Here is a 56,137-nt window from a genome sequence, read left to right on the forward strand (position 1 = left end):
TAGGAAGCAGCGGCAGGTTGCCGTTTTGAAAGGAAAACTGCGTTGCAAATCTGTATCAACGGTGATTGACTACGGACCATGCGCACGCGGGGAATCAACGTCCAACAGATCGTGCTGGCCGCAGCGCTGCTGGCGGCCCTGCTGTGGAACCTCGCGCAGGCGGCCGAAATCCGCGCGGTGGACCTGCAGACCGGGCCCACCGGCACCCGCGCCGAGCTGCGGGTGGACCGAGAAGCCGAATACCGGCTGATTTCCCTCGCCAACCCCGATCGCCTGGTGGTCGACCTGCCGGCCAGCCGCGCCGCGGGCAAGCTCGCCCTGCCGGCGCCCGCAGGCGTGGTGAAGACCATCCGCAGCGGCCAGCCCGAGCCCGGCACCCTGCGGATCGTGTTCGACCTGTCCGAACCGGTGGCCGCGCTCAAGCCGCGCTACGAGGCCGGGCCAGAGGGCACGCGCCTGGTGATCGAGTGGCCCGGCGACGGCCAGGCCGATCCGATCGCCCGCATCGCCGCCGCCTCGGCAGGCGTCACCAAGCAGACCGCCGGCAGCAGCGCAGCGGCGCCGACCTCCGTCGCGCAGACGCCCGCGCCCCAGCCCGCATCCGACCCTTCGGCGGCGTCCGCCGCGGCCACCTCGCGCCTGGTCGCTGCAATGGCGACCGCGCAGCAGGTGGCCCGCGCGACAGCCACCGCCCCAGATCCGGCATCGCCGCCGCAGCCGCAGTCAACCGACATCCCGTCGTTGCCGCGCGCGGTGCCGTCCACATCCACCGTGGCCGCGCCGGCTGCGGCCAGCGCCGTCGCCGCGCCAGCCGCGACCCCAGCGCCCGCACCGAAGCCTGCGATCGCCACCGGTGGCCGCCCGCTGGTGATCGCCATCGACGCCGGCCACGGCGGCCAGGATCCGGGCGCGATCGGCCCGACCGGCAAGCGCGAGAAGGACATCACCCTGGCCATCGCCCGCGAGCTGGCGCGCCAGGTCAACGCCACGCCCGGATTGCGCGCGCACCTGGTGCGCGATCGCGATGTGTTCATTCCCCTGACCAATCGCGCACGCGTTGCGCGCCAGGCCCGGGCCGACATGTTCATCTCGATCCACGCCGATGCGGCCGAGAACCGCAATGCCAAGGGCTCCTCGGTGTACGTGCTGTCGCTGCGCGGCGCTTCCTCGCAGCGCGCCCGCTGGCTGGCCGACAAGGAAAACGCGGCCGACCTGATCGGCGGCGTGCGCGCCCCGTCGAACGACAGCGTGCTCACCAGCGTGCTGCTCGACCTGACCCAGAGCGGGCAGATGAAGGCCTCCGAGGACGCGGGCAACCACATCCTCGACGGCCTCAAGCGCATCGGCAACAACCACAAGCCGCACATCGAACGCGCGAACTTCGCCGTGCTGCGCACCTCGGACATGCCGGCGATGCTGGTCGAGACCGCCTTCCTGTCCAACGCCGAGGAAGAGAAGCGTCTGGTCGACCCGAAGTTCCAGGGCACCGTGGCGCGCGCGATCCTCGATGGCGTGCACACGTATTTCTCCAGCCAGCCGCCGCCGGGCACGCTGTATGCCGCGCGCGCCGCGGCCGGCCAGGTGGCGAGCACCGGCGGCAGCCCGTAACGCGCATCGGCGCGGGACGCGGCGATCGGACCGTTCGCCTGCTGGAAATGCCCGCTTCGCCGCGCGGCGACAATCCTTCCCGGATCCACGCTTCGCGCATCCGCTTTCGCGTCCGGCCGGCGCGCGCCGCTATCATGCGCAGGTGCCCATCCAGCCCCTGCCCGACACCCTGATCAACCAGATCGCCGCAGGCGAGGTCGTCGAACGACCCGCGTCGGTGGTCAAGGAACTGGTCGAGAACGCGCTCGACGCGGGCGCGACGCGCATCGACCTCGACCTGGAAGAAGGCGGCGTGCGCCTGATCCGCGTGCGCGACGACGGTGGCGGCATGCCCGCCGACGAACTGCCGCTGGCGGTCTCGCGGCATGCCACCAGCAAGATCGCCAGCCTCGACGACCTGGAGTCCGTGGCCACCCTCGGTTTCCGTGGCGAAGCGCTGCCGTCGATCGCCTCGGTCAGCCGGATGCGGCTGGCGACGCGGCGTCCGGCCGATGCGCATGGCGCCGAACTGCTCATCGAAGGGGGACGCGTCGGCGAGGTCGCGCCCAGGTCGCACCCGCCCGGCACCACGGTGGAAGTGCGCGACCTGTTCTACAACGTGCCGGCGCGGCGCAAGTTCCTGCGCGCCGAACGCACCGAACTGGGCCACATCGAGGAATGGCTGCGTTCGCTGGCGCTGGCCAGGCCCGATGTCGAGCTGCGCGTGTCGCACAACGGCAAGGCGTCGCGGCGCTACCGCGCGTTCGACCGCTCCGGTGGTGCGCTGTTCGCCGGCGAGCGGCTGCTCGAGACGCTGGGCGAGGAGTTCTCGAAACACGCGCTGCGCATCGAACACGAGGGCGCGGGCCTGCGCCTGCATGGCTGGATCGCGCAGCCCGCGTACTCTCGCGCCAGCGCGGACCAGCAGTACCTGTACGTCAACGGCCGCCCGGTGCGCGACCGCAGTGTGGCGCACGCGGTGAAGCAGGCGTTCGCCGACGTGATGTACCACGGCCGGCAGCCGGCGTACGTACTGTTCCTGGCGCTGGATCCGACCCGCGTCGACGTCAACGTGCACCCGGCCAAGCACGAAGTGCGCTTCCGCGACGCGCGCCTGGTCCACGATTTCGTCTACCGCACCCTGCACGATGCGCTGGCCGGTACGCGTGCGGGGCTGGCGGCGACGGACTCCTCGCTGCCGGGCGCCGTGCCCGGCATGATCTCCGGCGACGATGGCGACCGGGCCGGGCCAGCGGATGCGTTCGCGCAGGCCCGGCCGGCGTGGGCTGCCTCGTCCGGCCCGCAGGTGCCGATGACGCTGCAGGTCGATGAAGCGCGTGCGGCCTATGCCGCCCTGTATGCGCAGCCGTCGGCCGCCGCGCAGCAGGCGCCGGCGCTGCCGCGTGCCGATGACGCCGCGGGCGTGCCGCCGCTGGGCTATGCGGTGGCGCAGCTGCACGGCATCTACATCCTCAGCGAGGCCGCCGACGGCCTGATCGTGGTGGACATGCATGCCGCCCACGAACGCATCGGCTACGAGCGGCTCAAGGCTGCGCACGACAGCGAAGGACTGCGCACCCAGCCGCTGCTCGTGCCGCAGGCGCTTGCGGTGTCCGAGCGCGAGGCCGACGTGGCCGAGCAGGAAGCCGCGACCCTGGCCGAGCTGGGCTTCGAGGTCTCGCGCGCGGGGCCGCAGAGCCTGCTGCTGCGCAGCGTGCCGGCACTGCTGGCCGACGGCGAGACCGAAGCGCTGCTGCGCGACGTGCTCGCGGACCTGCGCGAGCGCGGCGAAAGCCTGCGCGTGCGCGGCGCGCGCGACGAGCTGCTGTCGACCATGGCCTGCCACGGCGCGGTGCGCGCCAACCGGCGCCTCACGCTTCCCGAGATGAACGCGCTGCTGCGGCAGATGGAAGCCACCGAGCGTTCGGGACAGTGCAACCACGGGCGTCCGACCTGGGCGCATTTCCGGCTGGCCGAGATCGATCGATGGTTCCTGAGGGGGCGATGATGACGAGGATGGTGGTGGGGACCGCCGGCACGGCGCTTGCGCTGCTGCTGGCCGCCTGTGGCGGCGGCGGTGGCGATGGCGCGATGCAGGAAGACACCGGTCCGGTCGCTGCCGATCCCGCGTTCGTCGCGGACAACCAGGCCTGGCGCGCGGAGCGTCGCGCGCGCCTGCTCGAACCCGACGGCTGGGCCAGCCTGGTCGGCCTGCACTGGATCGAGCTGCCCGCCCACTATGTCGGCAGTGGCGCGACCAACGGCATCCGCCTGGCGAAGGGGCCTGACAAGCTCGGCCTGCTGCAGCAGCAGGGCGGTAAGGTCTGGCTCACGCCAGAAGCCGATGCCGGCCTGACGGTCGACGGCGAAGCGGCCACGGACCGCTTCGAACTGCAGTCCGACCTGTCCGCGACGCCGACCCTCGTCGGCTTCGACGCGGGCAGGGGCCAGCTGTCGCTGGTCGAGCGCGGCGGGCGCAGGGCGCTGCGCGTCAAGCACGCCGAAGCCGACACCCTGACCCGGCTGGGACCGCTGGACTACTGGCCGGCCGATCCGGCCTGGCGCGTGCAGGCCCGTTTCGTCGCGCACCCGGCCGGCAAGACCCTCCAGATCATGGATATCACCAGCCAGCAGGCGCCGCAGCCCAATCCGGGCCTCGTCGAATTCGAACGCGGCGGCGCCACGTACCGCCTCGAAGCGCTCGAAGGCGAGGACGGCGGCCTGTTCCTGGTGTTCGCCGATCGCACCAGCGGACACGACAGCTACGGTGCCGGCCGCTACCTCTACACGGCCGCGCCCGCTGCCGACGGCAGCCTGCTGGTCGACTTCAACCGCGCCTACAACCCGCCGTGCGTGTTCACGGATTTCGCCACCTGTCCGCTGCCGCCGCCGGAGAACCGCCTCGACCTGGCGATCACCGCCGGCGAGAAGAAGTACGCCAGGCCCTAGGCTGCGACACCACACGCTGGCCGGCGATCCAATGGACCTGCACGGCCGGCCGCTACACTTGCAGGGCACCGCTCTCGTCGGGCCATTCCAGGCCGCTCGCGTCACATCCATCGGACCGTCTGCGTCCTGGACGACGATTGCCACACAACGAAAGGACACACGATGCGACTTCGCTGGAACGCCGCCCGCCACATGATCCGTCCCGCCCTGGCTGTTGCCACCTTCCTGGCGTTCGCTGGCGCGGCGCACGCCGACACCGCCGGCGACAAGGCGCCCGTGCCGCTGATGTGGAAGGTCTCGGACCAGGACAGCTCGCTGTACCTGCTCGGCTCGTTCCACCTGCTCCGTCCGGAGGACTATCCGCTGTCGCGCGACGTGGATGTCGCGCTCGCCGATGCGGAGAAGGTGGTGTTCGAGATCCCGCCGGAGGAACTGGGTTCGCCGATGCTGGGCATGCAGATGGGACAGGCGGCACTGCGCACCGACGGGACCACGCTCGACAGCGAGTTGCCGGACGATACGCGCCAGGCGCTGGCGGCATGGCTGGAGGCCAACGCCGCGGAACTGCAGCAGATGCAGCTGCCGCCGCAGGCCATGCAGATGTTCGAGCCCTGGTTCGTCGGGCTGATGGTCACCGTCACCGAAATGCGCAAGGCCGGCCTCGATCCGGCGCTGGGCCTGGACACGCACCTTGCGAAGAAGGCCGGCGAGACGGGCAAGGCGACCTCGGGCCTGGAAACCGGCGCCGAGCAGGTCGCCTTCCTCGACGGCATGGACCGCGCCGAGCAGCTGCAGTTCCTGCAGCAATCGCTGGAAGGCGCCGCCGAGGGCCGCGCCGAGATCGACAAGCTGCACGCGGCCTGGCGCAGCGGCGACGCCGAGGCGCTGTGGGCCGGCATGGCGGCGGACATGCGTCGCGAGTTCCCGGGCCTGTACCGGCGCATCAACGTCGAGCGCAACGAGGCCTGGGTGCCGAAGCTGGAGGCCAAGCTGCGCGCGCCGGACGGCAACGACGTGCTGGTGGTGGTCGGCGCGCTGCACCTGCTGGGCGAGGACGGGGTGGTCGAGAAGCTGCGCGAGAAGGGTTACGAGGTCGAGCGGATCTGCTCGGCCTGCAGCAGGTAACTGGCGGTCGGTTCGACGCGACGGCGGCTAGCCTGTCCCGGATGCCGGCTGCATCACGATGCAGTCGACCGGGCAGGCCGGCACGCACAGGTCGCAGCCGGTGCACAGCGACGGCAGCACGGTGTGCATCAGCTTGGTGGCGCCGACGATGGCGTCGACCGGGCAGGCCTGGATGCACTTGGTGCAGCCGATGCAGTCGGCCTCGACGATGACCGCCACGCGTGGCGGAAGCCAGGTCCCGCGACCACGGTCGTAGGGCGCGACCGGCACATCGAGCAGGCGCGCGAGCGCGCGCGCGCCGGCATCGCCGCCGGGCGGGCAGCGGTCGATGCCCGCTTCGCCGCGCGCCATCGCCTCGGCATACGGCCGGCAGCCGTCGAATCCGCATCGTCCGCACTGGGTCTGCGGCAGCAGCCGGTCGAGACGCTCGACCAGCGTGGGCGTGGGACGCGGGGTCATGCGATCCGCCTGCCGCGGTACCAGCGCTCGTGGGCGAGCGCGAGCATGCCGCGATCCTCGCTGCTGTCGCCGTAGGCGTGGATGCGCTCGTAGTCGCCCAGCACATAGCGCAGTCCGATCTCGCGCGCCTTGCGCGGGCCGATGTCGCCACCGTCGTAGCGCCCGGTCAGCCGCCCGTCGACCGACTGCAGCCGGTTGCACATCAGGTCCAGCCCGTGCTGTTCGCACCGGGGCCGCAGGTACAGGTCGAGCGAGCCCGACACCACCGCCATCCGGTGCCCCTGCGCGCGATGCCATTCGAGCCGCCGGACCATGTCCGGCCGCAGCAGCCCCGGCAGCTGTTCGCGTGCGTATCGGGCGGCCAGGTCCGCGATTGCGGCCGCATCGCGCCCGGCGAACGCTGCCCGCGAGACGCGGGCACGGATCGCGGCGGCCGTGACCAGCCCCGCGCGATAGCCCAGCAGCCAGGGGCCGACCGTCCACCGCGCGCGCGCCAGCTGTCCGGGCGTGGCGACCGTGCGCAGGAACCGCGAATAGGTGTCGCAGGTGGTCAGCGTATGGTCGAAGTCGAACAGCGCCAGCTGCATGGGCATGGGCCGTGGCGGGACATCAGCGTACCGGCATGCCGGGCTGCGCACCTGCGTCGGCGTCGAGCAGGGCCAGCGCGCCACCGTCGAAGCCGGCCGACAGGATCATCCCTTCGCTGATGCCAAAACGCATCTTGCGCGGGGCGAGGTTGGCGATGAACACGACGCTGCGGCCCACCAGCTTCTCCGGCTCGGCATAGCTGGCGCGGATGCCGGAAAAGATCTGGCGCCGGCCCAGTTCGCCAGCATCGAGCAGGAAGCGCAGCAGCTTGTCCGATCCGTCGACGAAACCGCACTCGAGCACCTTGCCGATGCGCAAGTCGAGCCGCGCGAAATCCTCGATGCCGACCAGGCCGGTGGCGGCTTCGGCTGCAGGCGCCGGCGGGGCGGGCGATGCGGCAGGCTTCGATTCCCCCTGCGCCGGGGTGGCGGCCGGTGGCGTGGCGAGGGTGTCCTTGGAGGCTTCGGTCATGGCGTCGATCTGCTTGGGGTCGATCCGCGTGAACAGCGGGCTGTAGCTGGCGAGCGTGCGGCCGTCGAGCTCGGTGAACCGTCCCGGCTGCAGTACGACGTCGCCGCCGAAGTACTGCTCGATGCGTTCGACGATACCCGGGAGGATCGGCTTGAGCATGCCGGCGATGTCGGCGAAGGCCTGCAGCGCGGTCGCCAGCACCAGGTGCAGGTCGGCGCGGCGCGCCGGATCCTTGGCCAGGGCCCAGGGTGCGGTCTGCGCGATGTACTCGTTGACGCTGTCGGCGGCGGCCATGGCGTTGCGCGCCACCGCGGCGAAATTGCCCGCTTCGTAATCCTGCGGCGCAAGCAGGCTGGCATTGCGCACGCCGGTGCGGACCGCACCCGCCTGGTCGACCCAGCCCTCGCTCGCTCCCTCCGGCGTGGTGGCGGGCAGGACGCTGTCGAACTGGGTCTGCAGCAGCTTCGCGCAGCGGCTGGCGATGTTGACGAACTTGCCGACCAGGTCGCTGTTCACGCGGGCGACGAAGTCCGACAGGTTGAGGTCGAGGTCGTCCACGCCACCGGAGGACTTGGCGGCGAAGTAGTAGCGCAACGCCTCCGGGTCGAGTCCGTTGTCGAGGTAGGTGCGCGCCATCACGAACGTGCCGCGCGACTTGCTCATCTTCGCGCCGTCCACCATCAGGTAGCCGTTCACGTGTAGCCGGTCGGGCAGGCGCAGGCCGTTGCCGCCGAGCACCGCCGGCCAGAACAGGCCGTGGAAGTTGACGATGTCCTTGCCGATGAAGTGGCGCAGCTCGGCCTCCGGACCGGGACGCAGCAGGCGTTCGAACGCGGCCTCGTCGAAGCCGGGCTTGCGGCCACTGCGCGCAAGCGCCAGCAGGCTGGAGAAGTAGCCGATCGGCGCATCCAGCCAGACATAGAAGTACTTGCCCGGGTGACCGGGGATCTCGAAGCCGAAGTAGGGCGCGTCGCGGGAGATGTCCCAGTCGCGCAGCCCGCCCTCGGCGTCGATCCACTCGCGCAGCTTGGCCTTCACCCCCGGGATGGCGACCTCGCCCTCGAGCCAGTCGCGCAGGGCGTCGGTGAAATCGCCGACCTTGAAGAAGAAGTGCTCGGAGGCGCGCAGTTCCGGCGTGGCGCCCGACACCACCGAGCGCGGGTTCTTCAGTTCGGTCGGCGCATAGGTGGCGCCGCAGGACTCGCAGTTGTCGCCGTACTGGTCCTGCGTTCCGCAGTTGGGGCATGTGCCCTTGACGTAGCGGTCGGGCAGGAACATCTGCTTGACCGGATCGTAGAGCTGCTCGATCGAACGGCGGTCGATGTGTCCGCCCGCCTCGAGCGCGGCGTAGAAGCGCTCCGTCAGTTCGCGGTTCTCGGCCGAATGGGTGGAGTGGTACCAGTCGAAGTCGACGCGGAAGTCCGCGAAGTCGCGCTCCTGGCTGGCCTGTGTGCCCCGGATGAAGTCCTCGGGCGGCACCCCGGCCTTCTCCGCCGCCAGCATGATCGGCGTGCCGTGGGTGTCGTTGGCGCAGACGAAATGCACCGTGCCGCCCGCCTGGCGCCGCGCGCGCACCCAGATGTCGGCCTGGATGTAGCCGACCAGGTGGCCGATGTGGAGGTGGCCGTTGCCGTAGGGCAGGGCGCTGGTGACGATGGCGGGGCGGGGCATGTCGGGTCGTTCTGCGGGGGTGGCGAATTATCGCATGGCCCCGTGGAGCGGCCTGATCCGGCGCCGCCGCAAGAAAAAGCCCGGCGCAGCGGCCGGGCCTGGAAGGCGGGATAGGCGGGCGCCTACTGGCGCAGCCACACCTGTGACTTGCAGATGAAGGCCACGCAGCCCGAGACCTCGAGCTTGCTGCCGCCCTCGACCAGTTCCATCTTCGATTTGTACACCTTGCCCTCGTCGGGCTTGAGGATGGTGCCGCCCGAATAGTCGTCGCCATCGCGCTTCATGCCGCGGATGATCTCCATGCCGGTGATCGGCTTGCCCTTGCGGTCGTCCTTGCACTTGTCGCAGGCCGGGTTGGGCTTGCTCGGATTGAGCAGCTCGACGATGCGGCCGCTGAACGTGCCGTTCGCGTTCTGGCTGATCTCGACGATCGACTTGGGCTGGCCCGTCTCGTCGTCGATGGTCTTCCAGCGGCCGACGGCGGGGTCGGCGGCGTGGGCGGGCAGGCTTGCCAGCAGCGCGACGGCTGCGAATGCGAAGAAGAAGATCAGACGGTTCATTGCTACTCCGGAGTTGGCTGGTAATTAGCGGTGCCGATTGCCGGCTTGCGGGCACGTGCTCGCGTCAGAGACCGCTTCCCCCGCAGTCATTGAGGAGGTAGTCCTCGATGTATCGCAGTTGCCGCCCCATGATCGCGCGCGTCCAGGCAGGACCGTGTCCGTAATCCTCGATCTCATGGTAGACGACAGGCTGGCCGGAAGCCTTCGCCCTCGAAACGAACCACTGCGACTGCTCGACCGGTACCGTCTGGTCGCGGACACCGTGATAGACCATCAGCGGAATCTTGATATCGGCCGCCGCAGACAGCGGGCTTAGCCCTTTCACCGTGTGTTCCTGCGCCTGGCGGAAGAAGGGATTGGTGTAGAACCGTGCCCAGATCCTTCCGATGTCGGAAACGCCGGCGCCCGCGATCGAACACTTGTACAGCCCGTGCGGACGCACCGCTGCTGCGAACGCCGAATAGCCGCCGTAGGAGAAGCCGAACATCGCGATGCGGCCCTCCTGGGCGATGCCCTGGTCTATCAGCCACCGGGCGCCGTCATCCTTGTCGTCCTGCATCTTCTGGCCCCATTCCATGTCGCCGGCCATCCAGAGCTTGCGACCCCATCCGTCGGACCCGCGGAACTGCGGACGCAACACGGCCATACAACGCGAGGCCATGAGCGGCACCCACATCGACCCGTCGAAATCCATTGTGTCGCGCGCCCAGGGGCCGCCATGCGGATGGACGACTGCGGGCCAGGGACCCTTGCCGCACATCGACTCGTTGGGGCGGGTCAGGAACGCCGGGATGTCCAGTCCGTCGCGTGCCTTGTAGTACACCAGCTCCGTGATCCCGAGCGCCCCGGAGTCGATCTCCGGATAGGTCTTGGCCAGCAGCGAGAGCGTGCCGTTCCGGAACAGGTAATACTCCGGCGGCACCGATGCGCCGTCGAGCGAAAGCAGCACGGTCGAGAAATCCGGGGTGAAGCCGAGTATCCGGTAATCCTTCTCCACCGGATAATCGACACCTGCCCGGTCGCCGGTCGCCGGATCGACCAGCGACACCTGCCGGCTGGCGATGCCGAGTGCCTGCCTCAGGCCGGCATCGAGCGCCCGGAGGGTGGGATCGGTCCATTCCACGTCGTCACCGCGCGGCCCTTCGTATCCGACCCCGAGGATTCTGCCAAACCTGTCCCCCGCGCTACGGTAGGGATTGACGAGGACCCGGTTGGCGTTGAAGAAGCGGTGCTGGAACAGGACCTCCTTGCGCTGCCTGGCAGCAATGTCGTACTCGTAGATGCTGGACTTGTCCTCACCCACGTTGCTCTGCACGAAGGCGATGTTCGGATCGTCGCTGAACCCGACGATCTGGGTCTGGTCCCGATCCTTCACGTACGAGCGGAAATGCTCCTCCCAAGCCCCGTTCTGCAGGTTCCGGAACTCCGCCGCGATGTAGGCGCCGGTGCCGTCGACATTGGCCTGCAGCCGCGCCCGCAGCTCGCCATCGAGGTCGGTCACGTAGCCGGCGACGTTCTCGCCTGACATCTGGATGCGGGAGGAGGACATGTCCCTCAGATCGACCCGGAACACGTCTCCGGCGCTCGCGCCGATGTTGTTGATCACCAGGATGTGGTGGGGATCGTTTGCCAGGCGGTCAAGCACCGTGGGACTGGTCCTTGCCTGGGCAAGCTGTTCTTCCCGGGTGTTCGCGCGGGGAAGGGTGAGCGGCTCCTTCCATTCCCTGCCCGCGAGATCGGTGATCATCAGCTTGCTGAGGAACGTCCTGGTCACCCTGTCGGTGCGCAGGTCATAGGGCTGCCACAGGGACACGGCCAGCCGGTCGTTCTTGATGAACGTCACGCCGGTGAACTTCATCTTGTCCGACCCGATGAGCGTCGGGGCCTGGTCGAGCGAATCGGCCTGCCACACCGCGATGTACCTGTCCTCGCCGTCGGCGCGAAGCGCGGCGATGTGCCGGCCGTCGGGCGAAAGCGTAAAGCTGGAGAACGCGGGAAACGCCGCGAGCTGTTCGACGGTCGGCGCTTTCGGGGGCGCCGCGTGCGCGGGCTGCGCAGCCAGGGCCGCGACTGCAAGCGAGAGGGCGGCGAAAATCCACTTCATGCTGGAGTCCCCTGATTGTTTCCGTCAATGCCGGGAGCGTACAGCATCGTCCGACCGGCAGAAAGAAGGCCGCCACTCTCGCGAGCGACGGCCTCCATGGCACTCTTCGGGCGTGTGGTCAGAACGACTTCGTCAGGTTCAGGAAGACGGTTCTTCCGAAGAAGTCATAGCCACTGTAAAGCGGGGCGTTGCCGATCGTGTCGGTGTAGGCCGAGATGACCGGGGGTGCCTCGTCGGCAATGTTCCTCACGCCCACCCGCGCGGACCAGTCGTCACCACGGTACTGCACCGACGCGTTGTGGGTGTAGTAGTCGTCGGTTTCCATCAGGTAGGTCGGACGATAGTCCGTGTCGAAGTACCGGTCGTAGTAATCGTACTCGTTGGTGGAGTCGACCCAGTCGATCCCGTAGAACAGGAACCAGTTCTTGACGGTGTACGACAGCTCGAGCTGGCCGGTGTACTGCGGTGCGGCGACGGTGCCGGTGTAGTTGCGCACCGGATCGGTGGGGAACGTGCGGCCTGCCTGCTCCATGAAGTTGGACACCAGCGCGTTGACGCGGAACGTGCCCGGCCCGACGTCGCGCACGTACCGGGCCGTGAAGTCCCAGCCTCGCACCAGGCTCTCGGAGATGTTCACGTAACCGGTGGTGACCGACAGCGCATTGTTGGCCCCGCGAGCCACGAGGCTGCAGAAGCCAGCATTGGAGCTGAAATCGCCCGGCTGGCTGTCATAGCACAGGTTGAGCACCTGGCCGCCGGTGAGTCGCGCGACGCCATCGTTGACCTTGATGTCGTAGTAGTCGGCCGCGAAGGACAGGTCACCGAACCACTCGGGGAACTCCGGCTGGAGGACCAGGCCGGCGGTCACCGCAACCGAGTTCTCCGCCGCCAGGCCGGTTTCGGCGCCGCCCTGGGTGATCACCGTGACACTGTTGGTCTGGTTGAAGTTGTTCGGAAGCCCAAGGCTCGCGCAGTTGATGTACCTGGGCGAACTCGGGTTCCTGGCCGCCCAGTTGTTGCAAGGATCGGTATTTGAGCTCAGGAAGCCGCTGGTCGCGCCGAGGAACTGCTCGAACAGCGCGGGTGCACGGAACGAGGTGCCCCGCGACGCTCGCAGCGACAGCCAGCTGACCGGCGTGTAGAGCATGCCGACCTTCCAGGTGGTGTCGTCGCCGTAGGAGTCGTAGTCGGTGTAGCGTCCCGAGAAGTTGAACACCAGCTCCTCTGCGAAGGGGAGGCCGTTGAGCACCGGCACTTCGATCTCGGCGTAAGCCTCGGTGACCGAATCCTCGCCGCGCGTGGGCTGCGAGGCGGTGAAACCGAAGAGGTTGTTGTTCACCGAATTGATGTCCGGGGTGTCGTCGATTTCCTGCTCGCGATACTCCACGCCGAATGCGCCGCTCACCGTGCCGTACGGCACGTCGAACAGGGGGCCGGTCGCGCCGGCATTGAAGGTGGTCTCGGTATACAGCGTGTTGCCGTGGGTATCGTCCATGATCCAGTCGCGGTACGCGGGCGAGAGCTCACCCCCGATCACTGCAGCGCTCAGTACCGGTGCGGCGACGCAGCCACCCGAGGCGTCGCGGCAGACGAAGCCGCCGGCCCCATCGGGCACCACGTCGAAGCTGCGTGCGATCCGGTCGGTCAACCGGTTCTGGGTGTAATAGTCGGCATCGGAACGGGCATGGCTGAACGAGGCGTCGTAGCTCCACTCCGTGCCCAGGTTGCCCTTGAGTCCCAGGGTCGCGCGGTAGAAGTCGACTTCCTGCCAGTTCTTGTACAGGCCCCATCCGGTGAAGGCGCGCGCCGCCACATTCTGGCCATTGGTCGACCCGTCCGCCGGGGCGGCGAGGAAGGCCGGCAACCCGCCGAGGTCGCCCAGCAGCGGACTGCCCACCGGGTAGTCCATCACGTGCTGCAGGTAGCCGTTCTGCTCCGACTCGCGACGGTGCACCAGTCCTTCGAAGTACAGCTCGGCGTCGCCCAGCGCCTGCAGGTCGTAGCCGGCCTGGAAGAAGCCGGTGGTGTTCTGGGTAGGCGAGATCAGCGATTCGCGCAGCATCCGCGGATCGAAGCTGTCGCGGCCGTAGTAGTCGACGCCCTCGAAACCAGGCAGGCCGGCCGTCACCCCGGCGTTGGGGCGCCAGCGGTTGAAGTAGTCCAACCCGCCTTCCCAATCCTCGGGGAAGTAGGTTCCGTAGTAGCCGAGGCTGCCCAGACCAGGTTGGCCAAGCAGGTAGGCCGTGCCCAGGGTGTTGATGGTCACGCCGCCGTTGTCGAGCGTCCAGCACTTCGGCTGGCCGGTAACGGGGTCGATGTAGTCGTCCGCGCCGTAGCTGCCGTCCGGATTGCGGCCGAACAGCGGCACGGGGCAGTCGCTCGCCCAGTCGCGCTGTCCCCGTGTCAGTTCCGAGCGCTGGAAGATCTCCAGCGAACCAGCGACGCGCCAGCGATCCCCGGTCGCGCCGCCCATGATGGCGCCGCGGGTTTCGTCGCCGCCGCCGTCCTTGGTGGCGTTGTGCTGGAAATCGACGGTAAAGCCGTCGACGCGGGGCTTGGTGATGATGTTCACCACGCCCGCGACCGCATCCGAACCGTAGATCGAGGAAGCACCGTCCTTCAGGACCTCGATGTGGTCGACCATGATGTTGGGCAGCACGTTCAGGTCGGCCGAACCCACGGCCCCGCGCGAACCGGCCGGCGAGACGCGGCGGCCGTTGAGCAGCAGCAGGGTGCGGGTTGCGCCGAGGCCGCGCAGCGACAGGGTGTTCACGCCTGGCCCGCCGTTCACGACGAAGCCGCCATAGGCATTGTTGATCTGCGACGCGCCACCCGTGACCGCGTTGCTCTGCAGTACGCCGGCGGTGGAGTTGAAGCCCGCCGCGGTCGTTTCCTCGCGGGTGATGACCTGGATCGGCGACACGGAATTGAAGGTGTCACGCGAAATTCGCGAGCCGGTCACCACCATCCTGTCCAGCGACTGGACCGGAGTCGAATCCGTCGTCGTGGCTTTCTCCACCTCGGCGGCTTCTTCCTGTTCTTCCTGCGCGGCGTCCTGCGCCAGGCTGGCGCCGGTGGGCAGCAGCAGGGCCGCAGCCAGCGCCAGGGTGAGCCGGTTGCGGTTGAAACCGGTTGCCGCGCGCGTGTCAGTCGATCTCATCATTATTCCCCTCTTGATCAGGCACTTATGGGCCGAGCGGGGCCGGATGCTGCTGCGGAACCCCCTCCGTGCGGCCGATGCTAACACTAAATTTCAGCTGAAAGCTCATCGTTTTAACGCAAAAATGACACAAAGTTGACATCCGAAGATGGCAGTCGGCGACCCTTCCCCGTTGCCGGCGGGGTGCTCGCTGGCCGGACGCTACACTGTGCGGCTCGCTCCCACTGCCAGGGCACCCGATGCAAGCGCAGGCTGCCGCCAACCCGCTGGAACCCGATCTCGGACCCGGAATCGCCATGCTCCGTGCAGGACGATTCGCCGATGCGGTCGCTTACGGGCGGGGCCTGCTGCAAACGGCAAGCGGCAATCCGCGCCTGTTCGCCTACCTCGCCGATGCCTGTCAGGCGGCAGGGGAGCTGCCCGAGGCCCTTGGGTGGATCGACCAGGCGATCGCGGTGGACTCCGGCGCCCGCCACAAGATCAAGAAGGCCTGGCTGCTGTCCGCGTCACTGCGCCGCGACGAGATCCCGGAACTGACCGGCCGGATCCTGGGGCAGGCGGTGGAGGATGACAGGCCCGGCCTCGTCTTCTGGCAGGTCGCGCGGCTCAATTACCTGCACAACCGACTTGCGGACGCCATCGAATGCTATGAACGTGCCTTGCGCCACGAGGATCGGCCGGACTGGCGGTACCAGCTGGCGCTGGCGCGCTTCTACGCCGGGGATCCGTCAGGCGCCGAATCGGACCTCGAAACGCTGCTTGCCGGGTCACCGCAGGCCGGCACCGCGATCTACCTGCGCTCCGTCCTGCGGCGGCAGGAGCCCGGCCGCGATCACTGCGAGGACATCCGGGCGCGCCTGGCGCGCGGCTTCCAGAAGCAGGAGAACGAAGCCGCCGCGCTGTATGCGCTGGCGAAGGAACTGGAGGACCTGGGACGGCACGCTGAGTCCTTCGAGGCGCTGGAGGCGGGCGCCAGGAAGAAGCGCGACAGCATCCGCTACGACGTCGCCGGCGTGACCGCCGGATTGCGGGAGATCTGCGAAGCCATGGACGCTGAGGCGATGGCTGCCGCAGGCGCCGGCCATGCCGAACCGGGCGCGATTTTCATCGTGGGCATGCCACGCACCGGGACCACGCTGGTGCAGCGCATGCTGATGCAGTCGGGAAGACTGGCGGATGCCGGGGAGCTGCTGGATTTCGGCTTCCACCTGACGGGTGCGGTCGAACAGGTCCGACGGCGCGAGCCGAGCCTGTCGCCGACACGGGCCGCGCTGCGGATCGATTATGAAGCCCTTGGCCGCCGCTACATGCAGGGGGCGCGGCAGATGGCGGGAGGCAGCGAAACCTTCATCGACAAGCTACCCACCAACTTCATGTACTGCGGAATGATCCATAAGGCGCTTCCGGAGGCGAAGATCATCCATCTTTCCAGGGACCCGCTCGACACCTGTTACGCAGTATTCAAGACGCTGTTCTTCAGCGCCTACGAGTTTTCCTATGATCAGCGGGAACTGGCTGACTACTACCTTGCCTACCGGGACATGATGCGGCACTGGCACGAGGTGATGCCGGGCGCGATCCTGGACGTGGAATACGAAGCGCTGGTGTCCAATCCGGAGCGGGAGTCCCAGCGGATATACGAATGGTGCGGCCTGGAGTGGAAGCCGGAAGCCGTTGCGGTGCCTGATGACCGGATGGCGTTCTCTACTGCGAGTGCGGCCCAGGTACGCGAACCGGTGCACGCCCGGTCGGTGAACAGTTCGCGCCGCCACGTCGAGCGGCTTGGGCCGCTGATCGAGCGCCTCGAATTGGGTGGCATCCCGTGCCGGCAGACGGGCACCCGGTCAACCGACAGCGGAGTCGCGCCATGACAGATCGATCCATGCACAGGGTGCTCCCCAGGGCGGTCCAGCCAAAGCTTTCGCCGTTGACCAGGATCAACAATCTCATTGCCATCGGTTCCGGCAAGGGCGGCGTAGGAAAATCAACCACTTCCGTCAACCTCGCCCTCGCGCTGGCCGCCGATGGCGCGCGCGTGGGCGTGCTCGATGCCGATGTCTACGGCCCCAGCATCCCCACGATGCTGGGGCTGTCGGGCAAGCCGGAGAGTCCGGACGGCAAGTCGATCCTGCCGATGCGGGCGCACGGGATCGAGGCGATGTCGATCGGGCTGCTGGTCGACCAGGACACGCCGATGATCTGGCGCGGGCCGATGGCGACCTCGGCGCTCACCCAGTTGCTCAACGACACGCGCTGGGGAGGGGAGGACGGACTGGACTACCTGATCGTCGACCTGCCGCCGGGGACCGGCGACATCCAGTTGACCCTGGCGCAGAAGATCCCGGTCGCCGGTGCGGTGGTGGTGACCACGCCGCAGGACGTGGCCACGCTGGATGCGCGCAAGGCGCTGCGCATGTTCGAGAAGGTGGACGTGGCGGTGCTCGGGCTGGTGGAGAACATGGCCCAGCACGTGTGCTCGAACTGCGGGCACGTGGAGCACCTGTTCGGCCAGGGCGGCGGCGAGCGCATGGCGTCGCAGTACGGTGTGCCGCTGCTGGGATCGTTGCCGTTGGAGATCGGCATCCGCGAGCAGGGCGATGCGGGCGTGCCGATCGTGGCCTCGGCCCCCGATTCGGCGGCGGCGGCCGCGTATCGCGCCACGGCGCGGCGCCTGGTCGAGGAACTGGGGAAGCGTCCGCGCGCCCCGCGCAGCATCTCCGCATCGCTGCTGTAGGCGCGAAGGCGGCGCGGTACTGCTCGACGCAGCACGTGCCGGTTCCACCCTCCGGGCAAGTGCATACGCGAAGTCGACGCCCCAGCGCCGTTCGGCCGGGCCGCAGGCCGCGACCCCTCGGCGTGCAGGCCGAGGGGTCCCCGGGGCACGCCGACGGATCCCCGCGACGTTTCCTGCGATCCGGGAACCCCCCTACAATGCGGCGATCGGCCGCATCGGCCGCAGGGAACCGCGCATGAGCATCAAGAGCGACCGCTGGATCCGGCGGATGTCGGAACAGCACGGCATGATCGAGCCCTACGAGGCTGGCCAGGTGAAGGAGGCGCAGGGCGGACGCATCGTCAGCTACGGCACCTCGAGCTACGGCTACGACGTGCGCTGCTCGCGCGAGTTCAAGGTGTTCACCAACATCAACTCGACGATCGTCGACCCCAAGCATTTCGATCCCAAGAGCTTCGTCGACATCGAAGCCGACGAGTGCATCATCCCGCCCAACTCCTTCGCGCTGGCGCGCACGGTCGAGTACTTCCGCATCCCGCGCGACACGCTGGTGGTGTGCCTGGGCAAGAGCACCTATGCGCGCTGCGGGATCATCGTCAACGTGACCCCGCTGGAACCCGAATGGGAAGGCCACGTCACGCTCGAGTTCAGCAACACCACGCCGCTGCCGGCGCGGATCTACGCCAACGAGGGCGTGGCGCAGATGCTGTTCTTCCAGTCCGACGCCGACGACGTCTGCGAGACCTCGTATCGCGACCGTGGCGGCAAGTACCAGGGACAGCGCGGCGTGACCTTGCCGCGCACCTGAAAACCGGGCCGTCGCGCCCGCCCCGTCAGTCCAGATCCGTCCACCCAAGGAAAGAACGCAAGCCATGAACGAGCAGAATCCCTACGGCAGCCCGGAAGCCGTCGTCGCCGACCTGGGCGAAACCAACCTTGCCGGCCTTGGCCAGCGGCTGGGTGCGGCGATCATCGATACCATCATTCTGCTGGCGATCATGCTGCCGCTGATGTTCGTGGGCGGTTACTGGCAGGTGGCGATGGCCGCCGAAGGACAGGTGCCGTTCCTGACCACGCTGATGTGGGCGGTAGTGGGCCTGGCGGTATTCGTCGCCGTGCAGTTTTACCCGCTCAACGCCAACGGCCAGACCTGGGGCAAGCGCGTGCTGGGCATCCGGATCGTCGACATGGACGGTGCCAAGCCGCCGGTCGGACGGCTGATCGCGCTGCGCTACCTGCCCGTGCAGGTGGTGAGCAACGTGCCGCTGGTCGGGACCGTGCTGGCCCTGGTCAACGTGCTGCTGATCTTCCGCAGCGACCGTCGCTGCGGCCACGACCTGATCGCCGGCACCCAGGTGGTCAAGGGCGGCTGAGGCCTGCCCGGCGCGCGTGCACCGCCGTGCAGGGTGGTGCATGCGGCCGCGTGCCTTTGGTGAGGCGGTGGCATTTCGCCACCGCATGCGGAGGTTCGAGCGACCGCAGGTCGGGTGATCCACCGACAACAGGCGGAAGACGCTGTGCTGCCGAGATGCTGATGGCCCCTGGGATGGCGGCTTTTCGCCGTGCCCGCGTCCGGACTCAGGCCTGCAGGGCCTCCTCCAGCAGCCGGATCCGCTCGACCAGCCTCTCCGGCGAGTAGGGACGCGCGGCGACGCGTCCCCAGACCGGCGCCGGCCACGCCGGGTCGTCCTCGAAGCGGGCGATGACGTGCACGTGCAGCTGCGGCACGAGGTTGCCGAGCGCGGCGACGTTGAGCTTGAACGGCCGGAAGCCGGCGCGCAGCACCCGTGCCGCGCGGTCGATCTCGTCGGTGAGCAGGTGGCGCTGGGCCGCGTCCAGATCGACCATTTCGCGCGCGCCGGCGATGCGCGGCACCAGCACCAGCCAGGGATAGTTGGCATCGTCCACCAAGCGCAGGTCGCACAGGTCCAGCGTCGCCAGCGGATGGGTGTCGGCGGCGAGCTGCGGATGCAGTTCGTAGGGTGCCGGCTCTTGGTGCCTGGCCATCGTGTGACTCCTTCAGCGCAGCGCGGCTTCGAGGAAGGCCATCGTGCGCTTGCGCGCCAGTGCGGCGCTCTCGGGGTGGAAGTGGCGGGGGTCGACGTCGCGGTTGAAGGCGTGCCCGGCGCCGGGGTACACGTGGACCTCGGCGTCGGGCCAGGCATCGCGATGGGCCTGGACGTCCTCGGGCGGCGTGCTCTGGTCGTCGGCGCCGAAGTGGAACAGCATCGGCGCACGCAGCGCCTCCCCCAGGTAAGGCCGCGACCGCGCGCCGTAATAGGCCACGGCCGGCAGGCCCAGGCGCGTGTTGGCGAGCAGGGCCAGGCTGCCGCCCCAGCAGAAGCCGACCGCGGCGACCTTCAGCCCCTCGCGGCGCAGCGCCTCGGCGGCCGCGCGGGTGGTCTCCACCGCCCGCTCCATGCCCAGTTCCGCCACCAGTTCGCGACCCCGGGCGAATCCGGCCTCGTCATAGCCCAGCTCGACGTTGCGCGCCACCGGATCGAACAGGGCGGGGGCCAGCGCCACATAGCCCGAGGCGGCATAGCCCTCGACGACGCTGCGGATGTGCTCGTTGACCCCGAAGATCTCCTGCAGCACCACGATCCCGCCCAGCGCGGCGGCGTGGTCGGGCGGATCCGAGCGCCAGGCGTCGACGGGACCGCTCCCGGTCTGGATGACGATGTCGCGGCCCATGGCGCTCTCCCGGCGGCAGTCGGGCGGATTCTAGCCGACGCTATAATTCGCGCCCCGTGACGCCGACGGCGTCGCCTCTCCCCGTCTTCCACGTATTCCCATGTCCGCAGCCAACCCCAAGGTCGGTTTCGTCAGTCTCGGCTGCCCCAAGGCGCTGGTCGACTCCGAACGCATCCTCACCCAGCTCCGCGTCGAGGGCTACGACCTGGTGCCCAGCTACGACGATGCCGACGTGGTGGTGGTCAACACCTGCGGCTTCATCGACTCGGCGGTGGCCGAATCGCTGGACGCGATCGGCGAGGCCATGGCGGAAAACGGCAAGGTCATCGTCACCGGCTGCCTGGGCAAGCGCTCGGAGATGATCCGCGAGCAGTTCCCGGACGTACTGTCGATCAGCGGGCCGCAGGACTACGACACCGTGATGGGCGCGGTGCACCGGGCGCTGCCGCCCAGGCACGATCCGTTCGTGGACCTGCTGCCGCGCCGCGCCGCGCAGGACGACGTCGGCGTCAAGCTGACGCCGAAGCACTACGCCTACCTCAAGATTTCCGAGGGCTGCAACCACCGCTGCAGCTTCTGCATCATCCCCTCGATGCGCGGCGACCTGGTCTCGCGGCCGGTCGACGAGGTGCTGCGCGAGGCCGAACGCCTGGTCGTTCGCGGCGGGGTGAAGGAACTGCTGGTGATCTCGCAGGACACGTCCGCCTACGGCGTCGACGTGCGCTACGCCGAGCGCGAATGGCGCGGAAAGGCGTACCAGACGCGGATGAAGGCGCTGTGCGAGGGACTGTCGGAGCTGGGCGTGTGGACGCGCCTGCACTACGTGTACCCGTACCCGCACGTCGACGACATCATCCCGCTGATGGCGCAGGGCCGGCTGCTGCCCTACCTCGACATCCCGTTCCAGCACGCCAGCCCGCGCATCCTCAGGCTGATGAAGCGGCCGGGCGCCGTGGACAAGGTGCGCGAGCGCATCGCCCGCTGGCGCGCGATCTGCCCGGAGCTGGCGATCCGCAGCACCTTCATCGTCGGCTTCCCGGGCGAGACGGAAGCCGAGTTCGAGGAGCTGCTGGAGTTCCTGCGCGAGGTACGGCTCGACCGCGTCGGCGCCTTCGCCTATTCGCCGGTGGACGGCGCGGGTGCGAACGCGCTGCCCGACCCGGTGGCCGAGGAGGTGAAGCAGGAGCGGCTGGCGCGCTTCATGGAAGTGCAGGCGGAGATCTCCGCGCAGAAGCTCGAAGCCAGGGTCGGCAGCGTGCAGCGTTGCCTGGTGGACGTGGTCGATGGCGACCTGGCCATCGCGCGCACCATGGCCGATGCGCCGGAGATCGATGGCGTGGTGCAGGTCCAGAACGGCCTGGAGGCCGGACTGCAGCCGGGCGATTTCGTCGACGTCGAGATCATGGGCAGCGACGAGCACGACCTGTACGGGGAGGCTGTCCCCGCGCTGCACGTGCTGCGCTGAGGCGCCGGCCGCGCGCCTTTGCGATACTCGCGCCCATCCGTTCCCGGGGGCGCACCATGATCGGCGATCGAGTGTTCACCAGGTTGGCGCGGTCAGCTTCGCGCTTCACCGCCCGCTCGCTGAGCTTCGCGATCGCCGTCGGGGTGATTCTGGCCTGGGCCCTCACCGGGCCGGTCTTCGGCTTCAGCGACACCTGGCAACTGATGATCAATACCGGGACCACCATCATCACCTTTCTCATGGTGTTCCTGATCCAGAACACGCAGAACCGGGATACCGAGGCGATGCAGATCAAGCTCGACGAACTGATCCGCGCCACGCACAACGCGCACAATGCGCTGCTCGACCTGGAGGAGCTGGAAGACCGCGAGATCGACGCCTTCCGTGCCCGCTACATCCTGCTGGCGCAGCAGGCGCGCGAGCGCGGCGAGGTGTTCGACGATCTTTCCGGGAAGGACGGCACCGGGCGCGGCTGAGCCCGCCCTCGCTTCAGCCGTAGCGCACGTCGAGGATGGCGAAACGCACCGGCCCGCCGGGCAACTGCGCTTCGAACTCGTCGTCCGCGCGCTTCTTCAGCATGGCGCGGGCGAGCGGGGAATCGATGCTGATCCAGCCGAGCCCGGCGTCGGTCTCGTCGGGGCCGACGATGCGGTAGCGGGTGGTCTCGCCGCTGGCGAGGTTCTCGACCTCCACGTGCGCGCCGAAGAACACCGCCTGCGGATCGGAGGGCGCGCCCTCCACCACCCGCAGTGTTTCCAGGCGCTTGCTGAGGTAGCGGACGCGCCGGTCGATCTCGCCCAACTGCTTCTTGCGGTAGCTGTACTCGGCGTTCTCGGAACGGTCGCCCTCGGCCGCGGCTGCGGCCAGCGCGCGCACCACCTCGGGACGCTTGAGCCGCCACAGCGTGTCGAGTTCGGCCTTCAGCCGCGCGTGGCCCAGCGCGGTGACCAGGGCGGTGCTCTTCTCGGCGGGCGGACGCCAGCGACCCAAGCAGTTGTCCCTCAGTTGCGGCGCAGGCTGGTGTTGCCGTCGCCCGCGAGCGGGGAGCCGTCCGCATCCAGCGCGCGGACCTCGTCGCGGGAGACGAGGTCGAATCGGCGATCCGGGGCCTCCTTGCTGTCGGGATCGAGCAGCAGGCGGGTGCCGTCGGCATCGATGGTCCAGGTGCCACTGCTGCGGGCGGCGTCTTCGCCACGGCGGGTCTCGGACAGGGCGTAGCTGCCGTCGGCGCGGACCTCGAGCGAGGTTTCGACGCCCGGGCAGTCCGCGCAGGGCAGGATGCCGGCGAACGTGCCGGCGAAGGCCTTGCGGTCGAAACCGGCGGGGTCGGTGGCGTCGTGGCGGATCACGGCGCTGGCGTCGGTGCCGGCCAGCAATGGATCGGCCGGGGCGGCCTCCGCGGCCTTGTCGGCATCGCTGGCGGCTGGCGCGGCGGGAGGCGCTGGCGACGGCGTGCAGGCGGCGAGCGCCAGCGCCAGCAGGACGGGCGGCAGGCAGGTGGACGTTCGCATGACGGACTCCTGTCGTGTCGGGGGCCCCAAGGATAGGGCAGCAGCCTGAACCTGGCGGAGACCGGGCCTTCGCACTAGTGTTCGGCCCCGCCCGGAACCGGCAGGTCGACCGGATGGGCCAGCGCGGCCTCCAGCGCGATGCGCACGCCCTCGGCCATGGTGGCCACCGGCATCCCGGGTTCGCCAGGATGCCGTGCGGCCTGTTCTTCCGACCAGGGCACGTGGATGAAGCCGCCGCGCACGCCCTTGCGCCGCCGCAGCGCATGCATCAGGCCGTAGAACACGTGGTTGCAGACGAAGGTGCCGGCGGTCTGCGAGACCGAGGCCGGGATGCCGGCGGCGTCCAGCGCCATCCGCATCGCCTTGACCGGCAGGCCGGTGAAATAGGCCGCGGGACCGCCGCCCACGACCGGCGTGTCCACCGGCTGCGCGCCGGCGTTGTCCGGAATGCGCGCGTCGTCGACGTTGATGGCGATGCGTTCGAGCGAGAGGCCCGCGCGCCCGCCCGCCTGGCCCAGGCAGACCACCAGCGCCGGCCGGGTCTGCCGGATCGCGCGCCGCAGCGCCTGCAGCGACTGGCCGAAGACCACCGGCAACTCGCGTCCGACGATGCGGTGCCCGGCAAGCATCCACCCGTCCAGGGCACGCACCACCGCCTGGCTGGGGTTGGTGTCGTCGCCGTCGAACGGCTCGAAGCCGGTCAGCAGCACGGTGGGCGGGTTGGCTGCGCGGATCATCAGCGGAATACGATCAGGTACATCAGCGCGATATTGCACGCCAGCAGCGGCAGCGCGGTGGCGACCTGCTGGCGGATCACCGCATTGGGATCGCGCAGCTCCAGCAGGGCGGCCGGCACGAGGTTGAAGTTGGCCGCCATCGGCGTGAGCAGCGTGCCGCAGTAGCCCGACAGCATGCCGATCGCCGCGAGCGAGGCGGCATCGGCGCCGTGCATCTGTACCAGCAGCGGCAGTCCGATCCCGGCGGTCATCACCGGGAACGCGGCGAAGGCGTTGCCCATGACCATGGTGAAGGCGGCCATGCCCAGCGCATAGGCCAGCACCACGACGAAGCGGTTCTCCACCGGGATCAGCATGCGGATCAGTCCGGCCACCGCGTCGCCCACGCCGGTGGCGGCGAACACGCTGCCCAGCGTGGCCAGCAGCAGCGGCAGCAGCGCGGCCCAGCCGATCGCATCCAGCAGCCGTCGCGACTGCTCGATCGCCGCAGCCGGCGCGCTGCGCGTCATCAGCAGCGCGGCGGCCACCGCCACCACGCAGGCCACGCCCAGGCCCACCAGGGTGGTGAGCTGCGCGCCGAACACGCGCATGCCGCCGACCTGCAGGTCCGCCAGCGGGACCGCGACCAGCACCGCCACCAGCGGGATCAGCAGCGCCGGGAAGAACAGCCGGTTGCCCAGGCGCCGCGCCGAAGCCTCGCGCGCGGCCGGCGTGCCTTCGTCGCATCGCCCACGGCCCAGCCCGCCGAAGCCGGCCAGGCAGGCGAGCGCGACCACGATGCCGCCGACCACCGCCGCGGGCATGCGATCTGCCGCCAGCATCGTCGCCGCCACCAGGCCCCAGAACAGGCCGTTGGCCAGGCGACGCGGATTGCTGCGGTCGCGCACGGCGCGCAGCGCGCTCCACAGCAGGTAGCCGCCGACCAGCCAGTAGATCCACTGCAGGTCGATCATCTGGCCTCTCCCGGGCCGCGCGCCGCGGCGCCGCCGCGTGCGCCGATGGCCGCGGCCTCGCGCTGCAGGCGCCGGTCGAGCCGCGCCAGCCGCCAGCCGTGGATGAGGAAGGCGCACAACGCGGTCGGAATCCCCCACAGCGCGATGTGCAGCGGCTCCAGCACGATGCCGTGTTCGGCATAGAAGCCCTGCATCAGCAGCACGGCGCCGAAGGCGATGAAGATGTCCTCGCCGAAGAACAGGCCGACGTTGTCGGTCGCCGCCGACAGCGCCTTCAGGCGCTCGCGGCTGTCTTCCGGCAGCGGCCCGTGGCGCGCTTCCGCGGCGGCCTCGGCCATCGGCGCCAGCAGCGGGCGCACCGTCTGCGGATGTCCGCCCAGGCTGGTCAAGCCCAGCGCCGAGGCGATCTGGCGCGCGCCGAGGTAGGCGATCAGCAGGCGGCCGGCGGTGGCCCCGCGCAGGCGCCGGATCCAGGCCTGCGCGTGCTCCTTCAGGCCGTGGCGTTCGAGCAGGCCGATCACCGGCAGGGTCAGCAGGAACACCGTCAGGTAGCGCTGCTTGGTGAACGCCTCGCCCAGCAGCTCCAGCACCTGCAGCGGCGTGCGCCCGGAGACCAGGCCGGTGACCAGGCCCGCGGCCACCACGATCAGGGCGGGGTTGAGGCGCAGCGCGAAGCCGGCCACGACCAGGGCGATGCCGAGCAGTGGCCAGTAGCTCATCGGGCCGGTCCCCGGGCGCCGGGCGGCAGGATGGCGAGGCCGTCGCTGCGCAGCGCATCGCGCAGGGCGGCGGCGAACGCCGCGGCGTCGGGCCGGTCGCCGTGCAGGCACAGCGTGTCGGCACAGATCGGCACGGCCTGGCCGTCGATCGCGCGCACGTGGCCGGTCCGCAGCATGGTGCGCACCTGCGCCAGCGCATCGTCCAGCCGTTCGAGCACCGCGCCGGGCTGGCTGCGCGGGACCAGGCTGCCGTCGGCGGCGTAGGCGCGCTCGGCGAACACTTCCTCGGCCACCGGCAGGCCGAGCCGCCTGCCCGCCTGCGCCAGCTGCGAGCCGGCCAGGGCGTACAGGTGCAGGCCTTCGCCGCTGTCGCGCACGGCCTGCGCGACCGCCGCGGCGACCGACGCGTCGCGCGCGGCCAGGTTGTACAGCGCGCCATGCGGCTTGACGTGGGCGAGGCCGGCGCCGGCCTGCACGCACAGCGCCGACAGCAGGCCGACCTGCTCGCGGACCAGGGTGTACACCCCGTCCGCCGGCAGCGGCAGTTCGCGCCGGCCGAAATGCTCGCGGTCGACGAACGAGGGATGGGCGCCGATGGCCACGCCGTGGCGCAGGCACAGCGCGATGGCCTCGCGCATGCTCGACGTGTCGCCGGCGTGGCCGCCGGTGGCGATGCTGGCCGAACTGATGCAGGGCACGATGGCCGCGTCGTCGCCGCAGCCTTCGCCGAGGTCGCAGTTGAAGTCGATGCGCGCGCTCATGGCGAGCGGATCCTCGCGTCGATCGCCAGGGCGATGCGGTGCAGGCGCTGGCGCTGTTCGGCATTGGCCTGGCGGGCCTCGGCCGGCGTGCAGGGCAGGAAGCGCAGCCGCGCACCGGGCCGCATCTGCGCCAGCAGCGGAAAATCGGCGCGCGGCACGTGGCCGACGCACGGGTAGCCGCCGTGGGTCTGGGCGTCGGCCAGCAGCACGATCGGGCAGCCGTCCGGCGGCAGCTGCACGGTGCCGGGCGCGACCGGTTCGGAAATGCGTTCCGGCCCGTCCGCCAGGGCCAGCGGCGGCCCCTGCAGGCGCAGGCCCTGGCGGTTGCTGCGCGCGTCCACCTGCCAGGTGGTGTTGGCGAGTCCTTCGACGGCGTCGGCGCCGGGCAGTAGGCGGATCGTGCAGGGTTCGCCCGGCGGATGGACGTAGGGCAGGGGATTGGCGTCGATCCACCAGGGCGCCACCTGCAGGCGGCGGGCGCGCGAACCCGGATGCGCCGCGATCGCCAGCCGGTCGCCGGCGCGCAGCGCGCGCCCGTCGACGCCGCCGAAACCGCCGCGCAGGTCCGTGCTGGCGCTGCCGAGCACCGCTGGGACCTGCAAACCCCCGGCGATCGCCAGATAGCTGCGCGCGCCGTCGCGACAGGCGCCCAGGACGAGGCGGGTGCCGGCCGGCAGGTCCACCGGACGATTGCCGGGGAGGGCCACGCCGCCTGCCCGCGCGTCGATGCCGGCGCCGCAGATCGCGATGCGCGCCGCGCGCGCGAAGTGCAGTGTGGGACCGGCGAGGCTGATCTCCAGCGTGGCGCTGCCGGCCTCGTTGCCGACCAGCAGGTTGGCCAGCGCATGCGCCCAGGGATCGACTGCGCCGCCGCTGGCCACGCCGAGATGGCGCAGGCCATGCCGTGGCGCGCCCTGCACCGTGGTCAGCAGGCCGGCGGACTCGACATCGATGATGTCGCTAGCCATGCGCCACCACCGCGCCCGGATCCAGCCGCCGGTACTCGGCCAGCGTCACGGCAACGAAACGCACCGGCTGGCCGGGGCGCAGCAGGCTGGGCGGATCGCGATGCGGATCGAACAGACGCCGCGGCGTGCGCCCGATCAGCTGCCAGCCGCCGGGACTGTCGCCGGGATAGATGCCGGTCTGGCTGCCGCCGATGCCGACGCTGCCGGCAGGGACGCGCACCCGCGGCGTGGCATGGCGCGGCGTGGCCAGGACCGGGTCCAGGCCCAGCAGGTAAGGAAAGCCCGGTGCGAAGCCGATCATGGCCACGGTGTAGTCGCCGGCGCTGTGGCGGGCCACCACCTCGTCCGCGGCGATGCCGGCTTGGCGGGCGACGGCATCGAGGTCGGGCGCGCAGGCGCGGTCGTAGCAGACCGGGATCTCCACGGCGGTCACGTCCGCGCGCGCGGCGGTGCCTGCCTCTTCGGCCAGCCGCGCCAGCCAGTCGCCGACCAGGTCCAGCGCGAGGCGGTCGCGCGCCTGCGCATGCGCCGGATCGACGAACAGCGCGAGCGCCGCATAGGCCGGCACGATGTCGTGCAACCACGGCGGCCGTATCGCGTCGATGCGCGCCGCCAGTGCGTGTACCTCGCGATTGAGCTGCGGGTCGATGCGCGCGCCCAGGCGCAGCAGCACGGCCTCTTCACCGAGCGCCTCCAGCGTCCAGGATGCGGCGTTCAGGGCGAGGGCCATGGCCGGCTCAACGACGCGCTGGCCGGACGGTGGCGAGGACAGGCGTCGCGCTTGCAGGCGGGCCGGCCGCGCGTCCCGTCGCTGCAGCTTGCGATGTCCGGAACGGCCTCATCGAAGGACGGCGCCCCGCTTCAGCGCTTCCTGCCGCCCAGCAGGCCGCCCAGGATGCCGCGCACGATCTGGTTGGTGATGGTGCGCGCGGCCTGCTTGCCGGAGGCCTCGAGCACGCCCTGGCGCCGGCCGGTGCCGAACAGCACGTCGCGGACCGCCTTGCCGAATCCGCCTTCCTGTTCCGCTTCGCCGCGGCCGCGCGCCGGCGGCGATGCCGCTGCCCCCGTGGCCGCCTGCGCACGCGCGGCCAGCAGCTCGGCCGCCGACTCGCGGTCCACGGCCTTGTCGTACTTGCCGCCGACCGGGCTGTTCGCGCGCACCTGCGCCCGCTCGGACTCGGTGATCGCGCCCATGCGGCAGCGCGGCGGCGCGACCAGGGTGTGTTCGACCGCCATGGGAATGCCCTTGTCCTGCAGCGTCGACACCAGCGCCTCGCCGGTGCCCAGCCGCGACAGGGCCTGCACCACGTCCAGCGCCGGATTGGCGACGAAGGTCTCGGCCGCGGTCCGCACCGCCTTCTGGTCGCGCGGGGTGAAGGCGCGCAGCGCGTGCTGCACGCGGTTGCCGAGCTGGCCGAGGATCTCGTCGGGCACGTCGTCGGGGAACTGCGAGCAGAAGTACACGCCCACGCCCTTGGAGCGGATGATGCGCACCACCTGTTCGATGCGCTGGCGCAGCGCGGCAGGCGCATCGTCGAACAGCAGGTGCGCCTCGTCGAAGACAAACACGAGCCTTGGCTTGTCGAGGTCGCCGACTTCGGGCAGGTGCTCGAACAGTTCCGACAGCAGCCACAGCAGGAAACTCGAATACAGGCGCGGCTTGAGCACCAACTGGTCGGCGGCGAGGATGCCGATCACGCCGCGGCCATCTGGCGTGGTGCGCATCAGGTCGGACAGCTCCAGCGCCGGTTCGCCGAACACGTGGTCGCCGCCTTCCTGCTCCAGCCGCAGCAGGGCGCGCTGGATGGCGCCGATCGATTGCGGACTGACCAGGCCGTACTCGGTGGACACGGCCTTGCGCTCCTCGGCGACGAGGTTGAGCAGGGCGCGCAGGTCGGCCAGGTCGAGCAGCAGCAGGCCGCGGTCGTCGGCCAGCTTGAACACGATGTCGAGCACGCCCGACTGGGTGTCGTTGAGTTCGAGGATGCGGCCGAGGAGGGTCGGGCCCATCTCGCTGACCGTGGTGCGCACCGGGTGGCCGAGCTTGCCGTACAGGTCCCAGAACACGACCGGGCTGCCCTCGGCCGCATATCCCTCCACGCCGATCTGCGCGGCGCGTGCCTGCAGCTTCTCGTTCAGGGTGCCGGGCACGGCCAGGCCAGCCACGTCGCCCTTCACGTCGGCCATGAACACCGGCACGCCGATGCGCGAGAAGCCTTCGGCCAGGGTCATCAGGGTGACCGTCTTGCCGGTGCCGGTGGCCCCGGCCACCAGGCCGTGGCGGTTGCCGTAGCGCGGCAGCAGGTGAACCTGGGCGCCGTCGCCGGTGGTGATGGCCCTGCCGACAAGAATGGGCTGCATGCGCGTGTCCGTGTCCCCGATCGATTGTGGCGATTCTAGCCCTGCGCGGCGCCCCCCACGCCGGGGGCGCACCCGCAGCGGCGCGCCGTGCGCGGATCGCGCGGAACAGGCCGGCGTTCCTTGTGGCACCTGGCGCCAGCGGCTACCCTGCCGGCCCCTTCCGCGGTCCCCGGTGGTCGATGTCGTTCCTGTCCATGCCTGCGCTGCGCGGCCTGCTGCTGGCCAGCGCCCTCGTGCTCGCCGTCGTTCCTTCCCTCGCGCAGGCGCAGTCCAGGCGCACCGTGGCCGCGATCGACGCGCTCAACCAGCGCATGGCGGCCGCGGAGACGCGCTGGCGCGAGGCGCTGGTGAAGATCGGCAACAGCGATCCGGCCGGGCTGGACGAGAGCAACGCCGCGCTCGAGGACATGGAGGACGTGATCGTCGAGTGCGGCAAGCTCAAGGGTTGCCAGACCGGCAACCTGCTGGCCAGCTACAAGCGCCTGCTCAAGGCGCAGGCCGACGCCGCGGCCGGCCTTGGCGGGGAGGGCGTGGACGATGCGCCGGGCGAGGACGGGGTCCTGCCGACGGGGGAGGTGCCCGAAAGTGCCACCGCGGCCTCGCTGCTGGCCGCGGAGGATCGCCGCTTCCTCGAACTGGTGAAGATGAACCCGGCGGTGCAGGCCGGCATCCGCCGCTGGCTGACCGACATGCGCGTGGCGCTGATCACCAGCCACGAGAACTTCCAGTACATGCAGCACCTGATGTCGCCGGCGTTCAAGCGCCGCGGCCTGCCCGAGGCGCTGCTGTTCGGCATCCTGGCCAAGGAATCCAACGGCCGCGTGCATTCGCGTTCGCGCGCAGGCGCGGCCGGGCCGTTGCAGTTCATGCCGGCCACCGGCAGCCGCCTGGGCCTGGGTCCCGACGGACGCGGCTTCGACACGCGCTACGACCCGCGCGCCTCGGCCGATGCCGCCGCGGTGTACCTGGGCGAGCGCTACGCCGAGCTGGGCGGCGACAACATCGAGCTGTGGCTGGCGGCCTACAACGGCGGCGAGGGCAGGGCGCGGCGCGTGCATCGCGAGTTCGCCGGGCGCAGCTTCTGGGAACCGGACGTGTTCGGCCAGTTCCCGCCCGAAACCCGCGACTACGTGCCGATGGTGATCGCCGCGGCGTGGCTGTACCTGCACCCGCGCGAGTACGGGCTGGTGTTCCCGCGCGTGGACACGCGCCCTGCGACGATCGAACTCAAGCGGCCGGCCTCGATCTACGAGCTGACCATCTGCCTGGGCAACGGCAATACCCGCGACGGCTACATGCGCGTGCTGCGCAACCTCAACCCGCAGTACGAGGCCGAGGCGTGGATCCCGGCCGGGACCAGGCTCAACGGCACCGTGCGCATGGCCGGGCTGTACGAGCGCTGGTGCACGCGGGGCGCACGCGCCGACCTGGCCCGCCAGCTGGTGAACAGCGATCCCTCGACCGCCACCGTGCGCGTGGGCGATGTCGAAACGGTGACCCTGCCTGACGGCACGGTGATCCAGCAGGCCGTGGCCGTCGTGCCGGCCACGCCGGCTCCTGCGCCGGCGCCGGCGCCCGCCGCGCCGCGGACCCATCGCGTGGCCGCGGGCGAAACGCTGGTGGCGATCGCCCGGCGCTACAGCTGCGACACCCGGTCGCTGGCGGCGGCCAACGGCATCAAGCCGCCGCGCTACGTCCTGCGCGCCGGCCAGACGCTGGAGCTCGCTGGCTGCCGCTAGGCGCGGCGGCAGCGGGGGACGCTGGTCAGGCGGCGCTGCGCCGAGCCAGCACCTGGCCCAGGCGCACCGCGCTTTCGGCCTGCAGCGCCGGGTCCAGCTCGGCGACGCCGTCGGGCAGCAGCACGACGACCGTCGAGCCGTAGTTGAAGCGCGCCATTTCCTCGAAGCGCTCCAGCACGATCTGCTCGCTGGTCCAGTTCTTCGAGGTGATGCGGTCGCCGTAGGCGGGGATCTCCTCGCCGCTCCAGACCGTTTCCACGCCCGAGACCAGCAGCGCGCCGACCATCACCACGGCCATCGGCCCGAAGTCGGTGTCGAAATGGCAGACCAGCCGCTCGTTGCGCGCGAACAGGCGCGGCACCGACGCCACCGCGTCCGGCCCCACCGAGAACAGCCGGCCCGGCACGTGCACCGTTTCAAGCAGGCGCCCGGTCCAGGGCATGTGCACGCGGTGGTAGTCCTTCGGCGACAGGTACACGGTCGCGTAGCGGCCGTTGGCGTAGGGCGCGGCCGCGGACTCGCTGCCCAGCAGCTCGGCCGCGGTGAACGAACGGCCCTTGGCCTGGAAGATCCGACCCTGTTCGATGCGCCCGCACTGGCTCACGCGGCCGTCGGCCGGCATCAGCAGCGCCCGCGGGTCGGGATCGGGCAGGCGCGCGCCGGGCCTGAGCGCGCGGGTGAAGAAGGCGTTGAAGGTGGGATAGGCGCGCGGGTCGGATTCCTGCGCTTCGGACAGGTCCACGCCGAAGCGCCGCGTCACCGTGTCGATCAGCCAGGCCCGGGTGCGCGGGTTGTCCGAATAGGCCAGCGAACGCGCCAGCGACGACAGCAGCCGGTGCGGCAGGACCCAGGTCAGGGCGGTGACCAGGTTCACGGGCGCGAGTCCCCGGCCAGGGCCAGCAGGTCGGCGGCGATCGCGGCCGGGTCGTCGACCGCGCTGCCGGTGATCACGCCGGCCATCCGGCCGCGCGGATCGAGCACGGCCATCGAGGCGCTGTGGTCGATCGAGTACTGGTCGGCCGGCGCGCCATCGGCGGCCGGCACCTTGGCGAACACCATCGACAGCGAACGGGTGAACGCCTCCAGCGAGGGGATGTCGGCGGTCGCGGCCAGGGTGTCGCGGTGGAAGGCGTGGGCGTACTCGCCGATGCGGTCGGGCGAGTCGCGCTCGGGATCGACCGAGACGAACAGCACCCGCGGCCGGGTCGATTCGGGCAGCGCCTCCCACTGCCGCTGCGCCTGCGCCAGCTGCGCCAGCGTCGTCGGGCACACGTCGGGGCAGAAGGTGAAGCCGATGAACACGATGGTCCAGTGGCCGTGCAGCTCGCCGGGCATCAGCTGGGTGCCGTCGGACTGTTGCAGCGCGAAGTCCGGCAGCTCGCGCGGCTGCGGGAACAGCTTCACCGCCTGCAGCGCAGGTTGCGCCACGGCCGGGTCGGCGAAGAACTTGCGCGACGCCAGCAGCCCCAGTCCGGCGAACAGGGCGACCAGCAGCACGATGATGACGGTGCGGTTGAACATCCGGGAATCCAGGCGGTCAGCGGGCCATGATACCCCGGCGGCCGCTATACTTGCCGACCGGCGTCGTGCCGGGATGGACGCCCGCCATGACCGACGAACTGCATACGATCATCGACCTGATCCGCTACGGCGCCAGCCGTTTCAGCGCGGCCGGGCTGACCTTCGGGCACAGCTACGACAACGCCATCGACGAGGCCACCCAGCTCACCCTGCACGCGCTGCACCTGCCGCACGACCTGGGCCCGGCCTATGGCCAGGCACGCGTCACGCTGGCCGAGAAGGAGGACGTGCTGGCGCTGTTCCTGCGCCGCATCGAGGAGCGCGTGCCGGCCGCCTACCTGACCGGCGAGGCCTGGTTCGCGGGCCTGAGCTTCAAGAGCGATGCGCGCGCGCTGGTGCCGCGCTCGCCGATCGCCGAACTGATCCTGTCCGGCTTCGAGCCCTGGCTGGGCGGGCGCGAGGTGCGCCGCGCGCTGGACCTGTGCACCGGCTCGGGCTGCATCGCCATCGCCATGGCGCACTACAACCCGGACTGGCACGTGGACGGTGCCGACATCAGCGACGAGGCGCTGTCGCTGGCGCGCGAGAACGAATCGCGCCTGCTGTCGGCCAACACCCGCTTCGTCAGGTCCGACCTGTTCGCCGACCTGCAGGGCGAGCACTACGACCTGATCGTGACCAACCCGCCGTACGTGACCAACGACGAGACCGACGCGCTGCCGAAGGAGTACTCGTACGAACCCGACCTGGGCCTGCGCGCCGGCGACGACGGCCTCGACATCGTGCTGCGCATCCTGCGCGACGCGCCGCTGCACCTGACCGACGACGGCCTGCTGGTGTGCGAGGTGGGCGAGTCCGAACGGGCGCTCTCGGCCCTGCTGCCGGAGCTGCCGCTGGTGTGGGTGGAGTTCAAGGTCGGGCAGATGGGCGTGTTCGTGGTCGAACGCCACGATCTGGTGAACCATCATGCGCGGATCCGGGCGCTGGCCGATGCGCGGGAGCGCGCCGCGGGCGTGTCGCCGACGTCGGCGCCGGCACCGGACCGCCTGTTCTGAAGCATCGCTGCGCCGGCGGTAGGTCGGTGCTATCGATCCCACGGCGCGGGCATGGATCGTCGTCGCGACGATGGAACCCATCGTTCGTCACGGTACGGACGACGCGGCGTCGCGCGACACCACATCGCCGGTGCGGAGGTTGCGGCTGAAACCGCGGCTCGAGTGCGCCTTGCGGGTTTGATCGCGGCGTGCGGGGTGAGACACTGCGGCCGGTCGGCGACGCACCGCGCCGGTCCGCATCCGCGCCACCCCAGGGCTAGCGAGGCCTCCGCATCTTGAACACCTTCGGCCATCTGTTCCGCGTCACCACCTTCGGCGAGTCGCACGGTCCGGCGATCGGATGCGTGATCGACGGCTGCCCGCCCGGCATCGCCATCGCGCCGGACGACTTCGCCCACGACCTGTCGCGACGCGCCACCGGCAAGACCCGCCATACCTCGGCGCGGCGCGAGGCGGACGAGGTCGAGATCCTGAGCGGCGTGTACCAGGGCGTCACCACCGGCACGCCGCTGGCGCTGCTGGTGCGCAACACCGACCAGCGCAGCAAGGACTACGGCGCCATCGAGCGCCAGTTCCGCCCCGGCCATGCCGACTACGCCTACTGGCACAAGTACGGCCTCCGCGATCCGCGCGGCGGTGGGCGATCGTCGGCGCGCGAGACCACGATGCGCGTGGCGGCGGCGGTGGTGGCGAAGAAGTGGCTGGCGCAGCGCGGCGTGGGCGTGCGCGGCCACCTGGCGCAGATCGGCGAGGTCGTCCCGCGTGCGCACGACTGGAGCGTGGTGGAGCAAAACCCCTTCTTCTGGCCCTGCGCGGAGCAGGTGCCCGAACTCGAGGCCTACATGGATGCGCTGCGCAAGTCGGGCGATTCGGTCGGCGCGAAGGTCGTCGCCGTGGCCGATGGCGTGCCGCCGGGCTGGGGCGAGCCGGTGTACGGCAAGCTCGATGGCGACATCGCCGCGGCGATGATGTCGATCAACGCGGTCAAGGGCGTGGAGATCGGCGACGGCTTCGCCAGCGTGGCGCAGAAGGGCACGCAGCACCGCGACGTGATGACGCCGGGCGGCTTCCTCTCCAACCATGCCGGCGGGGTGCTGGGCGGCATCAGCACCGGCCAGCAGGTGGTCGCGTCGGTCGCGTTCAAGCCGACGTCGAGCCTGCGCCTGCCGGTCGAGGGCGTGGACATCGACGGCAACGTGGTCGACATCGTCACCACTGGCCGCCACGACCCCTGCGTCGGCATCCGCGCCACCCCGATCTGCGAGGCGATGCTGGCACTGGTGCTGATCGACCAGGCCCTGCGCCACCGCGCCCAGTGCGGCGACGTCGGCGCGGTGTCGCCGCGTATTCCCGCCGGCGCCGGTGGCTGACACCCGGCCCCGGGTCTGGGTATCGCAGCCGCTGTTAGACGACATCGTCGACAGGCTGGGCGCGCATTTCGAGGTTGACGCCGCGCGCGAGGTGACCGCATGGTCGCCGGACGCGATCGCGGCCAGGCTGCGCGAGGCCGACGGCGCGCTGGTGACGCTCAACGAACGCGTCGGCGCCGCGCAGGTAGCCGGCGCGACGCGGCTGCGCGCGATCGCCAACGTCGGCGTCGGCTACAACAACCTCGACGTCGCGGCGCTTCAGGCGCGCGGCATCGTCGCCACCAACACGCCCGACGTGCTCACCGAGACCACTGCCGACATGGGCTTCGCCCTGCTCCTGGCCGCGGCGCGGCGCATCACCGAAGGCGAGCGCTGGCTGCGCGAAGGCCACTGGACGCAGTGGTCCTTCGACACCCTGCTGGGGCATGACGTGCACGGCAGCACGCTGGGGATCCTCGGCATGGGCCGGATCGGGCAGGCCATCGCCAGGCGCGGCGCACACGGCTTCGGCATGCGCGTGGTCTACCACAACCGCAACCGCCTGCCGGGCGGTATCGAACGCAACAGTCGTGCCGCGTGGGTCGACTTCGATACACTGCTGCGCGAGTCGGACCACCTGGTGCTGGTCCTGCCGTATTCCCCGCAGACCCGCCACGTGATCGACGCTCCCGCCCTCGCGAAGATGAAGCCCACCGCGACGCTGACCAACATCGCGCGCGGCGGCCTGGTCGACGAGGATGCGCTGGCCGACGCGCTGGCTGCCGGCAATCTGGCATCGGCGGCGCTGGACGTGTTCGAGGGCGAGCCGGCGGTCAACCCGAGGCTGCTGGCGCTGCGCAACGTGGTGCTGACGCCGCACGCCGGCAGCGCCAGCCGGGCGACCCGCCGCGCCATGGCCACCCTGGCCGTGGACAACCTGGTCGCCGCGCTGGGACGGGGGCCGCAGGCCGGCAACCCGCCCACGCCGATCGCCGGAAAAGCGCCCGCGAAACGATAGGGGAGCCATCGCCCGGCCGTTCCGCGCGCGGGTTCCCCCGAAGACAGCGACCGTGCGCTGCGCGCCGCACCCCGTTCCCCTTTGCGCTTCCTTTTCCGGACCCCTCATGAACACCCCGAACACCCGTCGTTTCAACGTAGCCGTCGTCGGCGCCACCGGCGCCGTCGGCGAAGTGATGCTGTCGATCCTGGCCGAACGCGATTTCCCGGTCGGCAAGCTCGTACCGCTGGCCTCCGCGCGCTCGGCCGGCAGCACGGTCGAGTTCCGCGGCGAGGACCATGTGGTCCAGGACCTCGCGACCTTCGACCCCGCCGGCATTGACATCGCCCTGTTCTCCGCCGGCGGCGACACCTCGAAGGAATTCGCGCCGAAGTTCGCCGCGGCCGGCGCGGTGGTGATCGACAACTCCTCGGCCTTCCGCTACGACGACGACGTCCCGCTGGTGGTGAGCGAGGTCAATCCCGAGCAGGTGCGCAACCGCCCGCGCGGCATCATCGCCAACCCCAACTGTTCGACCATGCAGATGCTGGTCGCGCTGGCGCCGCTGCACCGCCGCTACGGCATCGAGCGCATCAACGTCGCCACCTACCAGTCGGTGTCGGGCGCCGGCCGCAGCGCGATGGAGGAACTGGGCAAGCAGACCGCGCAGCTGCTGGGCTTCCGCGACATCGACACGGACAAGTTCCCCGTGCAGATCGCCTTCAACCTGATCCCGCAGATCGACGTGTTCATGGACAACGGTTTCACCAAGGAAGAGATGAAGCTGGTCTGGGAAACGCGCAAGATCCTGGGCGACGACACCATCCTGGTGAACCCCACCGCAGTGCGCGTGCCGGTGTTCTACGGGCACTCCGAGGCGGTGGCGATCGAGACCCGCGACAAGGTCATCCCGGAAGCGGCGCGCGAACTGCTGGCCGCCTCGCCCGGCATCGAAGTGGTCGACGACCGCGTGCCAGGCGGCTATCCGACGCCGGTGACGCATGCCTCGGGACGCGACGCCGTCTACGTGGGCCGCATCCGCGAGGACCTCTCGCATCCGCGTGGCCTCAACCTGTGGATCGTCTCGGACAACATCCGCAAGGGCGCCGCGCTCAACGCGGTGCAGCTGGCCGAACTGGTGGCGGCCGAGGGCTGAGGTCGCGTTGACCGGGGCGGTCGGAAACGCCAGACTGCCCCGGTCCAGCCAGGGAGTGGCACATGCACGCAGGGATGGTGCGCGCCGCGATCGCCTTCGCGACCTGCGCGCTGTGGATGGTGGCGGCACTGGGCGCAGCCCCAGGGGCCCAGGCGCAGGACCGGCGGACGGGGAGTGCAGCGGCACGAATCCCGTTGGCCGGCCATTACGACCAGGCCGAACTGGAGCGGGCCACCTCGCTCGGCGGCGGGTCGCTGCGCGGAGTGATGGGCGTCAGCAACCGGGGAGGTGCAGGCGGGCTGCTCGGCCGCGTGATCCGCGGGCGGGAGCTCGCGCTGGCCGAGGGCGAGTGGGTGTTCCTGCTGCCGATGACCGCGCATGTGCAGGACTGGTACGACCGCAACAACGGCGATGCCGATGTCGCAGCACCCGAAGCCGAGGTGCGCCTGCACCGGGATGCCTGGAAGTACGCCGGCCGCTGCCGCACCGATGCCGACGGCAATTTCGCCTTCGACGGCCTCCGGCCGGGGCGCTACGTGGTGCTGGCGAACTTCACCGTTCCGTTCCGGGGGCACCGGGCGTACCACACCGGCGAGTACCTGTCGCAGTACATCGCGGGGCCGGGCACGGGTCACTACATCACCAGGCCCGTGACCCGGGTGGACCGCTACGACACGTCCATCGGCGTGCGCATCGGCGAAGTGGTCGAGATCCGCGAGGGCGAAGTCACCACGTTCTCGCCGCCATCCCGGGCGCTGTACTGAGGTGGCGGATCCACGGACAGGAGAAGGGAACATGCAGTCTGGAGTCCAACGGAAATGGGGGCTGGCCGGATTGGCGGCCGGACTGCTGGCGGCGGCAGGCGTCACGGCGCAGGAGCCGGCCTGCCGCGCGGACGATGTCAGCTGCTGGTATCTGGTGGGAGGCGCCGGCGATCCGCCGTCCCGGATCGTGTGGCTGGCGCGCCGTCTCGACGTGGCCGCTGTGGCGCATCCGGGCGCGATCGAGCTGGTGCAGGTGCAGGAGTCGCCGCGTGCGTCGCAACCCTACGCCATCCGCCGCCTGCAGGTGGACTGCGCCGCGCAGGCGTTCCGGACGGAGGACGCCTGGCTCGCTGCGCGCGATGGCCTGCTCCAGCGGCAGCCGCCATTCCGCGACTGGATTCCGGCCGCCGAGGCCAGGCACGGCGAGTCGGCCGCGCTGCCGTTCGCCTGCGATCCCGATGTGGCGCTTGGCCGCAGCAGCGAGCACGCGGCCCTGTTCGTCGGCAATGCCTGGCGCGCGCCGGACGCGGTCAGGGAGTTCCGCCTGGCCTTCTGGGAGCAGGACGCCGGGGCGCCATAGCAGGCTTCCGCTTCAGGATCCGCCTTGCCGCTTGACGCTCGCTACGGTAATCAATAACTTGCGACCGTCATTTCGACTGATCCTGATCGGGACTCATGGGGACCTTCTCTTGAAGACGCTGGCGTGCCGCCTCGTCCTGCTGCTGGCGTTGCTGCTGCACGTGCCCGCGGCGCTGGCGCTGGGCCTGGGCCAGATCGAGGTGAAGTCGCGGGCCGGCGAGCCGCTGCTGGCCGAGATCCCGATCATCTCCACCGATCCGTCGGAGCTGGAGAACCTGCAGGCGCGCCTGGCATCGCCGGAGACGTTCCGCCGCATCGGTCTGGAACCGCCGGCCGGTCTGGTGTCGGACCTGCGGTTCGCGATCGCGCTCGATCCGCGCGGCCGCCCGGTCATCCGCATCACCAGCGACGTCCCGGTGCAGCAACCGCTGCTGACCTTCCTGGTCGAGGTCGACTGGGGCCAGGGTCGGCTGGTGCGCGAATATTCGGCCCTGGTCGACACGCCGCAGACGGTGGCCGCGCCGGCGCAGCCGCCGATCCAGGCGCCGGAAGCGGCGCCGTCGAACCTGATCGCGCGGACCCCGCCGCCGGAAGCCGCACAGGACGCGGCTCCGGAAGCGTCGCCGGCCGAAGAGGCGCCGCCGACGGCCGAGGCGGACGTTCCTGCGCCGGCCCCGGCGCCGGCCCCCAGCGCACCCGCGGCGGCCGGCACACCCGGCGAGTACGGGCCGGTGCAGCGCGGCCAGACCCTGGGCCGGATTGCCGCAGAACTCTCGGCTGGCAGCGGCCAGAGCCTGAACCAGGTGATGCTGGCGCTGCTACGCGCCAATCCGGATGCCTTCATCGGCGGCAACCTCAACCTGATCCGGCAGGGCGCCGTGCTGCGCGTGCCGTCGCAGGAGCAGTGGTCGCAGGCCAGCGTGGCCGAGGCCAATGCGGTGGTCCGCGAACACGTGGCGCGCTGGCGCGAACTGCGCCGGCCCGTGCCGCAGCCCGGTGCGGTCGCCGGGAACGGCGCAGCCGCGGAGGCGTCCGCACCCGCCGCGTCCGCGGCGGGCGACCAGCCCGCCACGCGCATGACCGATGCGCGGCTGGAGATCGTGCCGCCTGGTGGCGGCAGCGGGGAAGAGGCAGGAACACGGACCGGCGCCGCTGCCGGAGGCGAGGGCGACATGCTGCAGCAACAGGAACTGGTCCAGACGCGTGAAACGCTGGCCGCCCGCGACGCCGAGATCCAGGACCTGCAGGCGCGCCTGGCCGAGCTTGAGCAGCTGCAGCAACAGCAGCAGCAGCTGATCCAGATGAAGGACAGCGAACTGGCCGCGGCCCAGCAGCGCCTGGCGCAGAGTGCGCAGCCGGGACAGCCTGCGGCGGAGGCCGAGGTCGCGGCCGGCGGGGGCGTGCCGTGGCTGTGGATCGGCCTGGGCCTGCTGCTCGCCGCGCTGCTGGCCTGGTGGCTGTCGTCGCGGCGCCGGTCGGCCGAACCGGCGCGCAGGCAGGGTTACGGATTCGCATCCGCACCCGGCCAGCCGGCACCCGCGCGCCCGGCACCGGCGCCCAGGGCCGCACCGCTGCCGCCTGCGCCGGTCGCGGACGCACCGGTCGCCGAAGCTCCGGTCACCGAACCGCCTGCCGCGACGCCCGAGGCGCCGCTGCCGATGGACGCAGCGGTGTCCTGGCGCAATGCACCGGCCGCCGCCACGGGCGGCTCGCCGACCTGGCACGCGGCCAGCGACGCATCGTCGGTGGCATCGCTCAACCCGGCGCCGGCGGGGCAGGAACGCATCGAGCTGGCGCGCGCCTACATCGACCTGGGCGACGTCGAGACCGCGCGCAGCCTGCTGCAGGAGGTTGCCGTGACCGGCGACGCCGACGCCCGCGGCGAGGCCGAACGACTGCTGCGCGAACTGGCCTGAGTGCGGTACGCGATCGGGGTCGAATACGACGGCGGCGACTTCCGCGGCTGGCAGCGGCTGACCCAGCCGGGCGTGCGCGACGAGGCGACCGTCCAGGGTGTGCTCGAAACCGCGCTGTCCTCGGTCGCCGACGCGAGGATCGACACGGTCTGCGCCGGACGTACCGATGCCGGCGTGCACGCACGCTGCCAGGTCGCGCATTTCGACAGCGAGGCAGGTCGCGACCTGCGCGCCTGGACGCTGGGCGCCACCACGCGCCTGCCGCCCGCGGTCAGCGTGACCTGGTGCCGGCCGGTGGCGGAGGATTTCAGCGCCCGCTTCTCGGCGGTGGCCAGGCGCTACCGCTACCGCATCCTCAACCGCCAGGTGCGCCCGGCGCTGGCGCGGCAATGGCTGTCCTGGCACTGGCGCCCGCTGCAGGCGGACGCCATGCACCGCGCCGCGCAGGCGCTCCTGGGCGAGCACGATTTCGGCGCGTTCCGCTCCAGCGAGTGCGAGGCCAGCCACGCGCGGCGCGAACTGCAGCACATCGCCGTCGGGCGCGAAGGCGACGTGGTCACGATCGACGTCCAGGCCAACGCCTTCCTGCACCACATGGTGCGCAACATCGTCGGTTCTCTGCTTGAGGTCGGCGCCGGCGCGCGGGGCGAGGACTGGATCGGCGAACTGCTGGCCGGGCGCGACCGCCGCCTCGCCGGCCCTACCGCGCCGGCCACCGGGCTGGTGTTCCTCGGTCCGCTGTATCCGGCCGTCCATGGCCTGCCCGACGAGGTGACGCTGGCCTGAGCCTGCGGCGGTCGCATGCCTGCTGTCCGGCTTGCGCGTAACCGCGCACAATGCGGCACCGCCCGATGGAATGACGTTCGTGTCGATGCCTCCGTTCCGCACCAGGATCAAGTTCTGCGGCATGACCCGCGCCGGCGACGTGCGCCTGGCCGGCGAACTGGGCGTGGATGCCGTGGGTTTCGTCTTCGCCGCGCGCAGCCGGCGCCGGGTCGATGCGGGCCAGGCGGCGGCGATGCGCGAGGCGCTGGCGCCGATGGTCGATGCGGTCGCGCTGTTCATGGACAACCCGGTCGAGGAGGTGCGCGAGGTGATTTCCCGCGTCCGGCCCTCGCTGCTGCAGTTCCACGGCGACGAGGACGAGGCGTTCTGCCGCAGCTTCGGCCTGCGCTACCTCAAGGCGGTGCCCATGGGCGCCGACCCGCTGCCCGATGCGCTGCAGCTGCACGCCCGCTGGCCCAGCGCGGCGGGCTTCCTGCTCGACGGCCACGCGCCCGGGCATGCCGGCGGCAGCGGCCAGGCCTTCGACTGGTCGCGGGTGCCCAGGGGCATCACCAAGCCCTACTTCGTGGCCGGCGGCCTGACCCCCGACAACGTGCACGCTGCGGTCGTGTCGACCCGGCCCTGGGGCGTGGACGTGGCCAGCGGCGTCGAGGCCGAGGACGGCCTGCCGGGGGCGAAGGACGGCGCGCGCATGCGCCGTTTCGTCGAGGAAGTGCGGCGCGCCGACTGCGGCTGAGCGCGGCAGCCACGGCCACCGGATCCAGCCCGCGCCTCCATCGCCCGATCGCGCGGGGTACGCCGCCAGGCGGTACCTCAGTCCACCATCGTGAGCTGCGCGCGCAGCCAGGCCGCCAGTTGCGCGAGCCGGGGGTCGGCGTCGGAAAGCGTGCACAGGCACCAGTGCGCGCCGGTCCCGATGAACCCCCACGGGGCGACCAGCCGGCCACTGGCCAGGTCGCCCGCCACCAGCGGCTGCGGCGCGATCGCCACACCCAGTCCGGCGACCGCCGCCTCCAGCAGGTAGTACAGGTGTTCGAAGCCGGTGCCCAGGCGCAGCGCGGCCGGGTCCAGTCGCTGCTGGTGCGCCCATTGCGGCCAGGCCTGCGGTCGCGAGACGGTATGCAGCAGGTCCTCGCCCAGCAGCGCGGACGGCGCCTGTCCGGCCAGGCGTGCGGCGGCCGGGTGGCGCGGATCGACCACCGGGCCGATCCGCTCCGGTGCCAGCACGTGCACGCGCCATTGCGCCGGCCACGGCGGCGCACCGATGAGCAGGGCCGCGTCCAGTCCGGGCAGGCTGGACGCGAACTCGCCCTCGTGCGGCGACAGGTGCAGCTGCAGTCCGGGCAGGTCCTGCCGCAACTGCTCCAGCCGCGGGATCATCCAGCGCGCCAGCAGGCTGCCCGGACAGCCGATGACGCGGGTGTCCGGATCGACGCCGCGCCGCAGCCCGCGCACGCTGGCCTCGATCTGCGCGAACGCAGCGCCCGTGGCTTCGCCCAGGCGCAGGCCGGCCTCGGTCAGGCGCAGGCCGCGGCCCTCGCGGCGGAACAGCGCAACCCCCAGTTCGTCCTCCAGCAGCCGCACCTGGCGGCTGATCGCGCCGTGGGTGACATGCAGTTCGGCCGCCGCCTTGCCGAGGCTGCCCAGGCGCGCCGCGCCCTCGAACGCGCGCAGGGCGTTGAGGGAGGGCAGGTCGCGGCGGGTCATGTGAGTTTTCCTGAAGGATTGCGCCAGATATTATCGATTTTCCCGAGCCGCCGCCTGCGCTAGAGTGAGATTCCATCGCAGACCGGTTCCTTCCGATGAGCGCCATCGCACCGCCGCAGGACTTCCACGCCTGGCCCGACGCCGCCGGCCATTTCGGCCGCCACGGCGGGCGCTTCGTCGCCGAGACGCTGATGGGACCGCTGGAGGAACTGGCCGCCGCCTACGACGCCGCGCGGGTGGATCCGGCCTTCGTCGCCGCCTTCGACAAGGACCTCAAGCACTACGTCGGCCGGCCCAGCCCGATCTACCACGCCGAGCGGCTGAGCCGCGAAGTGGGCGGCGCACAGATCCTGCTCAAGCGCGAGGACCTCAATCACACCGGCGCGCACAAGATCAACAACACCATCGGCCAGGCGCTGTTGGCCAGCCGCATGGGCAAGCAGCGGATCATCGCCGAGACCGGCGCCGGCCAGCACGGCGTGGCCAGCGCGACCGTCGCCACCCGCCTGGGCCTGGAATGCGTGGTCTACATGGGCGCCACCGACATCGAGCGGCAGAAGATCAACGTCTACCGCATGAAGCTGCTGGGCGCGACGGTGGTGCCGGTGACCAGCGGATCGGCCACGCTCAAGGACGCGCTCAACGAGGCCATGCGCGACTGGGTCACCAACGTGCGCGACACCTTCTACATCATCGGCACGGTTGCGGGTCCCGACCCGTATCCGCGCATGGTCCGCGACTTCAACGCCGTGGTCGGCCGCGAGGCGCGCGCGCAGATGCTGGAGGACTACGGCCGGCTGCCCGATGCCATCACCGCCTGCGTGGGCGGCGGCAGCAACGCGATCGGCCTGTTCCATGCCTTCCTCAACGACGCGTCGGTGCGCATCGTCGGCGCCGAGGCCGCGGGCGAGGGCATCGAGACCGGACGCCATGCGTCCTCGCTGTCGGCCGGGCGCGTGGGCGTGCTGCACGGCAACCGCACCTACGTGATCTGCGACGACGACGGCCAGATCACCGAGACCCATTCGGTGTCCGCCGGCCTCGACTACCCCGGCGTCGGCCCCGAGCACGCCTTCCTCAAGGACACCGGCCGCGCCGAATACGTCGGCGTCACCGACGAAGAGGCGCTGGCGGCCTTCCACAAGCTCACCCGCACCGAAGGCATCCTGCCCGCGCTCGAATCCAGCCACGCCATCGCCCAGGCGATGAAGCTGGCGCGCGAACTGCCCCGGGACGCGCTGGTGCTGTGCAACCTGTCCGGTCGCGGCGACAAGGACGTGCACACCATCGCCGCCCGCGAAGGGGTCGAGGTCTGATGCGCATGCGCCTGCCCGCGGCCGGCCTGTTGCTCGCGCTGGCGGGCGCTGCGCCGGGTCAGGCCTTGGACTGCGTGGCGGGATTCTGCCTGGGGCAGCCGTTCGCGCCGGACGTTGCGGGAGGCGGCTGGCAGGTCGCGGACTGGCTGGATCCGGCGAACTGTACCCAGGTGTCCGGCGGCAGCCTGCCGGCCGGCGTCGGAATGATGCTGCTGGAGGGGCGCATCGCCCGCTTCGAGATCGGTCTGACGGGCGGTGACGAAGCCCTTTCCCCGCCCGGGCCGTTCGGTTTGCGTCGCGGCATGTCGCTGGGCGAGGCTGGCGCGCGGCTGCCGGACGAGGGAGTAGAACCGGCGTTGCACAAGTACGCCTGGCCGCCCGGCCTCTACCTGACCTGGGACAACGCGTCGCGCGATCGCGCGGTGCGCGTCGAGCTGCCAGACGGCCTGGTCGAGGTGATCCTCTGGGGCCGCGCCGATGCGGTGCGGCTGACCGAGGGTTGCGTCTGAGCGCGTGTCCGTTCGCCCTGTCCTTCCACCGGAACCCTCCTGCATGAGCCGCATCCAGTCCCGATTCGCCCAGCTCGCCGCGCGCGGTCGCAAGGCCTTGATCCCCTTCGTCACCGCCGGGGATCCGTCGCTCGATGCGACGGTGCCGGTGATGCATGCGCTGGTCGCGGCGGGCGCGGACGTGATCGAACTCGGCGTGCCGTTCTCCGATCCCATGGCCGACGGCCCGACCATCCAGCGCAGCTCCGAGCGCGCGTTGGCGCGCGGTGCGGGCCTGGGTTGGGTCCTCGAAGCGGTGCGCGAGTTCCGCCAGCGGGACGGCGAGACGCCCGTGGTGCTGATGGGCTACCTCAACCCGGTCGAGATCCGCGGGGCGTCGCGGTTCGCAGGCGAAACGGCGGACGCAGGCGTCGATGGCGTCCTGCTGGTCGACCTGCCGCCGGAGGAGTCGCCGGAGTTCCGCGAGGCCTTCGCCGCACACGGCGTGGACCTGGTGCTGCTGGCCTCGCCGACCACGCCCGACGCGCGCCTGGCGGTGCTGCTGGGCAATGCGCAGGGCTACCTGTACTACGTCAGCTTCGCCGGCGTCACCGGCGCCTCCGAGCGCCTCGACCCGGAGGCGGCCGCGGCCCACCTGCGCCGGATCCGCGCCGGCAGCCCGGTGCCGGTGGTGGCCGGATTCGGCATCCGCGATGCTGCCGGTGCGGCGGCCATGGCGGCCGACGCCGACGGCGTGGTGGTGGGCAGCGCGCTGGTCGCGGAGATGGCCGGGGCCGCGGATGCGGACGAGGCGGCACGCCGCGCGGCCGCGTTCCTGGCCCCGCTGCGGGCCGCGCTGGACTGAACCGGGGCGTGCGAGCCCGTTGCGGGCGGCCGGGGCAGGCCGGCGGCCCGGCAGCCGGACGGTGCAGCAGGCTCGCGCCGCCATCTGCGCCGTTTCTGGGGGGATCCGGCCGACGCTGGGAGATCCGACCCGTGCGCTAAACTGCGCGCCTTCGCGGCCGCAGCCGCCAACGGATCCGACGCCAAGCATGTCCTGGTTGAAGAAACTGATGCCGCCGCGCATCCGCACCGAGACGGGCACGGCGCGCAAGCGCAGCGTGCCCGAGGGACTGTGGGAAAAGTGCGAGCGCTGCAGCGCCGTGCTCTACGGCCCCGAACTCGAGGAGAACCTGGAGGTCTGCCCGAAGTGCAGCTTCCACCGTCCGATCCGTGCCCGCGCCCGCCTGCGCGCCTTTCTCGATCCGGGCGAACTGCGCGAGATCGCCGGCGAACTCGGCCCGACCGACGTGCTCCGCTTCCGCGACCAGAAGCGCTATGCGGACCGCATCAAGGCGGCGCAGAAGTCCACCGGCGAACGCGATGCGCTGATCGTCATGGAAGGGCGGCTCAAGCAGATGCCGATGGTCGCGGCCGCCTTCGACTTCGCCTACATGGGCGGCTCGATGGGCTCGGTGGTCGGCGAGCGCTTCGCCCGCGGCGCCGAGCGCGCGCTGGAGATCGGGTCGGGATTCGTGTGCTTCTCCGCCAGCGGCGGCGCGCGCATGCAGGAAAGCCTGTTCTCGCTGATGCAGATGGCCAAGACCTCGGCGGCGCTGGGCCGCCTGCGCGCGGCGGGGCTGCCCTACATCTCGGTGATGACCCATCCGACCACCGGCGGCGTCTCGGCCTCGTTCGCGATGCTGGGCGACGTCAACATGGCCGAGCCGGATGCGTTGATCGGCTTTGCCGGCCCGCGCGTGATCGAGCAGACCGTGCGCGAGACCCTGCCCGAAGGCTTCCAGCGTTCGGAATTCCTGGTCGAGCACGGTGCGATCGACCAGATCTGCGACCGGCGCCAGCTGCGCGACCGCATCGCCACCCTGGTGGCGATGATGACGCGCCAGCCCGAACCACGGGATGCCGCGGCATGAGCAGGAAGTATTTCGGCACCGACGGGATCCGCGGGCGCGTGGGCGAGGGTCCGATCTCGGCCGACTTCGTGCTGCGGCTGGGCAACGCCTACGGCCATGCGCTGCGGGAGGCGGCGGAGGCGCGCGGCGACCGGCGCAAGCCGCTGGTGGTGATCGGCAAGGACACCCGCATCTCCAACTACATGTTCGAGGCGGCGCTGGAGGCCGGGCTGGTCGCGGCCGGCGTGCACGTGCAGCTCATGGGGCCGATGCCGACGCCCGCGGTGGCGCACATGACCCGCTCGATGCGTGCCGACGGCGGCATCGTGATCTCCGCCTCGCACAATCCGCACTACGACAACGGCATCAAGTTCTTCTCGGCCGAGGGCGAGAAGCTTGACGACGCCACCGAGCTGGCCATCGAGGCCGCGCTGGACCGGCCGTTCTCGACGGTGGCGTCGGAGCGCCTGGGCAAGGCGGTGCGCACCCGCGATGCGGTGGGGCGGTACGTGGAGGCCTGCAAGAGCTCGGTGTCGCGGCAGTTCAACCTGACCGGGATGCACGTCGTGGTCGACTGCGCCAATGGCGCGACCTACCAGATCGCGCCGCTGGTGCTGCGCGAGCTCGATGCCCGGGTCGATACGATCGGCGTCGATCCTGACGGCACCAACATCAACGACGGCGTGGGTTCGATGCATCCGGAGACGCTGTCGGCGCGCGTGCGCGCCGCCGGCGCCGACCTCGGCATCGCCTTCGACGGCGATGGCGACCGCCTGCTGTTCGTCGACAGCGACGGCGCCGTCCACGACGGCGACAACCTGCTGTACCTGTTGGCGACCGACTGGCAGGCCAGTGGCCGCCTGCGCGGGCCGGTGGTCGGCACGATCATGACCAACTACGGCCTGGAGCAGGCGCTGCAGCGCGAGGGCATCGAGTTCCTGCGGACCAAGGTCGGCGATCGCTACGTCCACCAGGCCCTGCTCGAGCACGGCGGCATCCTCGGCGGCGAAGCGTCCGGCCACCTGCTGTGCCTGGACCGCGCCACTACCGGCGACGGCATCATCAGCGCCCTGCAGGTGCTGGAGGTGCTCAAGCGCCGCGGCCTGACCCTGCAACAGGCCATGGCGGGCGTGCGCAAGCTGCCGCAGAAGACCATCAACGTGCGTTACGGCAACGGCGCCCGGCCCGCCGAGGCCGGCAGCGTGCAGGCCGCCCTGGCCGTCGCACAGTCGGCGGTGGAAGGGCGGGGGCGCGCGTTCCTGCGCCCGTCCGGCACCGAGCCGGTGGTGCGGGTGACGGTCGAGGCCGACGACGAGGCGCTGGTGCAGTCCACCCTCGAATCCCTCGCCGACGCCGTCCGCGCCGCCGCCGGCGCATGAGTTGACCCGGATCAGTGCCGCCCGCGCGCCGGGCTGGCCTGATGCCCGATCGCAGACGTTCCCGGAGCCCAGCATGAGTGCCCGTATCCCGACCCTCGACATCCGCCGCTTCGACAGCGACCGCGACGCGTTCGTGGCCGAACTCGGTGCCGCCTACCGCGAATGGGGGTTCGCGGGCATCAGCCACCACGGCATCGCGCAGGAACTGATCGACAACGCCTATGCGGCGTTCCGCAGGTTCTACGCGCTGCCCGACGAGGTGAAGCAGCAGTACCACATCGCCGGCCAGGGCGGCGCACGCGGCTACACACCATTCGGCATCGAGACCGCCAAGGGCTCGAAGCACTTCGACCTCAAGGAGTTCTGGCACATCGGCCGCGAACTGCCGGCCGACTCGAAGTACCACGACGTGATGCCGCCCAACGTCTGGCCCGACGAGGTGCCCGAGTTCCGCGAGCACGGCCTGGCGCTGTACCACGCGCTCGACGCGCTCGGTTCGCGGGTGCTGTCCGCGCTGGCGCTGCACATCGGCCTGCCGATGGACTTCTTCGCCGACAAGACCAACTTCGGCAATTCGATCCTGCGGCCGATCCACTATCCGCCGATCACCGCCGACGACATCCCCAACGTGCGCGCGGGCGCGCATGGCGACATCAACTTCATCACCCTGCTGGTCGGCGCGTCGACGGCCGGGCTGGAAGTGCAGTCGAAGAAGGGCGAGTGGGTGCCGTTCACGTCCGAGGGCGACACCATCGTGGTCAACATCGGCGACATGCTCGAGCGTCTGACCAACCACGTGTATCCCTCGACCATCCATCGCGTGGTCAATCCGCCGGGCGAGGCGGCGCGCCAGCCGCGCTACTCGGTGCCGTTCTTCCTGCACCCCAATCCGGATTTCCTGATCGACGTGCTGCCGTCGTGCATCACGCCCGACAATCCCAGTCGCTATCCCGAGCCGATCACCGCACATGGCTTCCTCGAGCAGCGTTTGCGCGAGATCAAGCTCAAGTAAGGCCCGCCGTCGCCCGCCTCCGGCAGGCGGGGCAGGCCGGGCCTCGTCCGTGTGCGGCTGCGCCGACGCCCGGGTCTGCATGACCCGGGCGCCGTGGCCGCTGCCCTCAGGAAGCGCGGGCCTTGACCGGTCCGGCTGTCCGGTCCGCTCTCAGCACCCGGCCACGTTGCACAGCGGCACGATGTTCGCGCTGCTGAATCGCGGACCGACATAGCTGTTGCCGAAATCGCCGATATGCGGACCGCTGACCACGCCGTTGACGTGGTTGCCGCCGTGCGAGTTGGGCGTGTAGTTGCGCAGCCAGCCGCCGCCGCTGCTGCCGTAGGTCATGTCGCAGCCCTGCACCAGCACGTCGCTGCCTTCCCAGCTGGAGCCGTAGCTGCGCCCCGCGCAGATGTGCGTGTGCTGGGTACTGAGGTTGCTGGCATAGCCGTGCGAGGAGGTCTGCTGCTCGTAGCCCCAGTCCCAGCTGCGCCCGAGCCAGCCGACGTAGTTGGTCACCGGCTGGCCGGTGCTGGCCTCGCCGGCCAGCCGGATCGCCGCCACGTCCCAGCGGCGGCCGCCGTCGTTGATCCAGCTGTTGAGCACCGTCGCCGACTGCCAGCCATAGCGTCCGTACGGGGCCACGCCGTAGCGGTCGGCCGGCACGAACACGAAGTTGCGGTTGAACCCCTGGCCGCGGCTATAGACGCAGTGCGCGGCGGTGACGATCACCGAGTTGCCGCTGGCCACGTTGGCCGTGCAGTAGGAACTGCCGCCGCCGGGCGTGGTGAAGTAGAGCTTGCCGATCTTGTTCCACGGCGCGGCGGTCCACTGGAAGGTGTAGTAGTTGCCCGGGTAGCGCACGTAGGGATGGTGCGCGCCGTCCTTGTCGGCCGCCTGCCTGGCGGGCTGCTCGACGTCGCGGCCCTCCAGCGCCTCGATCCTGCGCCAGGCGTCGCCGAACTGCTGCCGGGCCTGGTACTCGGCGAAGGGCAGGGCGCTGCCGCCCTGGGTCGTGGTGTCGAGGAAAGGCCGGCGCGGGACCGGCAGCGGCGCCTCGTCGCCCTTGGGCCGTACGCCTTCGATGGCCGGCCAGGGCAGCGGCGCCACGGCGGCGCGCTGCTTCTCGGTGGCGAAGGGATGCGCGGCGGGAAGGTCGGGAACCTTGCGTTGCGCATCGGCGTCGGCGGTGAGCACCGTCACGTCGCCCTGCGGGGTGCGCACCACCTTCTCCGAGGCGTGTGCGGCACCGGCGGCGAGCGAGGCGGTGGCGAGGGCGATGGCGGCGCGCTGGAGCGTGGTCGCGCGGAGGGTGCGGGTGTTGAAGCTGGATTTCATCTTCTGATGCCTTTGCTCAGGGTCGCCCCGGCGGGAATTCGACGGGGCGGGACCGGCAGCACGGGTCCTGCGCTCCGCCGTCGTGGCGGAACGAACCCGATGTCGTTGTCGATAGGAAAGCTGCGTCGGCTTGTCGCTGCGCTTTCCGTGCATGCCGCGCGGCCCCTTCACGCGCGCCAGCCTCGATCTTCGTCCTGCATGTCCGATCCATCCAACGCCCGGATCGCGCGGCTGCGGACAGCCTGTCGCGTGTCCTACACGGAAATCAGGGTTTTCCTACGGCGCGGCCATGTTGGGGCGCGATTCGGGCGCAACTCTCTCCAGGTCGTGCAGTGAATCCAGTGCGTTCCACACCCGCGACGCGGCGGGTGCAACACCGGCGCCGAAGTCACGCGGGCGGTGGCGCGGATCAAAGCACGGCGACCGGCCTGTTGCGGAGCGTCTTCGGCCAGACGCCCAAGTCCGGCGCGCGTCCCCGTCTCCCGTTGACCGCCCGACGGCCGGCTCGGCGGTGCATCCCGGTCCGGGCGCGGAGGGGCGGTCCGGCATCGGCTATCCTGTGCGCCCTTCACACCACGGGGGTCGCGCGATGCGCCGCAGGATCGTTGCCGGAAACTGGAAGCTGCATGGCACCCGCGACTTCGCGACCACCCTGGTCGGCGACCTCGCCGCGGCGCTGCCCGTGGCAGGCGTGGACGTGGTGGTGCTGCCGCCGCTGCCCTACCTGGGCGACCTGATCGAGGACTTCGAGGGCCACCCGATCGCCTTCGGCGCGCAGGACGTCAGCCACAACGAGGAAGGTGCCTACACCGGCGAAGTCTCGGCGCGGATGCTGCTGGACGTGGGCGCGCGCTACGGCCTGGTCGGCCACTCCGAGCGCCGCAGCCGGCACTTCGAGAACAGCGACCTGGTGGCGAAGAAGTTCCTCGCCGCGTCCAATGCCGGGCTGGTGCCGATCCTGTGCCTGGGCGAGACCCTGGCAGACCGCGAGGCCGGCCGCACCGCCGAGGTGATCGCCGCCCAGCTCGAGCCGGTGCTGGAGCTGGCCGGCGTGGAGCGCTTCCTCGGCGCGGTGGTGGCCTACGAGCCGGTCTGGGCGATCGGCACGGGGCAGACCGCCAGCCCCGCCCAGGCGCAGGAGGTCCATGCCCTGATCCGTGGCCACGTCGCCGCGCGGGATGCTAGAATCGCCGATTCGCTGCCGATCCTGTACGGCGGCAGTGTGAAGCCGGCCAACGCCGCCGAGCTGTTCGCCCAGGCGGACATCGACGGTGGCCTGATCGGCGGCGCATCGCTGGTGGCGGCGGACTTCCTCGCCATCGCCCGCGCCGCGGCCCGCTGACCGCTGCTCACAAGACATTCCGAGTACGCCGCAATGCTGCTGTTGATCCTCAACATCCTGTTCGTCCTGATCGCGATCGCGATGATCGCGCTGATCCTCATGCAGCGCGGCGCCGGCGCATCGGCCGGTTCCGGCTTCGGCGGTGGCGCCTCGGCCACCGTGTTCGGCGCGCGCGGCTCGGCCAGCTTCCTGACCAAGGCCACGAAGTGGCTGGCGATCAGTTTCTTCGCCATCACCCTGTTCATGGCCTGGTACGCGACGCGCCAGGCCACCGCGCCGCAGGCCGGCGCCGACCTGGGCGTGATGTCGCAGGTGCCGGCCGCGCCGGCGTCGCCGGCGACCGTGCCGGGCGCGCCACCGGCCGCGAGCGCGGTGCCCGCTGCGCCGCAGCAGTCCGCCGCCGAGCCGGCCGTCGTGCCGGCTGCTCCTGCGCAGCAGCAGGAGGAGGCCGGGCAGGAGACCGCACCGGCTGCTCAAGACGAGCAATAACGCTTACAATTGCCGCGTTGCCAGAAGTGGTCTGCGCGGCGACAGATTTGCCCAGGTGGCGGAATTGGTAGACGCACTACCTTGAGGTGGTAGCGGCTTAGGTCGTGGGGGTTCGAGTCCCCCCTTGGGCACCATATTTACCGATGTCGCGCGCGCGTCAAGGCGCGCCGAGCGACGGCCGCTACATTGGCGGCAAGTAGCCGAGAGAACAACCGAGTGCTGGCCGAATACCTGCCGACCCTGCTGTTCCTGATCGTTGCCACCGGTATCGGCGTGTCTCTGCTGATCATCGGCAACCTGTTGGGCCCGAAGCGTCCCACGCCGGAAAAGCTCTCGCCCTACGAGTGCGGCTTCAACGCGTTCGAGGACTCGCGCATGCAGTTCGACGTGCGTTACTACCTCATCGCGATCCAGTTCATCATCTTCGACCTGGAAATCATCTTCATCGTGCCCTGGGCGACGGTGTTCCGCGAGCTCGGGCCGCTGGGCCTGATCGAGATGGGCATCTTCGTGGGCATGCTGCTGCTCGGATTCATCTACGTGTGGAAGAAGGGAGCGCTCGAATGGGAGTGATCCAGGCGATCCGCGGCCTGGCGGATTCGGCCAGCAACCCGCTGCCCGACGGGCGCGTCGACGACATCCTGCGCCCGGAAACGCTGCTCGGTGGATCGGCGGACAACAATCCGCTGCTCGAGCGCGGCTTCGTCACCACCAGTTCCGACGTGCTGCTCAACTGGGCGCGCACCGGTTCGATGTGGCCGATGACGTTCGGCCTGGCCTGCTGCGCGGTAGAGATGATGCATGCCGGCGCCGCGCGCCTGGACCTGGACCGCTACGGCGTGGTGTTCCGCCCGTCGCCGCGCCAGTCCGACGTGATGATCGTGGCCGGCACCCTGGTCAACAAGATGGCCCCGGCGCTGCGCAAGGTCTACGACCAGATGCCCAACCCCAAGTGGGTGATCTCGATGGGCAGCTGCGCCAACGGCGGCGGCTACTACCACTATTCCTACGCGGTGGTGCGCGGCTGCGACCGCGTGGTGCCGGTGGACGTGTACGTGCCCGGCTGCCCGCCGACGGCCGAGGCGCTGATCTACGGCATCCTGCAGCTGCAGAAGAAGATCCGCCGCGCCACCAACTTCGGCGACGACAAGACGGGGATGCGTCATGGTTGATCGGGTGTCCCGGGAAACCGCGACGGCATTCGCGGATCGCCTGCGCGCGCGCTTCCCCGATGCCGAGGTCACCGTGGCGATGCCGCGTGGCGAGGTCGGGCTGTCGACCGCAGGCGACTGGCTGGAGACATGCACCGCGCTGCGCGACGAGTTCGGATTCGAATCGCTGGTCGACCTGTGCGGCGTCGACTACCTGGGTTACGGCAGCGACGAGTGGGACACCGAGGCTTCTTCGGAAGGCTTCAGCCGCGGCGTGGAAGGACGGGGCCCGGGACGTTTCCGCTTCGGCGAAACGCCCTCGCAGCAGCTCGACACGCCCGACGGCGTCGGCGCGATCCCGATGCCGCAGCGGCGTTTCGCCGCCGTGGCGCAACTGCTGTCGGTGCAGCACAACCGGCGCGTGCGCGTGACCTGTCATGGGCCCAGCGACGAGTTGCCGGTGGTGTCCTCGCTGACCGGGCTGTGGCCGGTGGCCAACTGGTTCGAGCGCGAGGCGTTCGACCTGTTCGGCATCGTCTTCAGCGGCCATCCGGACCTGCGCCGGATCCTGACCGACTACGGTTTCGTCGGCCATCCGTTCCGCAAGGACTTCCCGCTGATCGGCAACGTCGAAGTGCGCTACGACGCGGAGAAGAAGCGCGTGGTGTACGAACCGGTGACCTCGGTGGAGCCGCGGGTGAACGTGCCGCGCGTGATCCGCGACGACGCGCGCTACCAGACCGCCGTCGACGAGCAGCGCGCGCGCCGCGAGCGGGCGGGCAGGGCGGAGGTGTCGAAGTGAGCGCCATTCCGCACACGCCGCTGCGCCAGGCCAGCGAGGGCTTCGCCAGCAATCCGGCCGAGTCCAGGCAGGAGATCCGCAACTACACGCTGAACTTCGGCCCGCAGCATCCGGCCGCGCACGGCGTGCTGCGCCTGATCCTGGAGATGGACGGCGAGGTGGTGCAGCGTGCCGACCCGCACGTCGGGCTGCTGCATCGCGGCACCGAGAAGCTGGCCGAGTCCAAGCCGTTCAACCAGTCGATCGGCTACATGGATCGCCTGGACTACGTGTCGATGATGTGCAACGAGCACGCCTACGTGCGCGCGATCGAAACCCTGATGGGGATCGAGGCGCCGGTGCGCGCGCAGTACATCCGCACGATGTTCGACGAGATCACCCGGATCCTGAACCACCTGATGTGGATCGGCTCCAACGCGCTCGATCTCGGCGCGATGGCGGTGTTCCTGTACTCGTTCCGCGAGCGCGAGGAACTGATGGACGTGTACGAGGCGGTGTCGGGCGCGCGCATGCACGCGACCTACTACCGTCCCGGCGGCGTCTACCGCGACCTGCCCGACCGCATGCCGAAGTACCGCGAATCGCCGTGGCGCAAGGGCGGCAAGCTCAAGCGCTTCAACGAGTGGCGCGAAGGCTCGATGCTGGACTATCTGGAGGCCTTCGCGAAGGACTTCCCGACCCGCGTCGACGAGTACGAGACGCTGCTCACCGACAACCGCATCTGGAAGCAGCGCACCGTCGGCATCGGCGTGATCCCGCCGGAGCAGGCGCTGGCGTGGGGCATGACCGGTCCGATGCTGCGTGGCTCGGGCGTGGCCTGGGACCTGCGCAAGAAGCAACCCTACGCGAAGTACGCGGAAGTCGATTTCGACATCCCGGTCGGCGTCAACGGCGACTGCTACGACCGCTACCTGGTGCGCGTGGCCGAGATGCGCCAGTCCACCCGCATCGTCGAACAGTGCGTGAAGTGGCTGCGGGCCAATCCGGGCCCGGTGATGATCGACAACTACAAGGTCGCGCCTCCCTCCCGCGAGGAGATGAAGGACGACATGGAAGCGCTGATCCACCACTTCAAGCTGTTCTCCGAGGGCTACAGCGTGCCGGCCGGCGAGACCTACGCCGCGGTCGAGGCGCCCAAGGGCGAGTTCGGCTGCTACCTGGTCAGCGACGGCGCCAACAAGCCGTTCCGCGTGCACCTGCGCGCGCCGGGCTTCGCGCACCTGTCGTCGATGGACGAGATCGTGAAGGGGCACATGCTGTCGGACGTGGTGGCGATGATCGGCACCTACGACATCGTGTTCGGCGAAATCGACAGGTAAGGCAGGCGATGAAAGCGACAGGCAATTTCGAGAACGCGCGCAACGTCGACCCGATGGTCGCGCTCAGCGACGCGACCCGCGCGCACATCGACCACTGGCTGACCAAGTTCCCGCCGGACCGCAAGCGCTCGGCCGTGCTGCCGGGCCTGCATGCCGCGCAGGAGCAGAACCAGGGCTTCCTGACCGACGAGCTGATCGCCGCGGTGGCCAAGTACCTGGACCTGCCGCCGGTGTGGGCCTACGAGGTCGCGACCTTCTACACGATGTTCGAGACGCAGAAGGTCGGCCGCAACAACGTCGCCTTCTGCACCAACATCAGCTGCTGGCTCAACGGCGCCGAACAGCTGGTCGAGCACGCCGAGAAGAAGCTCGGCTGCAAGCTGGGCGAATCCACCGCAGACGGCCGCGTCTACCTCAAGCGCGAGGAAGAGTGCGTGGCCGCCTGCTGCGGCGCGCCGGT

General features: G+C 70.4%; 55 protein-coding genes and 1 tRNA gene (2 of these 56 cut by a window edge). 35 read left to right on the top strand and 21 right to left on the bottom strand.

Features of this window, described 5'->3' with window-relative positions; genetic code table 11:
- The 5 genes from tsaE to Q0863_RS11795 all read left to right on the top strand — a co-directional run.
- Nucleotides 1–3 carry the end of a tRNA (adenosine(37)-N6)-threonylcarbamoyltransferase complex ATPase subunit type 1 TsaE gene (tsaE, locus tag Q0863_RS11775; RefSeq protein WP_298578075.1) on the top strand. Its footprint begins 486 nt before the window's first position, so only the last 3 of its 489 coding nucleotides appear in the window; its start codon lies off the left edge, out of view; its stop codon occupies nt 1–3.
- Between the two features lie 75 nt (nt 4–78).
- The gene (locus Q0863_RS11780; protein ID WP_298578076.1) at nt 79–1,608 is read left to right on the top strand and encodes an N-acetylmuramoyl-L-alanine amidase; all 1,530 of its coding nucleotides are present in this window, start codon (nt 79–81) and stop codon (nt 1,606–1,608) included.
- A gap of 142 nt (nt 1,609–1,750) precedes the next feature.
- Nucleotides 1,751–3,595, top strand: coding sequence for a DNA mismatch repair endonuclease MutL (gene mutL / locus Q0863_RS11785; protein WP_298578077.1), 1,845 nt, complete (start codon nt 1,751–1,753; stop codon nt 3,593–3,595).
- On the top strand, nt 3,592–4,536 hold the full coding sequence (locus Q0863_RS11790; RefSeq protein ID WP_298578078.1) for a DUF1684 domain-containing protein: 945 nt from the start codon (nt 3,592–3,594) through the stop codon (nt 4,534–4,536). Before mutL ends, Q0863_RS11790 begins: the two co-directional genes overlap by 4 nt.
- A 162-nt stretch (nt 4,537–4,698) precedes the next feature.
- Nucleotides 4,699–5,661: a TraB/GumN family protein gene (locus Q0863_RS11795; RefSeq protein ID WP_298578079.1), complete on the top strand. Its 963-nt coding sequence runs from the start codon at nt 4,699–4,701 to the stop codon at nt 5,659–5,661.
- A gap of 27 nt (nt 5,662–5,688) precedes the next feature.
- On the opposite strand, the gene rnfB is transcribed toward Q0863_RS11795, so the two are convergent.
- The 6 genes from rnfB to Q0863_RS11825 all read right to left on the bottom strand — a co-directional run bounded on the left by rnfB (nt 5,689) and on the right by Q0863_RS11825 (nt 14,674).
- Entirely contained in the window at nt 5,689–6,120 is a 432-nt protein-coding gene (gene rnfB, locus Q0863_RS11800) for an Rnf electron transport complex subunit RnfB (protein ID WP_298578080.1), read from the bottom strand.
- Nucleotides 6,117–6,707, bottom strand: coding sequence for an HAD-IB family hydrolase (locus Q0863_RS11805; protein WP_298578248.1), 591 nt, complete (start codon nt 6,705–6,707; stop codon nt 6,117–6,119). Before Q0863_RS11805 ends, rnfB begins: the two co-directional genes overlap by 4 nt.
- 22 nt (nt 6,708–6,729) lie before the next feature.
- Complete coding sequence (metG, locus tag Q0863_RS11810; protein WP_298578081.1) at nt 6,730–8,850, bottom strand: methionine--tRNA ligase; 2,121 nt, start codon at nt 8,848–8,850, stop codon at nt 6,730–6,732.
- A gap of 122 nt (nt 8,851–8,972) precedes the next feature.
- On the bottom strand, nt 8,973–9,410 hold the full coding sequence (locus Q0863_RS11815) for a DUF2147 domain-containing protein (RefSeq protein ID WP_298578082.1): 438 nt from the start codon (nt 9,408–9,410) through the stop codon (nt 8,973–8,975).
- Between the two features lie 64 nt (nt 9,411–9,474).
- The gene (locus tag Q0863_RS11820) at nt 9,475–11,514 is read right to left on the bottom strand and encodes a prolyl oligopeptidase family serine peptidase (RefSeq protein WP_298578083.1); all 2,040 of its coding nucleotides are present in this window, start codon (nt 11,512–11,514) and stop codon (nt 9,475–9,477) included.
- Nucleotides 11,515–11,632: 118 nt separating this feature from the next.
- Complete coding sequence (locus Q0863_RS11825; RefSeq protein ID WP_298578084.1) at nt 11,633–14,674, bottom strand: TonB-dependent receptor; 3,042 nt, start codon at nt 14,672–14,674, stop codon at nt 11,633–11,635.
- Nucleotides 14,675–14,913: 239 nt separating this feature from the next.
- On the opposite strand from Q0863_RS11825, the gene Q0863_RS11830 reads away from it, so the two are divergent.
- The 4 genes from Q0863_RS11830 to Q0863_RS11845 all read left to right on the top strand — a co-directional run bounded on the left by Q0863_RS11830 (nt 14,914) and on the right by Q0863_RS11845 (nt 18,781).
- Nucleotides 14,914–16,545, top strand: a complete 1,632-nt coding sequence (locus Q0863_RS11830) for a sulfotransferase (RefSeq protein WP_298578085.1) — start codon at nt 14,914–14,916, stop codon at nt 16,543–16,545.
- 11 nt (nt 16,546–16,556) lie between these two features.
- A complete protein-coding gene (gene apbC / locus Q0863_RS11835; protein WP_298578087.1) occupies nt 16,557–17,408 on the top strand; it encodes an iron-sulfur cluster carrier protein ApbC in 852 nt (283 codons plus the stop codon).
- 235 nt (nt 17,409–17,643) lie between these two features.
- The gene (dcd, locus tag Q0863_RS11840) at nt 17,644–18,216 is read left to right on the top strand and encodes a dCTP deaminase (RefSeq protein ID WP_298578088.1); all 573 of its coding nucleotides are present in this window, start codon (nt 17,644–17,646) and stop codon (nt 18,214–18,216) included.
- A gap of 64 nt (nt 18,217–18,280) precedes the next feature.
- The gene (locus tag Q0863_RS11845) at nt 18,281–18,781 is read left to right on the top strand and encodes an RDD family protein (protein WP_298578089.1); all 501 of its coding nucleotides are present in this window, start codon (nt 18,281–18,283) and stop codon (nt 18,779–18,781) included.
- 205 nt (nt 18,782–18,986) lie between these two features.
- On the opposite strand, the gene Q0863_RS11850 is transcribed toward Q0863_RS11845, so the two are convergent.
- Entirely contained in the window at nt 18,987–19,415 is a 429-nt protein-coding gene (locus Q0863_RS11850; RefSeq protein WP_298578090.1) for an HIT family protein, read from the bottom strand.
- Nucleotides 19,416–19,427: 12 nt separating this feature from the next.
- The gene (locus Q0863_RS11855; protein ID WP_298578091.1) at nt 19,428–20,102 is read right to left on the bottom strand and encodes a dienelactone hydrolase family protein; all 675 of its coding nucleotides are present in this window, start codon (nt 20,100–20,102) and stop codon (nt 19,428–19,430) included.
- A 100-nt stretch (nt 20,103–20,202) separates the two neighbouring features.
- Between Q0863_RS11855 and rimO the strand changes: the two genes are divergently transcribed.
- Both rimO and Q0863_RS11865 read left to right on the top strand, forming a co-directional pair.
- A complete protein-coding gene (gene rimO, locus Q0863_RS11860; protein ID WP_298578092.1) occupies nt 20,203–21,567 on the top strand; it encodes a 30S ribosomal protein S12 methylthiotransferase RimO in 1,365 nt (454 codons plus the stop codon).
- Nucleotides 21,568–21,623: 56 nt separating this feature from the next.
- On the top strand, nt 21,624–22,043 hold the full coding sequence (locus Q0863_RS11865; protein ID WP_298578093.1) for a low affinity iron permease family protein: 420 nt from the start codon (nt 21,624–21,626) through the stop codon (nt 22,041–22,043).
- Nucleotides 22,044–22,056: 13 nt separating this feature from the next.
- Here Q0863_RS11865 and greB read toward each other — a convergent pair whose 3' ends face one another.
- The 9 genes from greB to Q0863_RS11910 all read right to left on the bottom strand — a co-directional run bounded on the left by greB (nt 22,057) and on the right by Q0863_RS11910 (nt 29,577).
- Entirely contained in the window at nt 22,057–22,557 is a 501-nt protein-coding gene (gene greB, locus Q0863_RS11870) for a transcription elongation factor GreB (RefSeq protein ID WP_298578094.1), read from the bottom strand.
- Nucleotides 22,558–22,568: 11 nt separating this feature from the next.
- Nucleotides 22,569–23,078 carry a copper resistance protein NlpE gene (locus Q0863_RS11875; protein WP_298578095.1) on the bottom strand — a complete coding sequence of 170 codons (510 nt, stop codon included), beginning with the start codon at nt 23,076–23,078 and terminating at the stop codon, nt 22,569–22,571.
- Between the two features lie 74 nt (nt 23,079–23,152).
- Nucleotides 23,153–23,815: a pyroglutamyl-peptidase I gene (gene pcp, locus Q0863_RS11880; protein ID WP_298578096.1), complete on the bottom strand. Its 663-nt coding sequence runs from the start codon at nt 23,813–23,815 to the stop codon at nt 23,153–23,155.
- Nucleotides 23,815–24,768, bottom strand: a complete 954-nt coding sequence (locus tag Q0863_RS11885; RefSeq protein WP_298578097.1) for a DUF979 domain-containing protein — start codon at nt 24,766–24,768, stop codon at nt 23,815–23,817. Before Q0863_RS11885 ends, pcp begins: the two co-directional genes overlap by 1 nt.
- A complete protein-coding gene (locus Q0863_RS11890; protein WP_298578098.1) occupies nt 24,765–25,487 on the bottom strand; it encodes a DUF969 domain-containing protein in 723 nt (240 codons plus the stop codon). Before Q0863_RS11890 ends, Q0863_RS11885 begins: the two co-directional genes overlap by 4 nt.
- Nucleotides 25,484–26,248 carry a 5-oxoprolinase subunit PxpA gene (locus Q0863_RS11895; protein WP_298578099.1) on the bottom strand — a complete coding sequence of 255 codons (765 nt, stop codon included), beginning with the start codon at nt 26,246–26,248 and terminating at the stop codon, nt 25,484–25,486. The genes Q0863_RS11890 and Q0863_RS11895 overlap by 4 nt, the downstream gene beginning before the upstream one ends.
- Nucleotides 26,245–27,216 (bottom strand): biotin-dependent carboxyltransferase family protein, encoded by a 972-nt coding sequence (locus Q0863_RS11900; RefSeq protein WP_298578100.1) that lies wholly within the window; start codon nt 27,214–27,216, stop codon nt 26,245–26,247. The genes Q0863_RS11895 and Q0863_RS11900 overlap by 4 nt, the downstream gene beginning before the upstream one ends.
- A complete protein-coding gene (pxpB, locus tag Q0863_RS11905; RefSeq protein WP_298578101.1) occupies nt 27,209–27,946 on the bottom strand; it encodes a 5-oxoprolinase subunit PxpB in 738 nt (245 codons plus the stop codon). The genes Q0863_RS11900 and pxpB overlap by 8 nt, the downstream gene beginning before the upstream one ends.
- 131 nt (nt 27,947–28,077) lie before the next feature.
- Complete coding sequence (locus tag Q0863_RS11910; protein ID WP_298578102.1) at nt 28,078–29,577, bottom strand: helicase HerA-like domain-containing protein; 1,500 nt, start codon at nt 29,575–29,577, stop codon at nt 28,078–28,080.
- 188 nt (nt 29,578–29,765) lie between these two features.
- Between Q0863_RS11910 and Q0863_RS11915 the strand changes: the two genes are divergently transcribed.
- Complete coding sequence (locus Q0863_RS11915) at nt 29,766–31,316, top strand: transglycosylase SLT domain-containing protein (RefSeq protein WP_298578250.1); 1,551 nt, start codon at nt 29,766–29,768, stop codon at nt 31,314–31,316.
- Nucleotides 31,317–31,341: 25 nt separating this feature from the next.
- Here the strand turns inward: Q0863_RS11915 and asd are convergent, their stop codons facing one another.
- Complete coding sequence (gene asd, locus Q0863_RS11920) at nt 31,342–32,190, bottom strand: archaetidylserine decarboxylase (RefSeq protein WP_298578103.1); 849 nt, start codon at nt 32,188–32,190, stop codon at nt 31,342–31,344.
- Nucleotides 32,187–32,837 (bottom strand): SCO family protein, encoded by a 651-nt coding sequence (locus Q0863_RS11925; RefSeq protein WP_298578104.1) that lies wholly within the window; start codon nt 32,835–32,837, stop codon nt 32,187–32,189. The genes asd and Q0863_RS11925 overlap by 4 nt, the downstream gene beginning before the upstream one ends.
- 86 nt (nt 32,838–32,923) lie before the next feature.
- On the opposite strand from Q0863_RS11925, the gene prmB reads away from it, so the two are divergent.
- The 9 genes from prmB to Q0863_RS11970 all read left to right on the top strand — a co-directional run bounded on the left by prmB (nt 32,924) and on the right by Q0863_RS11970 (nt 42,175).
- A complete protein-coding gene (gene prmB, locus Q0863_RS11930) occupies nt 32,924–33,892 on the top strand; it encodes a 50S ribosomal protein L3 N(5)-glutamine methyltransferase (RefSeq protein ID WP_298578105.1) in 969 nt (322 codons plus the stop codon).
- Between the two features lie 275 nt (nt 33,893–34,167).
- The gene (aroC, locus tag Q0863_RS11935; RefSeq protein WP_298578106.1) at nt 34,168–35,262 is read left to right on the top strand and encodes a chorismate synthase; all 1,095 of its coding nucleotides are present in this window, start codon (nt 34,168–34,170) and stop codon (nt 35,260–35,262) included.
- Entirely contained in the window at nt 35,255–36,259 is a 1,005-nt protein-coding gene (locus Q0863_RS11940; protein ID WP_298578108.1) for a D-glycerate dehydrogenase, read from the top strand. Before aroC ends, Q0863_RS11940 begins: the two co-directional genes overlap by 8 nt.
- 106 nt (nt 36,260–36,365) lie before the next feature.
- Nucleotides 36,366–37,394, top strand: a complete 1,029-nt coding sequence (locus Q0863_RS11945) for an aspartate-semialdehyde dehydrogenase (RefSeq protein WP_298578111.1) — start codon at nt 36,366–36,368, stop codon at nt 37,392–37,394.
- A 62-nt stretch (nt 37,395–37,456) separates the two neighbouring features.
- Entirely contained in the window at nt 37,457–38,158 is a 702-nt protein-coding gene (locus tag Q0863_RS11950) for a hypothetical protein (RefSeq protein ID WP_298578113.1), read from the top strand.
- Nucleotides 38,159–38,189: 31 nt separating this feature from the next.
- Entirely contained in the window at nt 38,190–38,738 is a 549-nt protein-coding gene (locus Q0863_RS11955) for a hypothetical protein (RefSeq protein WP_298578116.1), read from the top strand.
- Nucleotides 38,739–38,847: 109 nt separating this feature from the next.
- Complete coding sequence (locus Q0863_RS11960) at nt 38,848–40,653, top strand: FimV/HubP family polar landmark protein (RefSeq protein WP_298578118.1); 1,806 nt, start codon at nt 38,848–38,850, stop codon at nt 40,651–40,653.
- Nucleotides 40,654–41,439, top strand: a complete 786-nt coding sequence (truA, locus tag Q0863_RS11965; protein WP_298578120.1) for a tRNA pseudouridine(38-40) synthase TruA — start codon at nt 40,654–40,656, stop codon at nt 41,437–41,439.
- A 79-nt stretch (nt 41,440–41,518) separates the two neighbouring features.
- Entirely contained in the window at nt 41,519–42,175 is a 657-nt protein-coding gene (locus Q0863_RS11970; RefSeq protein WP_298578122.1) for a phosphoribosylanthranilate isomerase, read from the top strand.
- Between the two features lie 77 nt (nt 42,176–42,252).
- On the opposite strand, the gene Q0863_RS11975 is transcribed toward Q0863_RS11970, so the two are convergent.
- On the bottom strand, nt 42,253–43,146 hold the full coding sequence (locus Q0863_RS11975; RefSeq protein ID WP_298578124.1) for a LysR family transcriptional regulator: 894 nt from the start codon (nt 43,144–43,146) through the stop codon (nt 42,253–42,255).
- Between the two features lie 95 nt (nt 43,147–43,241).
- Here Q0863_RS11975 and trpB point away from each other — a divergent pair, with 95 nt between their 5' ends.
- The 6 genes from trpB (at nt 43,242) to Q0863_RS12005 (ending at nt 49,254) form a co-directional block, all read left to right on the top strand.
- Nucleotides 43,242–44,462 (top strand): tryptophan synthase subunit beta, encoded by a 1,221-nt coding sequence (gene trpB, locus Q0863_RS11980; RefSeq protein WP_298578126.1) that lies wholly within the window; start codon nt 43,242–43,244, stop codon nt 44,460–44,462.
- Nucleotides 44,462–44,971, top strand: coding sequence for a hypothetical protein (locus Q0863_RS11985; RefSeq protein ID WP_298578128.1), 510 nt, complete (start codon nt 44,462–44,464; stop codon nt 44,969–44,971). The genes trpB and Q0863_RS11985 overlap by 1 nt, the downstream gene beginning before the upstream one ends.
- A gap of 43 nt (nt 44,972–45,014) precedes the next feature.
- On the top strand, nt 45,015–45,815 hold the full coding sequence (trpA, locus tag Q0863_RS11990; RefSeq protein WP_298578130.1) for a tryptophan synthase subunit alpha: 801 nt from the start codon (nt 45,015–45,017) through the stop codon (nt 45,813–45,815).
- 187 nt (nt 45,816–46,002) lie between these two features.
- A complete protein-coding gene (gene accD / locus Q0863_RS11995) occupies nt 46,003–46,884 on the top strand; it encodes an acetyl-CoA carboxylase, carboxyltransferase subunit beta (protein WP_298578132.1) in 882 nt (293 codons plus the stop codon).
- Nucleotides 46,881–48,242 carry a phosphoglucosamine mutase gene (gene glmM / locus Q0863_RS12000; protein WP_298578134.1) on the top strand — a complete coding sequence of 454 codons (1,362 nt, stop codon included), beginning with the start codon at nt 46,881–46,883 and terminating at the stop codon, nt 48,240–48,242. The genes accD and glmM overlap by 4 nt, the downstream gene beginning before the upstream one ends.
- Before the next feature lie 73 nt (nt 48,243–48,315).
- Nucleotides 48,316–49,254 carry a 2-oxoglutarate and iron-dependent oxygenase domain-containing protein gene (locus Q0863_RS12005; RefSeq protein WP_298578136.1) on the top strand — a complete coding sequence of 313 codons (939 nt, stop codon included), beginning with the start codon at nt 48,316–48,318 and terminating at the stop codon, nt 49,252–49,254.
- A 150-nt stretch (nt 49,255–49,404) separates the two neighbouring features.
- On the opposite strand, the gene Q0863_RS12010 is transcribed toward Q0863_RS12005, so the two are convergent.
- A complete protein-coding gene (locus tag Q0863_RS12010) occupies nt 49,405–50,574 on the bottom strand; it encodes a hypothetical protein (protein WP_298578138.1) in 1,170 nt (389 codons plus the stop codon).
- A 589-nt stretch (nt 50,575–51,163) separates the two neighbouring features.
- Here Q0863_RS12010 and tpiA point away from each other — a divergent pair.
- The 8 genes from tpiA to nuoE form a co-directional block, all read left to right on the top strand.
- A complete protein-coding gene (gene tpiA, locus Q0863_RS12015; RefSeq protein ID WP_298578140.1) occupies nt 51,164–51,916 on the top strand; it encodes a triose-phosphate isomerase in 753 nt (250 codons plus the stop codon).
- A 33-nt stretch (nt 51,917–51,949) separates the two neighbouring features.
- On the top strand, nt 51,950–52,405 hold the full coding sequence (gene secG, locus Q0863_RS12020; protein WP_298578142.1) for a preprotein translocase subunit SecG: 456 nt from the start codon (nt 51,950–51,952) through the stop codon (nt 52,403–52,405).
- Nucleotides 52,406–52,454: 49 nt separating this feature from the next.
- Nucleotides 52,455–52,539, top strand: a tRNA-Leu gene (locus Q0863_RS12025).
- 82 nt (nt 52,540–52,621) lie between these two features.
- Complete coding sequence (locus tag Q0863_RS12030; protein ID WP_298578145.1) at nt 52,622–52,978, top strand: NADH-quinone oxidoreductase subunit A; 357 nt, start codon at nt 52,622–52,624, stop codon at nt 52,976–52,978.
- Nucleotides 52,969–53,577, top strand: coding sequence for an NADH-quinone oxidoreductase subunit B (locus Q0863_RS12035; protein WP_298578146.1), 609 nt, complete (start codon nt 52,969–52,971; stop codon nt 53,575–53,577). Before Q0863_RS12030 ends, Q0863_RS12035 begins: the two co-directional genes overlap by 10 nt.
- Complete coding sequence (locus tag Q0863_RS12040; protein ID WP_298578148.1) at nt 53,570–54,358, top strand: NADH-quinone oxidoreductase subunit C; 789 nt, start codon at nt 53,570–53,572, stop codon at nt 54,356–54,358. Before Q0863_RS12035 ends, Q0863_RS12040 begins: the two co-directional genes overlap by 8 nt.
- 20 nt (nt 54,359–54,378) lie before the next feature.
- Nucleotides 54,379–55,677, top strand: coding sequence for an NADH-quinone oxidoreductase subunit D (locus tag Q0863_RS12045; RefSeq protein ID WP_298578252.1), 1,299 nt, complete (start codon nt 54,379–54,381; stop codon nt 55,675–55,677).
- A gap of 8 nt (nt 55,678–55,685) precedes the next feature.
- Nucleotides 55,686–56,137 carry the 5' portion of an NADH-quinone oxidoreductase subunit NuoE gene (gene nuoE, locus Q0863_RS12050; RefSeq protein ID WP_298578150.1) on the top strand. The gene runs 76 nt beyond the window's last position, so the window shows 452 of its 528 coding nt (coding positions 1–452); it begins with the start codon at nt 55,686–55,688; its stop codon lies off the right edge, out of view.

Origin of the sequence: uncultured Luteimonas sp. (assembly GCF_947492465.1) — a bacterium.
Taxonomy (GTDB): domain Bacteria; phylum Pseudomonadota; class Gammaproteobacteria; order Xanthomonadales; family Xanthomonadaceae; genus Luteimonas.

Excerpts from the sequence above, each read along its gene's own strand:
- Q0863_RS11910 (WP_298578102.1), bottom strand. The coding sequence starts at position 29,577 with ATGCAGCCCATTCTTGTCGGCAGGGCCATCACCACCGGCGACGGCGCC.
- Q0863_RS11865 (WP_298578093.1), top strand. The coding sequence starts at position 21,624 with ATGATCGGCGATCGAGTGTTCACCAGGTTGGCGCGGTCAGCTTCGCGC.
- Q0863_RS11855 (WP_298578091.1), bottom strand. The coding sequence starts at position 20,102 with ATGGGCCGCGACATCGTCATCCAGACCGGGAGCGGTCCCGTCGACGCC.
- Q0863_RS11925 (WP_298578104.1), bottom strand. The coding sequence starts at position 32,837 with ATGTTCAACCGCACCGTCATCATCGTGCTGCTGGTCGCCCTGTTCGCC.
- Q0863_RS11955 (WP_298578116.1), top strand. The coding sequence starts at position 38,190 with ATGCAGTCTGGAGTCCAACGGAAATGGGGGCTGGCCGGATTGGCGGCC.
- dcd (WP_298578088.1), top strand. The coding sequence starts at position 17,644 with ATGAGCATCAAGAGCGACCGCTGGATCCGGCGGATGTCGGAACAGCAC.
- trpB (WP_298578126.1), top strand. The coding sequence starts at position 43,242 with ATGAGCGCCATCGCACCGCCGCAGGACTTCCACGCCTGGCCCGACGCC.
- pcp (WP_298578096.1), bottom strand. The coding sequence starts at position 23,815 with ATGATCCGCGCAGCCAACCCGCCCACCGTGCTGCTGACCGGCTTCGAG.
- Q0863_RS12040 (WP_298578148.1), top strand. The coding sequence starts at position 53,570 with ATGGTTGATCGGGTGTCCCGGGAAACCGCGACGGCATTCGCGGATCGC.
- rimO (WP_298578092.1), top strand. The coding sequence starts at position 20,203 with ATGTCCGCAGCCAACCCCAAGGTCGGTTTCGTCAGTCTCGGCTGCCCC.
- Q0863_RS11795 (WP_298578079.1), top strand. The coding sequence starts at position 4,699 with ATGCGACTTCGCTGGAACGCCGCCCGCCACATGATCCGTCCCGCCCTG.
- prmB (WP_298578105.1), top strand. The coding sequence starts at position 32,924 with ATGACCGACGAACTGCATACGATCATCGACCTGATCCGCTACGGCGCC.
- Q0863_RS11890 (WP_298578098.1), bottom strand. The coding sequence starts at position 25,487 with ATGAGCTACTGGCCACTGCTCGGCATCGCCCTGGTCGTGGCCGGCTTC.
- tpiA (WP_298578140.1), top strand. The coding sequence starts at position 51,164 with ATGCGCCGCAGGATCGTTGCCGGAAACTGGAAGCTGCATGGCACCCGC.
- pxpB (WP_298578101.1), bottom strand. The coding sequence starts at position 27,946 with ATGGCCCTCGCCCTGAACGCCGCATCCTGGACGCTGGAGGCGCTCGGT.
- Q0863_RS11790 (WP_298578078.1), top strand. The coding sequence starts at position 3,592 with ATGATGACGAGGATGGTGGTGGGGACCGCCGGCACGGCGCTTGCGCTG.
- Q0863_RS11825 (WP_298578084.1), bottom strand. The coding sequence starts at position 14,674 with ATGAGATCGACTGACACGCGCGCGGCAACCGGTTTCAACCGCAACCGG.
- Q0863_RS11900 (WP_298578100.1), bottom strand. The coding sequence starts at position 27,216 with ATGGCTAGCGACATCATCGATGTCGAGTCCGCCGGCCTGCTGACCACG.
- Q0863_RS11945 (WP_298578111.1), top strand. The coding sequence starts at position 36,366 with ATGAACACCCCGAACACCCGTCGTTTCAACGTAGCCGTCGTCGGCGCC.
- Q0863_RS11885 (WP_298578097.1), bottom strand. The coding sequence starts at position 24,768 with ATGATCGACCTGCAGTGGATCTACTGGCTGGTCGGCGGCTACCTGCTG.
- accD (WP_298578132.1), top strand. The coding sequence starts at position 46,003 with ATGTCCTGGTTGAAGAAACTGATGCCGCCGCGCATCCGCACCGAGACG.
- Q0863_RS11985 (WP_298578128.1), top strand. The coding sequence starts at position 44,462 with ATGCGCATGCGCCTGCCCGCGGCCGGCCTGTTGCTCGCGCTGGCGGGC.
- Q0863_RS11815 (WP_298578082.1), bottom strand. The coding sequence starts at position 9,410 with ATGAACCGTCTGATCTTCTTCTTCGCATTCGCAGCCGTCGCGCTGCTG.
- Q0863_RS12005 (WP_298578136.1), top strand. The coding sequence starts at position 48,316 with ATGAGTGCCCGTATCCCGACCCTCGACATCCGCCGCTTCGACAGCGAC.
- metG (WP_298578081.1), bottom strand. The coding sequence starts at position 8,850 with ATGCCCCGCCCCGCCATCGTCACCAGCGCCCTGCCCTACGGCAACGGC.
- Q0863_RS12035 (WP_298578146.1), top strand. The coding sequence starts at position 52,969 with ATGGGAGTGATCCAGGCGATCCGCGGCCTGGCGGATTCGGCCAGCAAC.
- Q0863_RS11950 (WP_298578113.1), top strand. The coding sequence starts at position 37,457 with ATGCACGCAGGGATGGTGCGCGCCGCGATCGCCTTCGCGACCTGCGCG.
- Q0863_RS11895 (WP_298578099.1), bottom strand. The coding sequence starts at position 26,248 with ATGAGCGCGCGCATCGACTTCAACTGCGACCTCGGCGAAGGCTGCGGC.
- Q0863_RS11875 (WP_298578095.1), bottom strand. The coding sequence starts at position 23,078 with ATGCGAACGTCCACCTGCCTGCCGCCCGTCCTGCTGGCGCTGGCGCTC.
- apbC (WP_298578087.1), top strand. The coding sequence starts at position 16,557 with ATGCACAGGGTGCTCCCCAGGGCGGTCCAGCCAAAGCTTTCGCCGTTG.
- secG (WP_298578142.1), top strand. The coding sequence starts at position 51,950 with ATGCTGCTGTTGATCCTCAACATCCTGTTCGTCCTGATCGCGATCGCG.
- Q0863_RS11805 (WP_298578248.1), bottom strand. The coding sequence starts at position 6,707 with ATGCAGCTGGCGCTGTTCGACTTCGACCATACGCTGACCACCTGCGAC.
- rnfB (WP_298578080.1), bottom strand. The coding sequence starts at position 6,120 with ATGACCCCGCGTCCCACGCCCACGCTGGTCGAGCGTCTCGACCGGCTG.
- Q0863_RS12010 (WP_298578138.1), bottom strand. The coding sequence starts at position 50,574 with ATGAAATCCAGCTTCAACACCCGCACCCTCCGCGCGACCACGCTCCAG.
- Q0863_RS11845 (WP_298578089.1), top strand. The coding sequence starts at position 18,281 with ATGAACGAGCAGAATCCCTACGGCAGCCCGGAAGCCGTCGTCGCCGAC.
- Q0863_RS11820 (WP_298578083.1), bottom strand. The coding sequence starts at position 11,514 with ATGAAGTGGATTTTCGCCGCCCTCTCGCTTGCAGTCGCGGCCCTGGCT.
- trpA (WP_298578130.1), top strand. The coding sequence starts at position 45,015 with ATGAGCCGCATCCAGTCCCGATTCGCCCAGCTCGCCGCGCGCGGTCGC.
- Q0863_RS11830 (WP_298578085.1), top strand. The coding sequence starts at position 14,914 with ATGCAAGCGCAGGCTGCCGCCAACCCGCTGGAACCCGATCTCGGACCC.
- Q0863_RS11850 (WP_298578090.1), bottom strand. The coding sequence starts at position 19,415 with ATGGCCAGGCACCAAGAGCCGGCACCCTACGAACTGCATCCGCAGCTC.
- glmM (WP_298578134.1), top strand. The coding sequence starts at position 46,881 with ATGAGCAGGAAGTATTTCGGCACCGACGGGATCCGCGGGCGCGTGGGC.
- Q0863_RS11780 (WP_298578076.1), top strand. The coding sequence starts at position 79 with ATGCGCACGCGGGGAATCAACGTCCAACAGATCGTGCTGGCCGCAGCG.
- Q0863_RS11975 (WP_298578124.1), bottom strand. The coding sequence starts at position 43,146 with ATGACCCGCCGCGACCTGCCCTCCCTCAACGCCCTGCGCGCGTTCGAG.